This window comes from Corynebacterium canis (genome assembly GCF_030408595.1).
Taxonomy (GTDB): domain Bacteria; phylum Actinomycetota; class Actinomycetes; order Mycobacteriales; family Mycobacteriaceae; genus Corynebacterium; species Corynebacterium canis.
Genome location: NZ_CP047080.1, coordinates 2,877,020 through 2,934,690, shown reverse-complemented (window position 1 = coordinate 2,934,690; position 57,671 = coordinate 2,877,020). Strand labels below are relative to the sequence as shown.

Genomic DNA, 57,671 nt, shown 5'->3' with positions numbered 1-57,671 from the left:
CAGCACGGAGATTCCCAGCACGCGCCCCCGCCCGAAACGTTCCGAAAGTATCGAGGCCGGCACGATACATACCGCCATGGCCCCGGTGGTGGCGGACACGGTGAGCGCCGCCCGCGTCGGCGGGATCCCAAGGTCCCGCGTGAGCACGGGCAATAGGGCCTGGGTGGCGTACAGGGTGTTAAACGAGGCCAGGCCGGCAGCCACCATAGCAAAGACTGCGCGGGTATAGCGGCGTTGGCCGCGGCCAAGTTCACTCATGTTCGGTCACATATAACGAGAAAAACGCGGGTTGCAGCGCAACCCGCGTCAAACATAATTGGTTACTTCGCAGCAGCTGCGTAGCGTGCGGCAACCTCATCCCAGTTGAATACGTTCCAAACGGCATTCACATAGTCAGCCTTGACGTTCTTGTACTGGAGGTAGAAGGCGTGCTCCCACATATCCAGCAGCAACAACGGGACAAGGCCGATGGACAGGTTGCCCTGCTGATCGGTCATTTGCTCGATAACCAGGCGGTCACCGATCTTATCGTAGCCAAGCACCGCCCAGCCGGAGCCCTGCAGGCCCAGAGCCGCAGCGTTAAAGTGCGCCTGGAAGGCCTCGAAGGAACCGAAATCGCGGTTGATGGCTTCCGCCAGCTCACCGGTGGGCTCGCCGCCACCGTTCGTGGAGAGGTTCTTCCAGAACAGCGAGTGGTTGGTGTGACCACCGAGGTTAAAGGCGAGGTCCTTGGAAAGCGCGGTCACGGCCACGCCGATGTAGCCGTTCTTGCGGGCATCCTCCAGCTTTTCTAATGCTGCGTTTGCACCATTGACGTAATTCTGGTGGTGCTTGGTGTGGTGCAGCTCCATGATTTCGCCGGAGATGTGGGGTTCGAGCGCATCGTACGCATAATCGAGCGCGGGGAGTTCATACGCGGCCATGTGGGTCCTTTCTAAGTCTGGTTGCACCCATGATAAAGGAAATGTGATCTAGCGCAAGGTGACAGGGTTGCATTGCGCATCACGAGTGATAGAAATATTCGCCGAGCCGGCGGCGTTACCACCAGTGACGGTTATACAGAAAGGGCACAGATATGGGATGGCTATTTCAAAAACCAGCGCGGCTCGTTTCGGAGCAGGAGGCGTTGCGCGGCGGGGACGCGCCCGTGCTGAACGATCCGCAACCGCACGCCGTATTGGGCACCCCGATCACTGGCCCGTGGCGCGCCGACCAACGCAGCGTGCTCATTGGCATCGGCTGTTTCTGGGGCGCGGAAAAGCTGTTTTGGCAATTGGAAGGCGTGGAATCCACCTCCGTGGGCTACGCCGGCGGCTACACGAAAAACCCCACCTACCGGGAGGTTTGCACGGGGCGCACTGGGCATGCGGAGGTGGTTGAGGTGGTGTATGACCCGCACCGCATCACCCTCGACGAGATTGTCACCGTGGCGCTTGAGGCCCACGATCCTACGCAGGGTTACCGCCAGGGAAACGACGTGGGCACGCAATACCGGTCCGCGTTTTATACCCTCGCCCCCGATGCGCTTATCGACGCCGCGCTGATCCAGCGCCGCCTCGACGATTACGCGCCGCGGTTAGCGGCCCATGGGTTCGGGCCGATCACCACCGAGGTAAAACCTTTGGCCGGGGAATATTATCGGGCCGAGGATTACCACCAGCAATATCTGCATAAAAATCCCACAGGCTATTGCCCGCACCATTCGACGGGCGTCGCCTGTGGGTAGCTTGAGGATGCGTGTTAGGCGGCGGCCACGAGGGCGTCGATAAGCGCCTCAAGGTCGGCGTCATTGGCGGCGGAAGGCTTGAACACGTTGTCCACTACGGCTTCGCCGATATTGATTTCCACATGCTTGGACACATTGCGGGCCTTGAGCGTGGACATGACGGTCTCCCAATGCTTGATGGCGCCCTGGCCGCCGGTGAACGCGTAGCCCACATAGGCCACCGGCTTGCCCTGCCACTCGGGGGCGAGGTGGTCGATGGCGTTTTTGAAGGTGCCGGGGATGGAACCGTTGTACTCCGGGGTGACAAAGATAAAGCCATCGCAGGAATCAATGGTCGAGCTGAACGCGGCCACCTGGGGATCTGCGTAGCGCTTTTCGCTCATCAGCGGGGGCACGGCGGCTTCCATCGGCGGCAGGTGGAGGCTGCGGATATCAATGACATCGAACTCCGCCTCCGTGTTCTTTGCGGCGTGTTCCGCCACCCAGGTGCCGATGCTTTCGCCGAGGCGCCCTTCGCGGACGCTGCCGATAATGATTCCAAGTTTCATTCGTATCTCCTGAAAGTTGTTGACCACCAATCAAACTACCCTATTTCCGTGGCTTGTCTAGAGCAGGCCGCGTAATGCCGTGATCACGCCGTGCTTCGCATTTGATGGGGCGCGCCACTTCGCCGCCGAAGCCAATACCGGGTGCGCATTGTCCATGGCGAAGGAAAGCTCGGCCTCCCAGATCATCTCGAGGTCATTCAAACAGTCACCAAAAGCGGCCGTGCGATCCTTGGAAACGCCCATCACTTCCTGCAATTTCTCCAGCGCAGAACCCTTATTTACGCGGGCGTCCATAATGTCGATCCAGTGCTCGCTGGAAATGGTGCCCACGTGATCCGGGCCCAAGTCCGGCAGCGGGTAGGACTCCGAACCGTCGAAGGCAAAGAGGGCGATTTTCACGCAGGGCGCATCGATATCGTCGAAACTGCCCACCAGGGTGCGTGACGCATAATATTTTTCCACCTCGGCTAAAAATTCTGGTGAGCCGTCCTCAATATAGGCGGTGCCGGGGGTGCACAACACTAAGCCGGCGCGCTCGGGGTTGGCGCGCGCGGCGTCGATAATCATGCGCACAAAGGCAGGGTCCAATGTTGTGGAATGAATCACCTCGCCGTTATGCACGAGCACATTGCCGTTCTCCGCGATCAACGTATCCGCATAGGGAAACATCAGGGAAAGCGTATGGTGCTGGCGGCCGCTGGCGGGCACAAAGGTCACATCAAGTTCGTTCATGCGTTCTACAACGCTGATGAAGTCCGCCGGAATCTTGCCCCGCGGATCCAATAGCGTGCCATCCATATCGCACACCACGAGCTCGGGGGCGCGCGGCGGGTAATGGTCCAGCGTTTGGCCGCGACGCCGATCCAAATGGCGGGCGGTAAGGCCACAGGCCACAGCCCCCTGCACATCATTGGCGTAATTATCGCCAACCATGATCGTGCCGGAAGCCTCCACCCCCAGCCGCTCCAACGCCGCCTGATAGCAACGCGGATCCGGCTTGGAAAACCCCAGGTCACTGCTGGCCAAAAGCTCCACGCCGGGCAGGTTCAAGCCGGCGCGTTGCAATTTCTGCTGCTGGATCTCCTTTGTGCCATTTGTGAGAATTCCCACCTTTGCGCCGGTAACCAGAGCTTGCTCGAGGGCCGAAAGCGCGTCCGCATAGGGTTGAATGTGGTCGAAATACACGCTGATGAATTCCTGGAACATGGAATCGGCGGTTTCATCCGAAACGCGGGGTTGCTGCAGGTACTCCCGCACCCGCACGCGGCGCTGTTCCTGGATGGAAAGCTCCCCCTGCTCATAGGCAGTGAACCAGCGGTTTTCCAATTCAAACCACCGCTCGACGTCCGGTTCCGCCCCGGCGAGAATGGACCAGTGCGCAACGGCGTCGCTGGTCGCCTGGTAATGGTCGATCAGGGTGCCATCAAGGTCAAAGAGAATTGCTTGGTATGCCACAGGAACAGATTCTACGTTTCTTGGGGATAGCCGGTTTTGGCAGGTGATTTTCGCTACGCTGGGGCCATGGATGCCAAGGTTTTTCGAATCATCGCAGCGCTAGGAACCGCCCTGATGCTGTGCGTGCCAACCGCCCTGCTGCTCCCAATCGCGCAGGCAACCGTGGCCACCAAGGCGGCAGTGTCCGTGCTGGATCCGCAGGACATGCTGACGGACCAAGACGAGGCGCTGCTGGCCACGGAAACCGAAAAGCTTGGGTTGCCGGAATCGGTGCAAACCGTGACCTATGTGGTGTTTCGAACCAACGACGAGAACCTCAACGATACGGTGGAGCGGGAAATCCGCGCCAGCAAACCCGAGCTTATCGCCGATAATAATGATGCCTGGTCACCCGGTGCGTTGATCATCGCGTATGGGGCAGAACCGCGCCAAAACGGTGCCTATTGCGGCGACGATTTGTGTACGCAATTCAGGTTGTTTGAGGGCCGCCACCTGGACCGAACCTTGGAAGCGATGCGGCCCGCGCTCAAGAAGGGCAATATTACCGTCGGCCTGCTGGAAGGCGCGCGCTACGCGGCGGATGCCGATGCGATCGCCGCGGATCAGGTCCAGGATGAAAAAGACGCCGAAAATGGCAAGTGGTTGCTCTACGGTTTCCTTGGTTTCGTGGGTATTGGAACCGTGGCCGCCGGGGCGGCAACGATGCGCAGCGTGAAACGCACCCGCCAGCGGCGCACGCAGCAGGCGGTTGATGATCAGAAGTTCGTATTGCAGCACTACGGCGAGATCGCTCACCGATTGGATCAGATTGATATCCGCGCCAATAGCCTCACCTCCGACCTGGCTAATGATGAGCTGCGCGAGCAGTGGCAGGAGGTGCGCGACCGGTTTGTGAAGTTGCATGAAACGGTGGACCAATTCACCGTGCCCACCTACCGTAATGCCGCCAGTTACGCGGAGGCCCGCACCACGGTGGAGCACCTGCGGCAAGCCGAAAAGAACATCGATTCCCTGTGGGACATGGAGCACGGGGACGAGCAGCGCCGCCGCCGCGAATTGGTGCGCCTCTACGACGATATTGTCCGCGCCCAGGCGAAGGTCCACTCCATGCACGTGCGCAACCGGTTGCACGAGGTGGAGGAGCGGATTACCGCCCTGAAGGACAACACCGCCGCCCCGGATTTTATGGACCAATACGTGGGCATTATCCACGATTACGGCCTCGCCCTAGAGCTGGTGCGCGAACAAGAGCTACGCAAGGTGAAGACCACCTACCATGCGCCGAAGCTGTATGAGCCGGACTATCGCATCGGCACCGGCTATGGCTCGTATATCCCGTTTGCGGTGGTGTATACGCAATACAATTCGGCGGTTTCGGCGGCTGCCGCGCAACGGGCGTCGAGTAGTTCCTCGTATTCCGCCAATACCTCGTTTAGCTCGGGCTTTTCCGGCGGCGGAGGTTCGGGAAGCTTCTAAGCGCCACGAGCAGCGCCAGCCCCAGCGCCCAGCCGGCAAAGACGTCGCTGGCCCAGTGGTGCCCAAGGTAGATTCTCGACGCCCCGATCATCAGCGCAAACACGAACGCCACCCAATGCGCCCATCGGCGTCCCACCAAGATCGCGAGTGCACCGGCGATCACCACCGCGTTGGCGCTATGGGAGCTGGGGAAGCTCCAGGTGGGTTCGTATGGTGGGACTGCGAATTCAAAGGGGGGCCGCGGGCGCTGCACCAGGTTTTTGATCGTATGGGAAATGGCGGGCGTGCATATCGCGGCGATTCCGATCAGACATATCGCTTGGATATTGCGTGCACGGTAGCTCAGCAGCGCCGCCAGGATTAACCCGCACGACGCTAGTACAGGCATTCGACCGAGTTCGGTGACCCAGCGTACGGTTTGGGTGCCTGTTCGGTGGTGGGTCGCGGCGTCGAAAAGCAAATGGTCGAGGGGGCTTAATGCACACGCCAGGCTGGCGCAGGCTAAGCCGCCGATGCAGGTAGCGAGGGTGCGGCGGGCAGCGGGCATATAGAAAATTGTATCGCTTGAGAAATCGGGCACATTTAACGGTGGAAACCTTGTAACCGGAAATATTCGGGCATAGTCTTGGGGAAAACAGTACATCGGCTGAAAGAAGGCGGACATGAAAGTCAGCGTCGGTAATAAGGTTGTACTCATTGGTGCGGGGGACGTGGGCGTCGCCTACGCATATGCGCTGGTCAACCAAGGAACATGCGATCACCTCGCGATCATCGACATCGATGAAAAGAAACTCGAAGGCAACGTCATGGACCTCAACCATGGCGTGGTGTGGGCCAGCTCCCGCACCAAGGTGACCAAGGGCAGCTACGAGGATTGCGCGGACGCCGCCATGGTGGTCATCTGCGCCGGTGCCGCGCAAAAGCCCGGCGAAACCCGCCTGCAATTGGTGGACAAGAATATGAAGATCATGAAGTCCATCGTGGATTCCGTGATGGCCAATGGCTTCGACGGTATCTTCCTGGTGGCGTCCAACCCGGTGGATATCCTCAGCTACGCCGTGTGGAAGTACTCCGGGCTGCCCGCGCACCGCGTGCTGGGCTCCGGCACGGTGCTGGACTCCGCGCGCTTCCGCTACATGCTCGGCGAGATGTACGAGGTTGCGCCGACCTCGGTGCACGCGTACATCATCGGCGAGCACGGCGACACGGAGCTGCCGGTGCTGTCTTCCGCAACCATCGCCGGTGTGTCCATGCGCAAGCAGCTGGAAAAGGACCCCGGCCTTGAATCCCGGCTTGAGAAGGTGTTCGAAGAGACGCGTGACGCCGCGTACACCATTATCGACGCCAAAGGCTCCACCTCCTACGGCATCGGCATGGGGTTGGCCCGCATCACCCGCGCGATCCTGCAAAACCAGGATGTTGCGCTGCCCGTTTGCTGCCTGCTGCGCGGCGAATACGGCGAGGAAAACATCTACATCGGAACCCCGGCTATTATTCACCGTAAGGGCGTGCGCCGGGCGGTAGAGCTAGAGCTGACCGAGCACGAGATGGAACGCTTCAAGCACTCCGTAGCCACATTGCGCGCCATTCAGGAGAAGTTCTTCCCCGCCGAATAGGAGGCCTTTGTGGCGCCAGATCTGCCGACGCTCATCGCGGATGTTGATAGGTTGCTTGCCGAGCTTGATACCGAATCCGCCCGATATTCCCGGCAGATCAACGCGGTGGCGCCCACCCACTTCGCGGGCGCCCACAACCTAGTGCACTATGCGCACTTACGTTCCCGCGATCAGCGGCGGCTGCAGGCGGGGTTATCGGCGCTCGGTGCCACCCGCCTGTCCACGGCAGAACCCGCCGTAAAGGCCCGCCTGAAGGCCGCGCGCAACGTACTCGGGGCGTTGTATGGGGACGCGATCATTTACACCAAGCAGGAGCTCGCCGAGGCGTTCGCGGATGCCGATGAGATCCTCGAAGACCACACCCTAGCGTTGTTTGGCGCCGGCGATGAGAACGCCCGTTCCCGCATTATGGTGACCCTGCCTACCGAGGCCGCCTACGACCGCGACTTGGTGCGCGGATTCGCGGAGGCCGGCATGGACCTCGCCCGCATCAATTGCGCCCACGGCGACCCCGAGGTGTGGCGCGCGATGATCGAAAATGTGCGCGCGGTGAACCCGGATATCCGGATCAGCATGGACCTGGCCGGGCCGAAGATCCGCACCGCCGGCATTGCGCCCGGCCCGCGTGTGGGGCGTGCCCGCGTGCTTCGCGACCCAGCCGGGCAGGTCATTCACCCCGCTCACCTGTGGCTTTCCGCCGATGATGCCCCCGCCCCGGAGGTCCCCGGTAGGCCCGCACTTGCCGCGCGTATCGACGCCGCGTGGCTCGCCGCCCGCGCCACCGGCGACGTGCTGACCCTCACCGACAATCGCGGATTAGAACGCACATTCACGGTGGTTTCCTGCGAAGGTGGGGTGCTTGCCCAAAGCCAACGCAACGCCTGGATCGCCGATGGCACCTTGGTGAGTTGCAATGGTTCCGCCGCGATTTTGAGCGGTATCCCGCCGACATTGCAGCGCCTGCGGCTCGCCCCCGGCGATCGCCTGATTCTGACCACCTCCCAGGAGGATTGCGTGCCCGTACCAGGGGAAACGCCGGTGATTGGGTGCACGCTTCCGGAGGCGGTGCGGGCCCTGCATGTCGGCGAACGGGTCGTGTTTGATGATGGCGCCCTGTTCGCCGTAGTGTGCGAATCCGACGGCGAAACGCGGACGCTGGAGATCGTCCGCGGCACCGCAAACCTCGCGGCCTTTAAGGGCATAAATCTGCCGGATACCCGCCTGCCATTGCCCAGCCTCACCGCGGAAGACGAGGAGCACCTGCGCTTTGTCGCGGAACACGCCGATATCGTTGCGGTGAGCTTTATCCGCACCCCAGAAGACGTCGCCTATGTGCTCGAACGTATCCCCGCCGATCTCGGCTTGATCTTAAAGATTGAGACGATACCCGCGCACCGCCACCTGCCGGCGATCCTGCTGGAGGGCATGCGCCACCCGCTGCTGGGCATTATGATCGCCCGCGGCGACCTCGCGGTGGAGCTCGGGTTTGAGCGCATGGCCGAGGTGCCCGGCCAGATCATGGCGATGGCCGAGGCCGCCCACGTTCCCGTGGTGTTGGCGACCCAAGTGCTGGAAAACATGGCCAAGTCCGGGTTGCCCTCGCGGGCTGAAATCACCGATGCCGGGTTCGCGCTGCGCGCCGAATGCGTGATGCTGAACAAGGGGCCGCACATTACCTCCGCCATTGAAGTGTTGGTGAAATTGAGCCACAGCCTGGGGCGGAGCCAACGCAAGAACAGGATGCTATTGCGGCACATCCATAGCTGGGACGAAAACTAGCGTGCGGTATCTTCGAGGGCATGGCTAAAAAGAAGAAGAACGAACAACTGCCCGAAGGTATGAGCCGCCGCCAGGCGAAACTCGCCGCGCGCGCCGCCGAACGTGCCGCCTTGGCCAGCGACCCCCGCCCATATAAGTCGCTGCCCGCCGAGGCGCAGCTGGTGGCCCTGCAGGAGTTCGTCCCCTCGGCGGTAGCCACCGCCACCATCAACGGCATCGAAATCAATATCGTAACGGTGCTGCCGGGTGCCGTGGCCGCCCTCGTCCGCGAGGCAGAGCTCGGGGGTCAGCGCTTTGTGGCCCTGCAGGTGCGCAACCATTCCAATAATCCAGCGCGTGATCTCGCCTATGTGTTGAACTGGGCGCTAAACGCCGCCCCGGGCAGTACCTTGGATTCTGCCGTTGCCGATGGCAACCAGCCGGAGATCGCCTCCCTGCTAGGCGACGTCACCCTGGAGATCACCGAATACCAGGACTTCTTCTGGTGGCTTCCGGAAGACACCGAGCTCACCCCCGAAATGGCGCAATCCTTGCGCACCGCGAACAACTCGGTGATGCCGTCCTTCCCCATCCCCAACGATGATGCCGGCAGCGCCTGGTGGATCGACGCCGGTGAAAAGGCCCATATCCGTTGGGTGCGTACCGACGATGAGGAACCATTGCTGCGTGCCCTCGCGCGCGTCGGTGCGGCTGGGAACCTGCACTTGGGTGAAGAAACTAAGTTCGCAGGGGTATTCCGCACCCACGGGCTAATCGTCCCTGTGTTCGACCTGGATCCGACGGTGCCACACCAGGAATTCATCCCTGCCATGCAGACGCTCAATGGGTATATCAACGAGCAGCTGGGCAACGACGAGCAGCTCACCCCCGCGGAGCGCAGGCAATTGGAGAACATCAAGTCCCGTCAGGTGACCATCCGCTAATCACGGCAACCAGGCATCGAGTTTCTTCATGTAATCCTCGTCCATGGCCTTATTAGCCTCCTCGGTGCCACCAAGCCGCAGCGTCCCCACCGTTTCCGGTGCCCCGGGGGCGTGGCCGGCATCGGGATAGATGTGCGTTTCCGCCCGATCCCCAATGCGCTGTTTGATCTTGCGCGATGCCTCGGCAGCATTCCACATTTTGTCCTGCTCGCCGGCGACAAGGAAATACTTCGTTTCCGTATTTTCAAACTTGATGCGGGCCCGCTCCAACTCCTCGGCGGAAGACCGTGCAAGCACGGAATCGTAGGTATCCCGGAAGGTCACCGGCAGCGCCAAGAGCATTCGGAACATTTGGTTCATGAGGATTGGGCCTTCGGTCTTCCGGAAATCCAGGTAGGGGAGGTCCTCGCCCTTCCACGTAAACGATGGCGACGATTTGGAATAATCGCCACCCAAGCCCTGCCAGTGGTGCTCCGTCGGCGCGATGGCGGCCACGTATTCGATTTCGGGGTAATACGTGGACAGCATAAGCGCAAGCTCCGCGCCTTTGGAACCCCCAATAACGCTGATGGGCTTGGAAAGGTGGGGGAGCACGTCGTCGAAAAGCTCGAGCGGTACCCGCACCAAGTTCTCGCGCTGCCCCTCCTGCCCAAAGAAATACAGCGCGTACACCTCGCGGCCGGTCTTGGCGATCTCCGCGGCATCGTAAGGATTAGCGCTGCCCTCAGAGCCGCCGAATATCACCACGGTGCCGGGGTGCTTGCGTTCCTTGGGCATTAGGTGAAAGCCCTTGGCGTATCCATCGGAGAAATCGGTAATGGTTACGCCCTCAACGTCCGGCGGACGAACCGCGAGGGACATATCCTCCATTCCGGATTGATTCCATGCCCGAATTCCAAATATTAACGCCGCCAGCAGCGCCAAAAGTATGATAAACGCTAACAGGATTCGTAGAAGAATACGAATGGCTTTCATAGCGAAATTTTATCACGCAAACAAGTGGCGTTCAATGATTTTTCGCGCGGCCTAGGGCAGCCACTCCAGCAGTTTCTCCATGACATCGTTGCTCATCTCACGGTTGGCTTCCTCGGAGCCGCCGAGGTTTAAACCCTGGAATGTGGCCGAGGGAGTAAGCACATTTCCCGCATCCGGATAGAGGTGCACTTCCGCGCGATCCCCCGCGAAGCGTTCAATTTCCTTTGCCGCGGATTCGGAATCCCAAAACTTATCCTGTCCGCCCGCCGCGATAAACAGGCGCGCCTGGGAGTTTTCCACCTTAATGCGCGCCTCCTCCCGCGAACCCTCGGGGGCGCGCTCCAAGGCGGAAGCGTAGGCGTCGCGATACGTCACCGGACGCGCCAACACCAGATTCAGGGTTTGGGAACCCTCATCCATTTTCAGGTAGGGCAATTCCCGGCCGTTCAGCGTAAAACTGGGCGCCCCCGGGAAGGTGGTGCCGATGCCCTGCCAATGATGCGCCGAGGGGTTAATGGCCACGGCGTTATCCACCTCCGAAAAATACGTGGACATGAGCAGCGCCAGTTCCGCCCCAGTGGAAATCCCCATCACGGTAATGGGCTGTGAAAGCTCGTCCGCGATGTCCTCGAACAGCTCCAACGGGACGTTTTCCAGGAATTCGTGCTGGTCCGGCTGCCCAAAGTAGTGCAGGGCAAACACCTCAAAGCCCTCCTTGGCCAGGGCGGAAGCCATGGCTGGGGCTACGCTGCCCTCTGGCCCGCCAAAAAGCACTATGCTGCCGTCGCGAGTCTGGTTCTTTGGCTGCAAGTGGTAGCCGCGGGCGTAGCCCTGAGAAAACTCCTTGATGGAAACCCCCGCCACGGCCGGTGGTTCCTGCGGTAGGTCGGTGTCCTCCCACGAGAACTTGTTCCAGGTGCGGATACCAACCAGCACGGCCGCCACGAGGGCGAGCGCGACCAGCAAAATGAGAGCAATGTGCAGGGCCTTTTTGGCAATTGTCATGCCATCATCAATACCACCGGGGTAGCACAACTGCCACGGGGAGGATAAGGGGGTTCGCGTCATGTCGGTGCTGGGGACGGGGCGGCGGTGGCGGGTAATTGGATAAGCAAAGTCTTTATGGGCCGCAGCTGTTGTAGTAGTAGAGTTGGGCTGGAAAATGTACTGGCTTTTGCGCTGGTGGGGGTGGTTTCATTCACCCCTGCCTGTGTATTCCGGTTTGTGGGCAAGCTCATAGTGTTTTCTTCTGCGGGCTTCAGCGTGTTGTTTGATGGTTTTTGGTGCCTAGTGTGCTGTTCGTGAGCCTGGGGGCGTGTGGCGGGTGCTTGTGGGTGTGGTGGGTGTGCTACACCATGGCCGTGGTGTGGGCAAGTGTTGTGTTGCCCACCACGGGTTCGGGTGTTGTTTTACCTGGTCAAAAGGGGTGTGGTGGGGGTGGTTTTCCGGTTGTGTCCAAGGTGTTGTGCGTGGTTGCGGTGCTGGTAGCGGGTGTGCTCGATGGGTAGAATGAGGGCTATACAGTACATGTTCGGGAAGGGTTTCGGGAGGTGACACGGGGCAATGACGACGCAACAGGTGGATCCGGTGGATCCGGTGGCGGGGTTTGTGGTGGATGATCCGCAGAATTTCATTGGTGCCGCCGAGTTGGAGGCCAATCGGGTGTTTTTACATAATTGGTTGTTGGCGACCTTTGGGTTGGATGTGCACCGGTTGAATATCCGCGCGTTGGTGAAGGAATTCGCGGTGCACAGTGGCACGTATTCTGAAGCGCGGATGTATAACATTGTGGGTGGGTGTTTCCTGCTGCATGAGCGCCTTCCCGGGTTGAAGGCGCACGCGCTGGAGCATAATTATTTGAATTATGAGCGGTTGCGGACGATTTGGTTTGCCCTGGTGACGGTGTCTTTGGATGCCCCGGGCTATGTGTGGCGTGATATCGATACCGTGTTGGTGGGGTTGTTTACCCCAACCAGGGCGAATCAGCCGCTGCCGAGTACGCGGCGGATCCGGCAGGTGCTGCGCGATACCTTAATCCGGTTACGAATTGTGGAGGAAACCCCGCCGGAGGAGGAGTTAACCGAGGAGGCGATGGCCGCCCGGATTACGGCGATGTGTGGGGTGGAATTGTGGGAAAGCCCGCATGCTGGGGTCAGTGTGCTCAATGTGACCCTACCTAGTGATGAAGCCCATGAGATTAAACAACGCCTGGCCGCGGGGGCGAAAAAGTTGAACCTGCGGGAAGATGAGATCATTACCAATCGTATTTGCGGCAGTGGGGAGCAGCGGGATGCTGGGTGTACTGTCCACCTGTTTGGCCTTGGTACCCTTACCGAGGCCACGAAGGTGGTCCCGGAGCGGGTGCATGGGGTGGGGTTACTCACCGGGGAGCAACGCAGGCGCATTAGCGGCCGGGATCTTGCCTATACCAATATTGGCGATGTGGCGGAGGTGTTGCGGGCTGCGCATGATCCCACCGAGGAGCAACGCTTGTTGATCATGGGCCGGGATGGGACCTGCCGGTTCCCGGACTGCACCATGGACGCGACTTTTTGTGAGATTGATCATGTGATCAACCATGAGGTCGGTGGGTGGACCACCGCGTCGAATCTGCAGTGTTTGTGTCGGCATCACCATAATTTCAAAACCGACCGGCACGCCACCGCTTCCACCGATACCTACGGTAATGTCACGTGGCGGTTTGCCACCGGTGCGACGATTACTACGATTCCGCAGGGGGTGCTTGCCGGCCATGTGGTGGGCTGCCCCGCAGGCATTACCACCCGCCATGGCCAGCCCACGAAAACCGAGGAGGACTACCAGCAGCCGCCGATCCGGGAGGATTTCGGCCGGTGGGGCACCACCTTAATCAATTACCGCAACCGGCAACGCGCCCGCTACCTCGCCCGCCACAGGCTGGTTGCCAATACTCCCACCGAGCTGCCGCCTTTGCCCGAAGCGCCACACCCCGAACCCCCACCAGATGATCAATGGCCCCAAGAACCACCCACAGACTATGTGCCGCCTGTACCGCGGTGGGCGAAACCACCCTGCCAACTGGCGAAACTACAAAAACGAGCGCGCCAAGCCAAACACCACCGCCGAACACAGCCGCGGCGTCGATAAGCCTAACGCAGCTTGCTGAAAAGCTCCTCCGCTGCGATTTCGTCCCACAGGACTACATTGCCTACGTCGTAATCAGCGAAGCCGCCGATGGGCACCGTTTCCGTGACCATATTGCCGCGTATCCGAAAGGCCAACCAGGCCAGATGCCATGCGTGGTCGCCCTCGCCAACCGTAAAGGCCTTGGCCACCTGGGTAACCAGGGGGATCGTGCTCAGCGGCTTGAACTTCGTCGCCTCCGCGACTAAAGCGCTAAAGAACATCCGTTGCCGCGCCACGCGGTCCAAGTCACCCTGGGCAGTGGCGCGGGTGCGCACGAAACCAAGGGCGGTCGGCCCGTCCATCACCTGGCACCCGGGCTGCAGGTTAATGCCGGCCAATGGGTCGTCGATGGGCTCCTCAACGCAGATTTCAATGCCGCCCACCGCGTCCACGATGCCGGCGAACCCGCCGAAACCGATCTCCGCATAATGATTGATCCGCAGCCCGGTGGCCTGCTCCACGGTCTCGGTCAGCAGCTTAGGCCCACCGATGGAAAACGCGGCGTTGATCTTATCGAAGCCATACCCGGGGATCTCCACATACGAGTCGCGCGGGATAGACAATAAGGTGGGATCTCCGGTCAGCGGGATATGCAGCAGCATGATCGTGTCAGTACGCCCAGCGCCGATATCGCCGCCGGTGGCTAGGCGCTGCACCTCCGCTTCGTCCATACCCTGCCGGGAGTCGGAGCCCACGAGCAGCCAGTTCGTGCCGCTGGTATTGGCTATCTGCACGTCCGGCGTCGCGGGCACGCGCTGCAGGGAGGCGTCCACCCACAGCACGCCGACCACCAGCAGCGTCACCACGCTCAGCAACGTGAGCCCAATCACGCGTTTGATGCTCCCAGGTTTGCGCGGTTTTTTGGGCCGCGGCGCGGGGCGAGGAGGCTGGGGGCGAGGGGGTTGCGGCACCGGCACCTGGCCGATATTGCCGGGGCGTTGCGGCACGCGATGCTGCGGGAGCCGATGTTGTTGCAGTGGTTGTTGTCCAGCCGAATGACGCGCCGCGGGCCGTTGGGGCTGTGCGGCATTGGGGCGTCGAACAGGCCGACCGAACCTGTCCACGATGGGGCGGCCGGAGCTGTCGCGGGCGATGTCATCCATGTGGATTACCTTAGTGCAGTCAACAGGGGGTAGCCGAGGAACGCTACCAGATCGATAAGGAAATGCCCGATCACAAGTGGCCACACCCGCCCGGTGCGTTGATACACCCACGCGAATACCACGCCCATGACGATATTGCCCACGCCCGCGCTCACCCCCTGATACAAGTGGTAGCTGCCCCGCAAGCTTGCCGACGCCGCGACGCCCACCCACGCCCGGCAACCCAATTGTTTCAGCCGCGTAAGCAGCCAAAACACCACCACGGTCTCCTCCGCAAACGCATTGGCAAAGCTCCACACGATGCTTAACCAATTGGAATTCGGCACCACCTCTTTGGTCAACCCGAAGTGCAGCGCCGTGAGGTAGAACACCAGCCCCGGCAGCCCGATCACCGCCGCCAATAGCGCGCCCTGCGGAACATCGAGTTTGCGCAATTTCGGCAGCCGGATGCCGTCCTTATCCAGCAGCAGCAATACCAGCAGCCCCCAACCGATCAGGATTGCCGCCGAACTGAGTTGCAGCAAGGGATCCAACCAGGTGGTGGTTTGTGCGGGGTGGAGCTGCACGGACTGTTCGTTGAGCGGGGCGGGTTGGAGCAGGGCGTCGATAAGCCGCAGTAGGGAGCGGAAACCCTGCATGCCAAACGTAATCAGCAGTACAACGCCGAGTTCTTTTTTCATGGGTGCAGCTCCCTCGCGGCGGCAAGCAGGGCGGCGGGGGAAGCGGTAAGCGCGCCGAGGTGCACGCTGCGGCCGGCATAGGGCACGGAAATCGCCGCGCCACCCGTCATATTGAACAGCGACGCCCACGGGGTCCAACGCGTTTGCGCCGCGAAGTCCTCCGCCGGTGGCTGCCGCGAAAACGTGCCGATCACCGGAGGGTCGAAGGCCAGCGTGGGCGTGAGCAGGGCGTCTATACCCCAGCGTCGCGCGATAAGCGGCACCTGGTGGAATCGCCGCAATGCCTCCCGCTTATCGACGTCCCGCCTGCGCATCCACGCAATAATCGGCGACGCCGGCCCCGGGATACGGCGCGCAAGCAGGCAAATCACCTGCTGGAAAGCCGTAAAGGGTTCCGGGCCGTAGGGCGCCACGGCGATAATCTCGTGCCCGTTGGCGGCCAGCGTGTCCGCCGCCGCCTGCGCCGCCTGGGCCCAGGCCTTGGCTACTTGCCCGTCGCCGTGCAGCGGCTGCGTCAGAATGCCTATTCGAAGGCGTTGGGGGGCGGGCGTGAGCTGGTGCACAAAGGCGGCGTCCGCGACCGTGCGGGTGATAAACCCCTGCACGGTGAGCTTCCCGCCCTCGCTGCTATGCGGGGGCTTAAACCCAACCAGGTTGGTGGCGGCCGCGGGGATGCGGATGGAGCCGCCGCCATCGGATGCGTGCGCCACCGGAACGAACCCCGCGGCCACCGCGGCGGCCGCCCCGCCCGAGGAACCGCCGGGCGTGTGCCCGGGTTGTGTGGGATTATCCACGGCCGGAAAGCCGATCGGTTCCGTATACGCGGTCATTCCCATTTCCGAGGTTTGCGATTTGCCCGTAACAATAACCCCGCGCTGGATCAGCGCGCTGACATACGGGTCCGTGGCCTCCGGCACCTCGCGGCGCTTGATGGAACCATAGGAGCACGGCAGGTCCGCCACGGGGGAAAGGTCTTTGATCGGCATGGGCAACCCGAAAAGGTGCTGGTCGCGGGAGGGTTTTGTGGCCTGCAGGGCGCGGGCCGCGTCGAAGGCGTAATCCAGGTCCAGGGTGGCAAAGCACGGGTTGGTGGGGCGGAGGCGGGAATCGATATCCTCGATAAGTTCCGTTGGTTGCACCTCGCCGGCGCGCAATGCGGCGACCAAGTCAGACAGCGGCAAATCGAGCGGGGCATCGTGGGGCACGGAACTACACACTACTATCCGGATTCCTGCATATGCTTTCGAGCGATAAAGTGATTCCCATGACCACCGTCGCATATCTTGGACCCGCCGGAACATTCACTGAAGAAGCGCTGTGGCGTTTCGCGGACTCGGGTTGCTTCCCCGACGAGGTGACACCGCTGCCGGTGAATAGCTCCGCGGAAGCGTTGGACGCGGTGCGCGCGGGGGACGCGGACTACGCCTGCGTGGCAATAGAAAACTCTGTCGATGGCGCGGTGACGTTGACCTTCGACTCCCTGGCCGAGGACGGCGTGCAGATCTACCGCGAAACCGATATTGAGGTGGCGTTTTCCATTATGGTGCGCCCCGGCACGCAGGAGGTGCGCACGTTTTCCACGCATCCCGTGGCGCGCCAGCAGGTCCGCGGCTGGGTTGCCGAGCACCTACCCGACGTCGAATTCATCGCCGCATCCTCCAATGCCGCCGCCGCCCAAGCCGTTGCCGAGGGGCGTATCGACGCCGCGGCAGCCCCCCGCCGCGCCGCCGAGCTCTTCGGCCTGCACACCCTCGCCGATGGGGTCGCGGATGTATCGGGCGCTCGCACCCGGTTCGTGCTGGTAGGTAGGCCCGGCAGGCCAACCCCCCGCACGGGTTCCGATCGCACGGCCGTAGTGTTCACCCTGCCGAACCGTCCCGGTTCCTTGGTGGCGGCGCTTACGGAGTTCGCTTTGCGCGGGTTGGATATGACCCGCATTGAGTCCCGGCCCACTCGAACAGGTTTGGGAACCTACCGCTTCCACGTGGACCTGATCGGCCACATCGATGATGATCCCGTGGCCGAGGCGTTGCGGGCCCTGTACCTCCATTGCGAGCAGCTGTCATACCTGGGATCTTGGCCTACATTAGAGGTAGTTTCACATACGGACACACATCGCTTGGCGGAAGCTGCTGCCTGGGTCGATGCGGCACGGAAAGGTCACCATTCATGCTGATTTTGGTACGTCACGGTCAAACGCATTCGAATGCGGCAAAGATCATAGACACCCGCCCGCCCGGCGCAGAACTCACCGAGGTGGGGCGGACGCAGGCAACCAATCTCGGTGCGGAACTCGCCGAATACGACCTCAATTCCATCAACTGTTCGATCGCCCTGCGGGCCCAGCAAACCGCCCTGCTGCTCTCCTCCGCCTATGCGGAAACCACCGGCAAAAACATCCCGGTGGATATCCAGCTGGGGGTGCACGAAATCTTCGCGGGCCAACTCGATGGTCTTGGCGACCCTGAAACCGCCGCCACCTACACCCGGGCCTTCCGCGGCTGGTTGGAGGGCGACCCCGCCTCGCGGCTGCCCGGCGGGGAAAACTACCTGGAGGTCCTGCAGCGTTCCCGCCCCGTGCTGGAGGAACTGGCCTCCCGCGATGGCGTAAACGTGCTGGTCAGCCACGGTGCTGCCATCCGTACCGTGGCGCGCTGGGCCAGCGGTGTCACCGCGGACTACGCCTTTGACACCTACCTGGCCAATGGGCGCACCGTGATCCTTGATCCCTCGGGGCGCCCCTTTGGCGAATGGGGCGTGGTCAGCTGGGGTTAGCCCCAGCCCAGGGCGTGAAGGTCATCGTCATCCAGGCCGAAGTGGTGGCCCACCTCGTGGATGACGGTGATCTTGACCTGCTCGATAAGCTCCTCCTCGGTGCTGCACATGTCCTCGAGGGCGTTTTTATATATCGTGATGGCGTCCGGAAGGTGGCCGGAATTGCTAAACGTCCGCTCCGGCAACGCCACACCCTCGTAAAAACCCAGGATATAGGGCGATTCGGGGTGATAGGTCCCGATCAGGATCACCGTATTATTCATGTGGCGCACGAACTTCTCGGGGATTTGATCGAGGCCCAAATCCACGAGTTCTTCGAAGCGTTCGTCACTGACCTGGATCATTGCTGGGGGCGTTCGCTACGGAGCGGGTTGCGGGTCGGCTGCGGCGGGGGCGGGGCGTCGTTAATCAAAAACTCTCCCTTGGCGCTGCCCTTCAGCGTGGCGAAACCGCCCTCGGGGTTGGCCTTAATCAAGGAACAATTCACGGTATGCGTGCCGCCGGCCCAGGAATTTACCGGGATGGTGGTCCAGAAACTCTGCAAGGTGGAGTTATACAAGGCATCATCGCCGCCGATATAGTCCAAGCTCACCTGCGTGCAATGGTCTTTCAGGAACGCATCCTGCTCCTCGATACTCGGGGCATGGTCGGGGAAATGCACCGCAAGGTCCACCACACCGGTCACTTCGTAGGTGTGCGGCTGGTCGCAGGCGACGACGTGGGTGGCCTGCGCGGCGTCGACACGCACGCACTCCCCGGTCTGCGCAATGCGGGCCTGGTCCTGCTCGGTGGCGCGGCCGGTGGTGAGCTGCAAATTGCCATTATCGTCGGTGACCTGCAAACCACACAGCATGGTGCGGTCCCCATTCTTCCACGCGTCCGGGGGCGGCAGGATCGGGGCGATGGAATACCTACCGTTCGGGTCATACTTGCCCTGCAAATAATCGACGGTGGGCTGGCGGCACAACTCCTCGCGCAGCTGGGCCTGCCGGGTCACGTCCGGCAACGGCGCGTTCGGACCGAACTCGCTCGACGGATAGGTGGCCAGATTCTCCCGGTAGGAAACCTCAAACCGGTGCTTCTGCGCGCAGTCCGTCTGCTCAAAGTTTTTCAGGGCGCCGTTTTGAATCTCCCAGGTAAGGCACGCGCCCACATCAGCCGTGGTAAACGGGGCCACCCCATCGGGGGTCTCAAACTGAGGCTCGTTCGTGGGCGTGGCAAATCGCGTAATGGCGAACCCGGCAACCGCCACAACAGCGGCTGCCAGCGTTAAGCGCACGGTCGTTGCAGTACGTATGGTATTCATCGTGTTCCATCATGCACCACTAATAGCTGAGTCGGTAGCCGGATGGCCTGAATCCCTTGTGCGCGATACATGAGTTTTCAGGGCGTACCTATCAGTCCGGTACAAGGAAGTGCACCATTCGATCGGCTTGGTGCCGGAAAAGGACTGCCGCACGATGCGCAACAACGCTGTCCCCGGCTCGACGTCGAGAAGCTTCCCCGTCTCCTCGTCGGCATTGATGGCGGTGGCGGTTTGCTCGGCGTCGGTGACGGGCATGCCGTACTCGTTATCCAGGATCGCGTACACGGAATTATAAACGTCATTTTCCAGCAGACCGGGGGCGAACGTGCTGTTATACCAGCCATCGTCAATGGCGTACGGGCGGTCATCGCCGAGGCGCAGGCGACGCAGATGCGTGTGCGCGGCATCCGAATCGAAGAAGCTCTGCACATCCTTCGGCGCGTGCCCGCGGGCGGCAAGCAGAATCTTGCTGGAAGCCTTCAGGTGCTGGGCCGACATCTCCGAAGAAAACGAGGCCAGGTTCAGGCGCGAAACCAGCGGGCTCGGGGCCACAAACGTGCCCTTGCCGCGGGCGCGTTTCAACGTCCCCGCCGCGACCAGGTCCCCGATCGCCCGGCGCACCGTTATACGGCTGACGCCGTAGGTTTCCTCTAACACGCGTTCCCCGGGGAGCATGTCCCCGGGGGAAAGCTGGGTTGCGCAAATCTCTTCAAGGATTTCGCGCAATTGCGCATGCTTGGGTTTCGAACCGTCAGTTAATTGCCTCGCCACCAGATTTTCGGCCATACAACCAGATTACCCGTGTGGTGATAACCAGGTGCGCCATTGTGGTACATTCCCCACAGAGAAGGGGGATAGCCGATGCGCTGAGGGTTTCATGCGCGGGCTATAACCTTATTACGGGCCACTGGTATTGGTAATTTCCAAGTGAAATCACATGGCTTGGTAGGGTTAGAGTGTGATTGATCTCAAATTCCTTCGTGACCACCCAGAAACCGTTCGCGCCTCGCAGGTCACCCGAGGCGAAGACCCCGCCTTAGTAGATCAACTCATCGCAGCCGATGAGCGACGCCGCGAGGCGATCGCGGCGGCGGATTCCCTGCGGGCGGAACAGAAGGCATTTGGCAAAAAGATCGGTCAAGCGTCGCCGGAGGAACGCCCCGCCCTGCTCGCCGGGTCGAACGAGCTGAAGGCCAAGGTCAAGGAGGCGGAGGCTGCGCAAAAGGCCGCCGCGGAAGAGGTTGACCGCCTGCAGATGCTGCTGAGCAATGTGGTGGAAGGCGCCCCCGCCGGCGGCGAAGACGACTTTGTAGTGCTCGAACACGTAGGCGAACCCCGGAGCTTTGATTTCGAGCCCAAAGACCACCTAGCGCTCGGCGAAAGCCTGGGCCTTATAGATATGGAACGCGGCGCTAAGGTCAGCGGCGCGCGCTTCTACTTCCTAACCGGCTACGGGGCGTTGCTGCAGCTGGCCATGCTGAACCTAGCCGCGCAAAAGGCTGTGGCCAATGGGTTCCAGTTGATGGTGCCGCCGGTGCTGGTCCGCCCCGAGGTGATGTCCGGCACGGGCTTCCTCGGCGCGCACTCGGACGAGATCTATTACCTCCCACAGGATGACCTATACCTGGTGGGCACCTCCGAGGTGGCGCTCGCGGGCTACCACCAGGGCGAGATCATTGACCTTTCCGCGGGGCCGAAGCGCTACGCCGGTTGGTCCTCCTGTTTCCGCCGCGAGGCCGGCTCCCACGGCAAGGACACCCGCGGCATTTTGCGTGTGCACCAGTTTGACAAGGTGGAAATGTTTACGTGGTGCAAGCCCGAGGAGGCCGCGGCGGAGCATCAGCGCCTGCTCAATATGGAGCGCGATATGCTCGCCGCTGTGGAGGTTCCCTACCGGATTATCGACGTCGCGGGCGGCGACCTCGGCGCGTCCGCTGCACGTAAGTTCGACACTGAGGCTTGGGTGCCCACCCAGGGAACCTACCGCGAGCTAACGTCTACTTCGAATTGCACCACGTTCCAGGCGCGGCGTCTTCAAGTACGGTATCGCGACGACGCTGGCCGCACGCAAACCTGTGCCACCCTTAACGGCACGCTGGCCACCACGCGCTGGTTGGTCGCCATCCTGGAAAACAATCAGCAGGCCGATGGTTCCGTGCTGGTGCCCAAGGCGCTGCAACCGTTCCTCGGGCGCGAGGTTTTGGAGCCCGTGAAGTAACGTAAATGCGTGCATCCTTGGCTAATTCTCGCTCGGCTCCGTGGCATTCGCGTCACTGTCACGGGGGCTGAACACATTCCAACCTACGGCGGTGCAGTGTTGGCGGCGAACCATTCGGGTTATCTGGACTTCGCTTTCGTCCCAGCTCGGGGCGTCCGGTTTCTAGCAAAGGAAGAGCTGTTTCGCATCCCTGTGCTAGCGCAGGTTTTGCGCTGGTTGCATTACATCCCCGTGGACCGCTCCGCCGGGCACCCCGCCTACCTGCGGGCGGTATCGGAGGCGCAGGCGGGGCACCTGATCGGCGTGTTCCCGGAGGGGACCATTTCTTCGGATTGCCAGCTGCTGAACTTTAAGTCCGGCGCCGTGCGCATCGCGGCGGAGGCGGGGGTGCCACTGATCCCCGTGGCGATCTGGGGTTCGCACCGTATCTGGACCAAGGGCTCCAGGCGGCAGCGCTGCGGCGTGGTGCGCATTCATGTGGGGGAGCCGCTTGACCCGGAGTGTGGCACCGAGGGGCTGCGCAGTACTATCGCCGCTATGCTCGCTGAATTGTCGTCGAAGGAAAACGCGTGAATATTTCAACCAATGAGCCCCCGCTGCTGGTGGCCAGCGATATTGATGGCACGCTGATCGATGACACCGAGCGCATACCCAAATCCGTGCGGGAGGCCATTATTCGCATGACCCGCGCGGGCACCGTGATGGCGCTTGCTACGGGCCGTCCCGCGCGCTGGCTGCGGCCGGTGCTTGATCAGCTCACCGTGCGTCCGGTGTGCGTGTGCACCAATGGCGCCGTGATTTATGATTCCGCCCGTGACCAGATCCTCCAGCAGCACGCCCTGCGCCCCGACGTCATGCGGCGGATTATCGACGCCGCGCGCTTAGTCACCGAGGTTGGCGTCGCCGTCGAACGCTGCGGCGAATCCGCCTTTGCCCCGGAGGAAGAGCTCTTCGTGGTGGCCCCCTCCTATGTCCACGTGTGGGACGCCGACGAATACGGCCACGCCGATGAGGCCGAGGTGATCAGCAAACCGGCCGTGAAACTCCTGCTGCGAAACGATTCCCTGAGCGCGCCCGAATTGTATGCGCTGATCAAACCCCTGGTTCCGGCCAGTATGGCCCATATCACCTATTCCATGAACGAGGGCCTGCTGGAGGTTTCCGCACCCGGCATTAATAAGGCCACCGGCGTCGGGGAATTGGCCAATTACATCGGGGTTTCCGCGCGGGAAGTATTGTGCTTTGGCGATATGCCCAATGACCTAGAGATGTTGCAATGGGCGGGGCACGGCGTCGCCATGGCGAATGCTCACCCAAAGTTAAAGGCCGTTGCCGATGAGGTGTGCGGTTCCAATAATGACGGCGGCATTGCGGATGTGCTGAGCCGCTGGTTCTAGGCGGCAGTCATGCGCCCCTGAATAGGGGCGGCGTTGTGTATATGTAAATGTGACGCATTGCACAGTGGCAACTCTTCTGCGCTTCTGCAGCCTTGTTGAGGTGATTTGATGGGAGTGGCTGCGAACGTGCTGCTGTGGGGTTCCTGAGGGCGGTCTGAGCGCCGCTGAGGGGGCTATGCGACGGTTCCCGGTTAGGTTGCGCGCCACATATTCCCATGTTGTTATTGCAGGTGACGACGTCGCGCGGGGGTAACGTTTTGAGTCGGGCAAAACGTATTATGAGCTGGGTGTATGCTGCTCGGGCTGGTAATGTAGGGGGTGGACTTTTCACCACGGGAGGGGCGAGAAACAATGTCAGACGCAAGGCCCGATGTGGGCTTTTTGGTACACAATGACGGAAACACTCTGGGTGGCCAGGAAATCGCGCACAATAGGGATTTCTTGGCGGCGTATTTGGCGGTGACCAAAGATGTGATTTGGGAAGATACAAACTTACGGCGGCTCGTGCGGAAGCTGGCATTGCAATCGGCGCACTATTCGGAAGCGTGCATGACTAATATTGTGTGCGGCTGCTGGCTGCTGCACGCGTGGCTACCGAGATTAAAGGAACTGGGGCTGACATGGGGGCTGCTGGATTATCGGATGCTGCGGACGCTCGCGAATCACCTGGCTGCCATTCCGGACGATGAAGATTGCGCCGAAATCTGGGAGCAGATGGATATCTTCCTAGTGGAGTGTTTATCGCCCACGGTGCCGAATCAAGCCTTGCCTACCGCGCGGTGGTTGGGCAATAAAATCCGCGATGAACTGGTGCGACTCGGGTTGTACGATGATTTCAAGGACCCCAATAGCGGGCGCGTGGACTTCGATTCGCCCGAGGCGCCCTATGGGGTGGAAGTGTTGCACACCAGCGACCCTTCGGTGAGTGTGCTGCAGGTGACCTTGGCTACCGAGGATGCTCATGAGGCTAGGCAGACTATCGCGGCGGACGCGAAATCTGAAAAGGTCCCTCAAGAACGGGTGGTAATGAATCGGTTGTGTGGCACGCTTTCGGCGCGGGAGAAGGCGCGGCAAGTCCGGATCTTCGGGGTCGGGGAGCTCACGCCCGCGGATCACGTCGAGCTGGTGTACGCGGATGGAACCGGGCAGCTCACCATCAACCAGCGGCGAAAGTTGATGCGGGCCAATTCCTTCCGCTACCGCAGCATTGACTCCGTAGCCACCGAATGCTTCGATGAGCATGATCCGACGCTGGACCAAATGCTGCTCGTGATGTTGCGGGACGGAACCTGCAGGTTCCCCGGATGCAATGTGGAGGCCCGCTTCTGCGATACCGACCACATTATTAATTGGGAGATGGGCGGATTGACCACCCTGCCGAACCTGCAATGTCTGTGTCGGCGACACCACAACTTTAAAACCGACAGAAACGTGATGGCGCGCAGCGATGTGTTTGGTGTGGTGACCTGGAAACTAGACAACCTGGAAGTAACCACCGTGCCGAACGGTCCGCTTGCGGGGCAGGTCAAAGGTCTGGAAAGCGGGATTACCGGCCGCCACGACCATCCCACCCGGGACGAGGCCTACTCCTGAGTTCCACAATTTGCCCTAGTCCCCCGGTTTGAAGTTTTTTAGCTGGTTGATTTTTTCTTCGATTTCGGGTGTGAGCTGGGGTGGGATTTCGTATCGGTGCTTGCCGGTTTCGACGAGTGCGTGTCGGTACTGACTGAGGGTCGCGACAAGTTTCGGAGTGGTTATCTGGCAGGTGAGGTAAATGTGTTTTGACATTGCTAAAGCAGCCAGCACGATGGTGAGATGCGCTTGGATGGCATCTTCAGTGCGATGAAAAATTGGCCGGGCTTGCAAGTCTGTTTTCGCCATCCGGAACGCGTTTTCAATGTGGTGGAGCTCGTGGTAGAGACTAATTACCTCACTACCTGCGACTTGGTCTTTATCCAGGTTGGTAACGTAGCCTTTCCATCCGGCAAGAGCGAGCGCCTTATCGAACGCACTCTCGTTGATCCTCAGCGTGTCTTTGTTCCTTGATACAAACCGTGGCAACCGAGTAGCTGCCTTGCCTGCGACGGTTGCTTGAGCTTTTTCTTTTTGTTTTTGTAGCGTGAACGTGTCGTACTTGTAGCGCTTTGGACTAAAACCTACTACCACTCGGCGAGTGACCGCATTGCCTGCTTTGCCCATAGTTTTGGTGGTTTCGACAATTTCGTATGTGTCCGTTTTCTTCGACCACGCCGCCATGTCATCATCGGAGATAGTCACCGCGTGAGGGGCTTTTTTTAGCCGGTCGGCCACGATGTAGTTAATCCCTGCAGCATCAAGCTCATCAAGATTAGTTGCCGATAGCATCGCGGCATCAGCAACTACTGTCAATGATTCCAAATCGTGGGCATTGCGATAGGCCTCAAGCATCGGGATCAGCGTGGTGGTTTCCGCAGTCTTGCCATGAAAAAAGTCCACATGCAGTGGAAATCCCAGATTATCAGTAATCAACCCCACGACGATTTGAGGATCAACGCGACGCTCTTTGCTCATCCCGATCTTACGCAGCTCGTCTTCTTTTGAGGTTTCAAAATACAAAGTAGTCACGTCGTACAGCACCATGGTTACCTGATGATTGGTGCGCACATACTCGTGACATTTGGCCGAAATTATCTTTTTATAGTCGCGTTCGTGGCATCGCTTGAGTGCGTTGTAGATGGTGTTTTCATGCGGCGCACATCTGCCCATACTCGCTAAAACCTCAGGCACCTGAGCCTTCGAGGTGGGTTTAACCACACGTGCTATCACCGTGGACATAAACGCTTCATCATGTAACGAGGCAAAGCCAAGCTGTTGGTAAACCATGGCTAGCACATCCCAGATCAACCTGGCCGGAGATGAAATCACCCGTGGCGAGGCCGGAAAATTAGACTCAGCCACAGGCGCGCGTTGAGCGCGGGGCGGATCGCGGAGAACCGTCGAATCAGCACCGCGTTCAACTAACAGCTCGAGTTGCTTGTCCGAGGCCGATTCCAGGTAGTTAGAGATATCCACCATCGATGGACGCGCACGAACTGGCACATCAATGCCGATATCCAGACTCATCTGTGCGTCTAAACCCATAAATTCCTCTGCCTTGTCAATTAACGCATGCAAAGTCAGATCATCATGAGCAGTACCCACATGGGACAACACAACGGTGCGGCCACGGACTTTGCGCACAACTTGAACACTCACCCCACCAGAGGTAGTCCGCGAATACTTAATGTAAGCCACCCAATGACGCTATCACCAACCAGGCACCTAGTCCCCCAAAACGCACTTCCAAAACAACAAACCCCAAGGTCAGAAACATTCCACCCAAAAATCCGCAAAACAGTTGTGGAAGTCAGGTTATTAATTGGGAGATGGGCGGATTGACCACCCTGCCGAACCTGCAATGTCTGTGTCGGCGACACCACAACTTTAAAACCGACAGAAACGTGATGGCGCGCAGCGATGTGTTTGGTGTGGTGACCTGGAAACTAGACAACCTGGAAGTAACCACCGTGCCGAACGGTCCGCTTGCGGGGCAGGTCAAAGGTCTGGAAAGCGGGATTACCGGCCGCCACGACCATCCCACCCGGGACGAGGCCTACTACGATAGCCCGCCGAGCCGCAACGGTTTTGGTCGGTGGGGTACCACGCTGGCCAAGTACCGCGCCAAGCAGCGCAATCGCCACCTCGTGCAAATGACCATGCGGAAGCGGCAACTCCGAGACTACGACGATATCCCCCCGCTTGGCGATAACGACGTTCCCCCCGAAGAATGCTAGAAGGTATGGATCTCCACGTGGCCGTCCGCAGGGTTAAAGGTGATGTAGCCGCCCTGGAAATCCGCACGGATTAGGTCACCGGCGAGGTACTCCTCGGTGAGCGGCAATCCCAGCGGGCCGGAATCGAAACCTTGTGCTGCCCAGGCGTCGCCAATCTTTCCCCATAGGGCGTGAGTGCCGGCCTCCGGGGAGGAGACGATCATGCCGTTATCGAAGGGGACGTACTCCACCGCGGAATTACGCTCGCCGACCGGGGTCGCCGTGTGCACACCGCCGCGCGGCTGGCCGAGGATCGGGCCCACGGCATCCGTAACCTTGCGCAACACCTCCGTGAACTTTTCGTCCGAAATCACCGCATTTACCACGGCGGGAATGTCCTTGAGCTGCAGACCCTCGATGACATCGACGTTGCCAACCTTGGTCGTGGTTTCCGGAAGGCGGCCCTCCGAGGAAAGCATGCCGATGCCCGCGGCAAGGAGCGTGCCGATCGTAGCATTGGCCAGCGGGGCGGTGGAAGCCTGTTCGGCCGCAGGTGCCGCAGCGTTCGTGGTCGTCGCCTGCGCAGTGGTGGTTGGGGTCGCTCCGCTGCGGATGGAATCGTACTTCCGCTTAGCCGTGGCGCGGATCGAATCCATCTTCGCGTAGGCGTACTTGCCGGGGCACGCCGTGGTGCCGACGTCGCGGTGGGCGAAGATACTCGGCAGCCTCACCTCCTGCCCGTAGGCATATTTGGAAAAGCTGGTGCCCTCGGAATAGTGCACGTCATGGCCGGTGGGGTCGAAATCGCCAACCTTGGCGCGCCAACCCGCAAGCTCGCCGACTGCCTTCAGCATGGTGTCTGTGGGTTCCACTTCCTCGTAATTGCCGAGCATGGAGATCGCCCAAGTGTTCTCGTTGAAGCCGCCCGCGTGGGCGCCCTGGACCGGCTTGGTTAAGCCGCCCGAGCGGCCCTCGTAAATGGTGCCGTACTTGTCCACCAGAGAGTGGTATCCGATATCGCACCAGCCCAATTGCTGGGCGTGGTACTGGTAGATGCCGCGCACGATACCGGCCGCCTCGGCCTGCGTATAGTTGTTCGAACCAGCGGTGTGGTGGATGGTGATGGCATTGGTTTCATCATCGTAGGTCGGCGAACCGCAACGAATGGATTCGTCGGCCCGCCAGCCGGCGCGGGAAACCACATTGGGCATGCCGTCGGTGTCGGCGGCGAGGGCGATGCCACCTTGCTCGGCGCGGCCGTCGATAAACACTGCGTCAATGCCGGCGGCGTCCTGCACACCGTGTACGGCGACCTGCACCTTGTGGGTGGGCTCCAGGAAAATAGGTTCGGTGCCGGTGCGGTCGGTTACCTCTTCGTTGAGGGGGTCGGCGTCGTACCACGGGCCCCAAGAGCCGTCCTCGCGCTGGGCGCGGAAGAACGCGGCGAGGTCGCGCTGCCCTTGCCAGGACAGGGCGAACAGTGAGAAAGGTTCATCGCGGGAGAATTCCTTTACATTGCGCGGGCCGGGTTCTTCGCCCTGCGCGGTGATGGCGGAATCCTCAACAACCACGTTTTCGCCACCGTCGAAGCTGGTGGTAGTTAGGGAGGCGGCGATTGGGTCAAGACCCGCGTTCTGGGTCTTTTGGATGCCTCCGATGCCCAATGCTGCGGATGCGATCAGGGTAATCGCAAGCACGGCGGCGAGGACCGGACGCTGAGAGCCCGCATGTAAGCGGCGGCGCTGTGGCATGTGAGGACACTCCCTGAGACTGAGACAATGTTACAATGATAAACTCTAGGGGCACATGCTACCAGTGTGGCGAGTGTTATTAAAGTGATATTTGCGGCGTGTCTTAGAAGAGATGTCGTGCGCAGGGCGAACCCACGCGATACGCTCGACACATGACCGAACAAAAATATGACCTCATCGTGGTAGGTTCCGGGCTCTTCGGCCTCACCGTGGCGGAACGTACAGCCAGCCAACTAGGCAAGCGCGTACTCATCGTGGAAAGGCGCCACCACCTCGGCGGAAACGCCTACTCCGAGGCAGAGCCGACCACCGGGATCGAAGTCCACCAATACGGCGCGCACCTGTTCCACACATCCAACCAGCGGGTTTGGGAGTATGTTCGGCAATTTACGGAATTCACCGGGTACCAGCACCGCGTGTTCGCCATGCACAAGGGCACCGCATACCAATTCCCGATGGGGCTGGGGCTTATTAACCAATTCTTTGGAAAGTATTACAGTCCCGACGAAGCCCGCGAGCTAATCCGCCAGCAAACCGACGGCCTCGACCCCGCCGCCGCCACCAACCTCGAAGAAAAAGCCATCTCCCTGATCGGCCGCCCCCTGTACGAGGCGTTCGTGCGCGACTACACCGCAAAGCAGTGGCAGACCGACCCGAAGGAACTCCCCGCCGGAAACATCACCCGGCTGCCCGTCCGCTACACCTTTGATAACCGCTACTTCAACGACACCTACGAAGGCCTTCCCGTGGACGGATACGCGGCGTGGCTCGAACGCATGGCCGATCATAAGCTTATTGAGGTGCGGCTGAACACCGACTGGTTCGAGGTCCGCGACCAGCTCCGCGCCGAAAACCCCGACGCCCCCGTCGTGTACACAGGCCCGCTCGACCGCTACTTCGACTACTCCGAAGGCACGCTCGGCTGGCGCACCCTCGACTTTGAAACCGAAGTGCTGGACACGGGCGACTTCCAAGGCACCTCCGTGATGAACTACAACGACGCCGACGTGCCCTACACCCGCATCCACGAATTCCGGCATTTCCACCCAGAACGCGCCGACCGGTACCCCGCCGACAAGACCGTGATTATGAAGGAATACAGCCGCTTCGCCGAGGCCGAGGACGAACCCTACTACCCGATCAATACCCCGGCCGACCGCGATATGCTCCTGCGTTACCGCGAGCTGGCCGATCAGGAAACAGCCGAACGCAAGGTGTACTTCGGCGGCAGGCTGGGCACCTACCAATACCTAGACATGCACATGGCCATCGCCTCCGCGCTCAATATGTTTGACAATAAGCTTGTCGACGCCCTGCGCTAGCTACAGCTGGGCACGAAACAGCGCCATGCAATCGTGGGCGTTTCCGCAAATTAGTTTGATCCCAATCGCGTAAAGTTCGGGCAGTTTAGCCGGTATAAATTCGCTACACGCGCCGCATAATTGTGAAATGCAGCACTTAAACAGCCTTGTTGATAAAATGCTGTACTTAGGTGAAAGCGGCTTTCTGGGACGCAGCCTCCAGGGTGATCTCTGGGGGCTTTTGTCCGGCCTAGGTGCGGGCCTTCTAACCCTGTTTTGCGTCGCGGTTACCCCCAGTTGTTAGGGGTTTTTCGGCTGTAGAGCGGGGTGGTGGTTTGCGGTTTAAACTATGCATAAACATAACTGTCAGAATGTGAAACCAAATTGTGAGCAAACGTCAGATTACTACTATTGCGAGCGTTGTGCTGTTGTTGGTTATCGCCGTTATCGGGGTGGCAACATATATTTCTTCGCGTTCTGGCGGCGCAAACTCTGCTGACAATTACAAGTTTGTGGATAGCCGCTACGAAGGCATTTCTTCCAAAATTGATACCCGCGAGACCAAAAAGGAGAAGGTTGCGATTGAATACCCGATTAGCGGTAATTCGACGATAGATGAAACCGTCGCTCATGCGATCGATTCGGAATATGAATCTTTTCACGCGTTGGTGGAGGAAGGCTCCGCTGCGGACGAGGTGCCGTCGTTTACCGCGGGCTATCAGATCACCACAAACACCGAGCACTACCTTTCCATTGCGGTCAATGTAAGCCATGATTCGCTGGGCGCGGAATCCACCGCATCCAGCTTTTTCTGGACCTTTGACAAGCGTACTGGGCACGCCCTGAAGCTCCGCGAGCTTTTCGACGACCCCGACCTCGGCGTCGCCGAAGTAGTCGAGCTGTCCCGCGCCGAGGCCCGAAAAATTCTTGATAAGCAGGAGAAGCAACCGGGTAATGTAGCGGATTTTCTGGACCAAGAACAATTCGAGTATTTTATGGTCGATCACGGGGCTTTGTTCTTTCCGCTACATAAGGGTGCGGTATTGCCGAGTTCTTACGGCGATTTGGATATTCGCATTGAAGTGGATGAGCTGCGCGATCTTGTCAAGGAAGAAGTTTCGCGCGAGCTTTTTGGTTTCCAGCAGACCATAAAGGCCGCGCCCACTGAACCCGCCGTTTCGCGGAGTTGTGCGGGGGAGCGATGCATCGCAATCACTTTCGACGATGGCCCGGGAGATTACACGAGGAAACTCCTCGGAATACTTGGCACGCACGATGTAAAAGCAACGTTTTTTGTTGTGGGCGAGCAGGTGCACAACAATAAGGCCTTAACAAAACGCATAGTTAAGGCCGGACATCAAATTGGTAATCACACGTGGAATCATCCGGATCTGACAACGCAAACTCCGGAGGCTATTCATAAGCAATTGGCAGACACTAATGCCGTGATCCGGGAAGCCACCGGGGTTGATCCGCACCTGATGCGCCCGCCTTATGGTGCCCTCAACCCGACGGCCATTCGGGAGATCCGCAGCACCGGTATGGCCTCGATCCTGTGGAACATTGATACGAAGGATTGGGCGGATCTTGATTCCACGATCGTGTGCAATCGTGCCGTCGTTAGCGCCAAACCCGGCTCCATTATTTTGATGCACGACGTCCATAAGACCACCGTTGACGCGGTGCCTTGCGTGATCGGGGAGTTGAGCAAGCTTGGCTATCGCTTTGTCACCATCGATGAGCTCCTCGGTGAAACGACCCCCGGCACTTTGTACTTCTCTGCCTCCTGAGGACACGTTTTCTAGCCCCAATATAAAGGAAAGGATTTGGTCGCTCCCGCCTATGGGTTGCGGAACGTGTAACGGTGCGGTGACCTGTGCTTATGTTACAGTCAGGCTGAGTGTGCGCGGTGCTGGATCCTTACCGCCGACCCACCCCACCAACCTGGGTGGCTTAAGCACCATATAGCTTGTGGAAGACTACTCTGAATGGGTGACCCAACAGAAAGGCTAGAACAATATGAGCAAGGCGATCGAACAGCTGCAGCGTGTGTTATTGCCGAAGCGTGGTGAGCCACACGATGTGCGCACGTTGTACCTGCTTGAGGCGGATCGCAATGATGCGCGGGCTAGCTGGACCGACCGCACGAGCGTGACCATTCCCAGTGGTTGCGAGGTGAGTTTTCAGACCTACTTTAATGCTTTCCCCGCGAGCTATTGGCGCCGCTGGTCGCAATTAGAGTCCGTGGTGCTGCGCGTCGAGGTTGAGGGGGCGGCGCGGGTGGATGTGTACCGCTCGAAGATCGACGGCGCCCGTATCGGCGTGGTCGGCGGGCTCGTCGAGGATGATGTCATCGAGTTTGAGCTTTCCCTAGCACCCTTTGAAGATGGCGGCTGGTACTGGTTCGATATCACCGCAGAGACGGATACCACCATTACAAAGGCGGGCTGGTATTCCCCGGTAGCGGCGCAGCCGCAGACCTTGCCGAACGGGAAGCAGGTGGGCCCGTTCGAGCCGCGTGTCACCGTGGGGGTGCCCACGTTTAACCGCCCTGCGGATGCGGTGGCCGCATTGGAGGCGCTGGCGATCGACCCCGAGGTGGATGCCGTGATCGATGCGGTGATTATGCCTGATCAGGGCACGAAGCACCCGCAGGATGAGCCGGGCTATGCGGCGGCAGCGAAGCATTTTCAAGGGCGTTTGTTTGAGTTCCGCCAGGGCAATCTCGGCGGCTCCGGTGGTTATTCCCGCATCATGTGGGAGGCGTTGGGCGATGGCCCGGCCGGTGCGAAAAAGTCCCCATACATTCTTTATATGGACGATGATATTGCCATCGAGCCGGACGCGGTTCTTCGCGCCCTCCAGGTGGCGCGCTTTGCCAAGACCCCGATGCTGGTCGGCGGGCAGATGCTGAATCTGCAGGAACGCAGCCACCTGCATTCCATGGGCGAGGTGATCGATCGCTCCATATTTATGTGGACGCACGCCCCGCACGTGCATTATGACCATGATTTTGCCAAGATGCCGCTGAGCTACCAGGGCAATAAGGACGATAAGCCGAAGGATAAGAACTCCCGCGACCTCCACCGCCGGATCGACGTGGATTATAACGGCTGGTGGATGTGCCTGATCCCGCGCCTTGTGGCCGAGGAGATCGGCCAGCCGCTGCCGCTATTTATTAAGTGGGACGATGCGGAGTACGGTCTGCGTGCGGCGCAGGCGGGTTATCCCACGGCGACGTGGCCGGGGGTGGCCATTTGGCATATGGCGTGGTCCGATAAGGATGATGCCATCGACTGGCAGGCGTATTTCCACCTGCGCAATCGCCTGATCGTGGCGGCGATGTACCACGATGGCCCGGTGGACGGCATTATCCGTTCCATGTTGAAGGCCACGATCAAGCACCTGATGTGCCTGGAGTACTCTACCGTGGTGATCCAAAACGAGGCGATGCGCGATTTCCTCGCCGGCCCCGAGCGTTTGTTCGGTATTTTGGAAAGCTCCCTGCCGCGCATCGCCGCGATCCGCAAGGAATACCCCGACGCTGTGATTTTGCCCACGGCCGCCGAGCTGCCGAAGCCTACCGGCATTCCGGGCGTGCCCACCAAGGATGTGGGCGGGCGCCTCGGTCCGGTAAAGAAGGCATTTTGGCTGCTCAAGGGCCTCAAGCACACCTTGAGCAAGGAGAATAAGGCGCACCATGAGGCCCCGCAGGCGAACCTCGCCCCCATCGAGGCGCGCTGGTTCAGCCTTTCGCGTGTCGACGGCGCGACGGTCACCACCGCAGACGGCCGCGGCGTGGTCTATCGCCAACGCGATCGGGCGCAGGCGAAGGCCTTGTTGCAGGAATCCCGCGCGCTGCAAAAGGAAGTTAAGCAACGTTTCGGCGAGATGCGTGAGCGGTATCGCGCGGCGCACAGCGAACTGACCAGCCGCGAGGCTTGGGGGAAGGTATTTCAGTGACCAAGGGCGACCCGTTCCACGAGGCTGAGGTTCTTGTTTACCTGCAACGAATAGCGCCGAAGGCGTCGCTGCCGATCGCTCGCGGCATGAGTTTTTTTGGTGAGCACGCGGCGGGTTGGCTGGCCTTGGGCCTGGTTGGCGCGGTCGTCGATAAGCGGCGTCGTGGTGCGTGGTTGCGCCTGGCGGTGGCCGCGTTTGTGAGTCACGCGGCGAGTGTGGTGCTGAAACGCGTGGTGCGGCGGCCGCGGCCCGATGACGAGCGGATTACCATCGGCGTTTCCACCCCCAGTAAGCTCAGTTTCCCGAGCTCGCATGCAACGTCGACGACGGCGGCGCTGGTGAGCTTAAGTACGCTGGCAGGCCGCCGCACCCCGTTGCTTGGCGTGCCGCTGATGATGCTTTCGCGGATGATTTTGGGTGTGCATTACCCCACGGATGTTGCCGTGGGCGCGCTCTTGGGTGCACTCACCGCGAAACTGGTGCAGGAAAGGCAGAAGTAAATGAACCAGCCGATCGGCTCCGAACCGCATACCACTGGACTGGACACACATACGAATAAGAAGCCTCCGAAAAACCTTTTGGATGGCATGGTGAAAGCGCTGCGGCCAAAGCAGTGGGTGAAGAATGTTTTGGTGCTCGCTGCGCCGGCCGCGGCGGGTAGTTCCGCATTGCTGAACCCCACGACGCTTATCGACGTCGCTATTGCGTTCGCCGTTTTTTGTATGGCGGCGTCGTCGATCTACCTGATCAATGACGCGCGCGACGTGGAGGCCGATCGGGCGCATCCGACGAAGCAATTCCGGCCCATCGCCGCAGGTGTATTGCCGATTTGGCTCGCGTATCTGATGGCGGTGTTGTTGATCGGCGGGGCGTTGGGCGCCTCCTGGTTGGCTACCTCCGGCAAGGATTTGTGCGTGGTGGTTGGCATTTATATTGCGCTCCAATTGGGCTATTGCTTTGGGTGGAAACATCAGCCGGTAATTGACATTGCATTGGTCTCTTCCGGTTTTATGTTGCGCGCAATGGCAGGCGGCGTTGCGGCGGGGATCATGCTTTCGCAATGGTTCCTCTTGGTGGCTGCTTTCGGTTCCCTGTTTATGGCCTCAGGAAAACGTTATGCAGAGATTCTGCTAGCTGAGCGTTCGGGCGCAAAGATCCGTAAGTCTCTTGAGGGTTACACAGCTCCCTATCTACGCTTTGTGTGGACCCTGTCGGCTACGGCCGTGGTGATGTCTTATGCGCTGTGGGGCTTCGATATGCACGGGGGTGTTTGGTATCAGGTGTCCATGGTGCCCTTTACCGTGGCAATTCTTCGCTATGCAGCGGACATCGATCGGGGTGACGGGGGTGCCCCTGATGAATTGGCTCTTTCAGACCGCACTTTGCAGGCATTAGCCCTGCTATGGGTGGTTTGCATCGTGCTTGCTGTGTACGTAAATCCGGCTTAAAACACCCCGCAGAAAATCTTGCATCTAGCTTTGCGCGGATTAAGGATGTAACATTTTGGAAAAGCTGGGGCGATAGTCCCAATGTCAATGCGCAATCGAGTACTGGGAAAAACCCGACCGAGGAGAACCATGACCATCATGAACCGACTTCGCGCAGTCGGCCGTAGCGCGACAGTAGTCGCTATGGCTGTGGCTGCAGCAGCAGGGCTTGCCGTTGCAGGCAGTGGTGTCGCACAGGCTGATGCGCGCGACACGCTTCGCCCTGATGCCACCGGAACTTGTGACTGGGACGCGGCGCAGCACTGGGTGCAGCGTTGTGACGTCTGGTCTCAAGCAATGGGCCGTAACGTGCCTGTTTTGGTGCAGCCCGCTCGCGCTGGCGGTAACGCAGGTTTCTATCTCCTCGACGGTATGCGTGCCGACGATAACTTCACGGGTTGGACCGTGTACTCGAACGCTCAGGCTGCGTACGTGGATTCCAATCTGACCCTCGTGATGCCGGTTGGTGGCGCGGGTTCCTTCTACTCTGACTGGGAGAACTCCGCAGCGTTTTCCGCCGAGCCGGTCACCTACAAGTGGGAGACCTTCCTGACCTCCGAGCTGCCGGGCTACCTGCAGCAGCACTTCGGCGTGTCCCCGACCAATAACTCCATCGCCGGCCTGTCCATGGGTGGTACCGCCGCCCTGAACCTTGCGGCCCGGCACCCGAATCAGTTCCGCCAGGCTTTGTCCTACTCCGGCTACCTGCACACCACCGCTCCGGGCATGCAGACCCTGCTGCGTCTTGCCCTGCTGGAGACCGGCGGCTTCAACCTGAACGCGATGTACGGCAGTATCACTAACCCGCGTCGCTTTGAGAATGACCCCTTCCACAACATGGAGGGCCTGAAGGGTTCGGACGTTTACATTTCCGCCGCTACCGGCGCGTGGGCTCCGGAGGATCACGGCTTGCCGTTGGATCAGCGTTTCATGGGTTCCGGCTTGGAGTGGCTGGCTCGTAGCACCACCCAGGAGTGGGAGCGGGAGGCTCGTTCCAAGGGCCTGAATCCGGCGACCAACTACCCGGCCGTTGGTATTCACAACTGGAGGTTGTGGACCGATGAGTTGTGGCGCACCCGTGACCGCGTCTTGGATGTGATGAACGCTCGCTAAGCCGAGCATGAATATAACCGCACCTTCGGGTGCGGTTTTTTCACGTTCAGGGAGCCCTCAGAACACCCGAGTCACAAGAATTTAAAAAATTACCGTGTGTCACAACTACCACAACCTTCAAGTTGTACTTAAACTTAAGCGCATCGTGTGCAATCTTTTTATTCGTTGAGGACACAAATTCATGCGCTCCATCTCTCTGCCACGCCGCGCCCTCCGCATCGCGGCCGTACTGGTTCCCCTGACCCTGCTCGTCCCGATGCCGGTTGCGGTGGCGCAATCTACCGCGCCCAGCCCGAGCGCAGGTTCCAACGGCATTACGGGATACCTGGAAGGGGGCGAGGCTCCGCAGCGGACGCCCATCCGCACTGATCACCCCGATATCGCAGGGTTGCCGGAAGGCGTGGACGTAGACCGCGTGGAATGGCTTACGGATCGCCGCATCGCGGTATTTATTAAGTCCGCAGCCATGCCGGAAAAGCCCATCCAGGTGCAGATCCTGCTGGCCCGCGATTGGCACTCCAAGAAGGACGCGAAGTTCCCCGAGGTGTGGGCGCTCGACGGCCTGCGCGCCATCGAGGAGGAAAGCGGCTGGACGCTTTACACCAACATTGAGCAACAATTTGCTGATAAGAACGTCAACGTAATTCTCCCAGTGGGAGGTGAGTCCTCCTTCTACACAGACTGGGATAAACCTGACAAGGGCAAGCATTATAAGTGGGAAACCTTCCTTACTGAGGAATTGCCCGCCGTGCTTAAGAATGGTTACCGCTCCAATGGGCAGCGCGCCATCCTGGGCATTTCCATGGGCGGCACCGCCGCAATGAATCTGGCGCAGCACCGCCCGGATATGTTCAACTTTGTGGGCTCCTTCTCGGGCTACCTGGACACCACGTCTTCCGGCATGCCTGCGATGATTGGCGCCGCGATGAGCGATGGTGGCGGCTATAACGCGGAAAACATGTGGGGCCCGTACGGTTCCCAGCGGTGGATTGACAATGACCCCAAGCTTGGCGTGGAGGCGCTCAAGGGCAAGACGGTGTATGTGTCTGCCGGGTCGGGCCGCGACGATTACGGTCAACCTGGCTCCGTGGCGCAGGCGCCCGCGGAGGCCTCCGGCATGGGGCTTGAGGTGGTGTCCCGCATGACCACGCAGACGTTTGTGGATCGCGCGAAAAAGGCCAATGTGCCGGTGACGGCGATGTTCCGACCCTCCGGGATCCATAACTGGCCGTATTGGCAGTTCGAAATGACGCAGGCCTGGCCGCACATCGCGGACAGCTTGCAATTGGAGGACCAGGACCGCGGCGCGGAATGCACCACCGGCGGCGCTATCGGCGAGCTGACCAAGGACGGCGCGTACGGCTCCTGCGTGACTAACGAATACGACGTCCCGGGCGGCAAGGCGCAAGACTACCGCAACGGCCGCGCGTATTGGTCGCCGAACACCGGGGCGCACGTGCTTATCGGACGCATCGGCGCGCACTATTCCGAGCTTGGCGGCACCGAATCGTGGTTGGGTTTCCCCACCAGCGGCGAGCAGGCCACCTCGGACGGTGTGGGACGTTACGTGCAATTTGAACATGGGTCGATTTATTGGACCCCGGAAACCAATGCGCACGCCGTACCGAATGACATGAAGGAAGCTTGGGGACGCCTCAAGCATGAGCAGGGCGTATTGAAGTACCCCACCTCCGGCCCGAAAGAGGTCGGCGAAAATGTTGTTCAGCAATTCCAGGGCGGGTATGTGATCCGTACTAAAGACAATCACGCATTTACCGTGCAAGGTATTATCGCGCAAAAGTATGGCGAAATTGATACCGTAAACTCCCGCTTGGGTGCGCCGCAGTCCAATGAACTTCCCATCGACGGTGGCGCGTTCCAGAAGTTCGAGCACGGCAACATGTATTGGAGCGCCGGTACGGGTGCGCACTACATCCTGTACGGTGACATCTACGACGCTTGGGGCAAGAAGCAGTATGAGCAAGGCGAATACGGCTTCCCAGTCTCGGACCAAGAGAAGATCCCTGCCGGTGGAGAATCCGTGACCTTCCAGCACGGCGTGATCCAGCAGGTAAACGGGCGCATCATTGAGGAGAAGAAGTGACCATCCGATACGCGTTCGCCATCGTCGCAGCCGCCTGCACCCTGGTGGCTTGTGGCGGCGCCACCTCCGAAGACACCGAGTCCACTTCGGCGACCTCGCTGAGCCGTGCGACGACCGCGAGTTCGGGTGCATCAAGCACTAGTTCGGAGTCTTCCGGCACCGAATCCAGCGAGCCGACCGCCAAGGATCGGGCCGCCCAAGAGATCTCTTCGCTGCCCGAGATCACGCCCGAGCGCACACCCCAAGATGAGGACTTCCTCCAGGAATTGGAGGATAAGAAAGTCAAGGTAGAAGGCATCGAGGACCAATTGATCGCGGCCGCTACCGAGGTGTGCCGGGCCAATGAACTTGGCCAGAAGAGCTTTACGGTGGATGCTGTAGCGGGTCAGCTGATTGAGCAAGGGCGCAGCAGCGAATCGCCCGAGGCGTTGGCGGACGCAATTGCGGCGGCCGCGAAAAATGCGTATTGCTAGATCCTATGAAGAAGGTCCTAACAATTCTGGTTGCGCTCATTGTGCTCGTGCTGATCACATTGGGCGTGGTCCGTTGGTTGGTTCAGCCGCCGCAGCCTGAGCCCCCAACCCCTGAACCGCCGACGGCAACGCAGCCGGAGTGGTGCCCGGACGTCGAGGTGATCGCAGCCCCCGGCACGTGGGAATCCAGCGCCACCGATGACCCGGTGCATCCGGCGGCCAATCCGACCTCCTTTATGCTGACGCTCACGCAACCCCTCCAGGAGCGCTTCTCCCCGGATGACGTGAAGGTGTGGACGGTTCCATACACCGCGCAATTCCGCAATATCCACGCGATGCACGAGGTCAGCTACGACCAATCTCGTAATGAGGGCAGCGCCAAGGCGGAAGAGGAAATGCGCGCTACGCATGGGGAATGCCCGCTTACGGATTTCATCTTGGTGGGATTCTCGCAGGGCGCGGTGTTCTTGGGCGATATCGCTTCTGTGATCGGAACCGGTAGTGCGGACATTGTGCCCGCGGAGCGTATTCGTGGCGTGGCGCTGGTGGCGGATGGGCGTCGAGAAGCGCAATACGGGCAGCACGTGGGCAACCCCGTGTCCGGCGTCGGCGCGGAAGTTGCATTGCGCCCTGTGAATGCGCTTATTCAGCCGATAGTTCCGGAGGCGACAATGCGGGGTACACGCCCCGGCGGCTTCGGTACCCTCAATGACCGAACCGTGGAAATATGCGCGCCCGATGATCACATTTGTGATGCCCCGCTCAATGTGTTGAATGCGTTGGAACGTGCGGAGGCGCTCATTGCGGCGAATGGTATTCACGCACAATACGCCACAAATCCGAATGTGATCCCCGGAACAACGACATCTACGTGGTTGGTGGACTGGGCAACAGATTTAATCAACAAATAAGTCGAATCCCTTGTATGTTCACTAGGGAAAGCATTAGACTTCACTAAGTATCTTGCAACCACTAGAGGAGTACCATGGATCTTCATGCCGTAATTGGTCAGTTTTTTGACGAACAGGGCCAAATCACCCTGCCGCCGCAGATGAACCTCGCTGGGCTATGCGAAACCCTGTACCAAGCAGAGGCGATGCAGGGGGGTGGAGATCGGCATTGCATGCGATTCTGGGACTTCTCTTCTGATCGCGATGGCGTGGCGGTTGATTACACCCGAGCGCAGATCAATACCCGCATTAAGGCCGTGGCGGCCCGCCTGCAGCAGGTGGGCACCATCGGCGACCGCGTCGCCGTGCTCGCCGGCAATAGCCCCGAATATTTGTTCGGCTTTATCGGCGCCATGTATGCGGGCATGGTGCCCGTGCCGCTGTACGATCCGAACGAGCCGGGCCATGCCGACCACCTGCAGGCCGTGCTTGGGGATTGCAAGCCGAAGATCGTGCTTACCCACACCCCGGCCGCAGCTTCCGTGCGTGCCCACTTTGCAGAGGTGCCCGCGGCGGAACGTCCGCGCATCATTTCGGTGGACTCGCTGCCGGACTCCCTGGCCGAAAGCTGGGTGAACCCGCTGACCCTGCCCGAGGTGCAGGCGATGCTGGCGCAATCCACGCAGGCTCCGCTGGACATGGTCGCCTTCCTGCAATACACCTCCGGTTCCACTCGCGTCCCGGCCGGCGTGGTGCTCACGCACCGTTCGGTAATGACCAATGTGCTGCAGATCTTCACCGCGGCCCGCCTGCAAACGCCGCTGCGCCTGGTCACCTGGCTGCCGCTGCACCACGATATGGGCATTATCCTGGCCGCGTTTGTGACCATCCTGGGCCTGGAAATGGAGTTTATGACGCCGCGCGACTTTATCCAGCAGCCGTCCCGCTGGACCAAGCAGCTGAACAAGCGCGACAACGATGTCAATGTGTACACCGTGGTGCCGAACTTCGCGCTGGAGCTTGGTGTTCGCTACGGCCAGCCCGCCGAGGGCGAGGAGCTGGACCTAAGCGCCCTCGATGGCTTGATCGTCGGCTCCGAGCCGGTGACCGCGAAGGCCGTGAACCAATTCTTTGACGCGTTCTCCCGCTATGGCCTGGAGCGTGGCATGATCCGCCCGTCCTACGGCCTGGCCGAGGCGTCCCTGCTGGTGAGCACCCCGCAGACCGACAAGCGTCCGCTGATCATTTACGCCGACCGCGAAAAGCTCAGCGAGGGTGTGGTCGAGGTCGTGGAAGAAAACCAGGACAATGCCGTGCCGTTGATGTCCAACGGTTCCGTGGTGCAGCCGCAGGCGCTGGTGGTTGTGGATCCGGAAACCCGCACGGAATTGGCGGACGGCCAGATCGGCGAATTCTGGGCGCATGGCCAGAACATGGCGCTCGGCTACCTGGATCGTCCGGAGGAAACCGCCGCGACCTTCCACAACACGCTGATCGCCCGGCTGCATGAAAACTCCCGCGCCGCGGGCTTCCCGGACGATAACCGCTGGATGGCCACCGGTGACCTCGGCGCCATCATCGATAATGAGGTGTATATCACCGGCCGCCTGAAGGACCTGATCGTGGTTGCCGGCCGTAACCACTACCCCCAGGACATCGAATACACCGTTGATCATGCGACCGACCATGTCGAGCCCGCAGCCATCGCGGCCTTCGCCATCGAGGGCGACGATGTGGAGAAGCTGGTTATCTTCGCGGAGCGTGAGCGCACCAAGGACGAATCCGGTGACGCCGCCGCCATCGAGGCGATCCGCGCCGCTGTGACCAAGAACCACGGCGTGGTTCCCCACGAGATCCGCATCGTGGGCCTGGGCGAAATCCCGCGCAGCTCCTCCGGCAAGATTGCCCGCCGCGTGTGCAAGAACGCATACCTGGCCGAGGGCTAAAGGCCTGACTAGAAAAGCAACGCCTGGGAGACCCCTTTCCGGGCGTTGCTTTTTGGGTGCGGGTGCCGCGCTAGGTTTTCTGAGTGCTGTATCGGCTTTGTAACAGAATACCGTGGGGAAACGATGAGTCTGTTACCCTGAGAATTTACGAGGCCCGTTGAACTGCGATGATTCGACTTAGGGTTTCAACATGCCTGGGTTAAGAGATTCTTGCTGTGCACGGCGGGTAGCCTTGAGGGGTTAGAACTTACTCATAGAACTGTAAAGGTGTTGTGATGGATCGACGTCAAATGACCGTGGCAGAGCTCAAAGCTTGGCTGCGGGCATGGGTGGCTACCGCTACAGGCTTACCCGAAGGGGAGATCTCGGACGACAAACCAATGGAAACATTTGGGTTGTCTTCACGCGACGTTGTCATCCTTTCAGGGGAGTTGGAAAACCTCCTAGACGTCCAATTAGACGCCACCATCGCCTACGAGTTCCCCTCGATCGCCGCGCTGAGTTTGCGGCTGATCGAAGGCCCGTCGCGGCAACCGAAGAGGTCGGAGAGCCCGCAATTTACGGTGGTTTCGGATTCGCCCGGCACCCACGATATCGCCATCGTCGGCATGGCGGCGCGCTATCCAAAAGCGCTGAATATTGAGGAGTTCTGGGAGCTCCTTGTTACCGGCCGCGACGCCATGTCCGAGCCCCCGGAGGGCCGCTGGTCCGAGTACGCCGCCGATGACATTATGGTGGCCAAGATGGCGGCCGTCCCCACCACCGGCGGCTATTTAGAGGACATCGCTAGCTTTGACGCCGAGTTTTTCGGCTTGTCCCCGCTGGAGGCTGCGAATATGGACCCGCAGCAGCGGGTTATCCTCGAATTGGCGTGGGAGGCCCTCGAGCAGGCGCATATCCCGGCGAATTCGCTGCGCGGGGAAAACGTGGGCGTGTATGTCGGATCGTCAAGCAACGATTACGGGTTGATGATCGCCTCCGATCCCGCCGAGGCGCACCCGTACGCATTGACGGGTACGGCGAGTTCGATTATCCCGAACCGGGTTTCGTACGCCTTTGATTTCCGTGGGCCTTCCGTAAGCATTGATACGGCGTGTTCTTCGTCCCTGGTGAGCGTGCATCATGCGGTGCGTGCCCTGCGGGCGGGGGACGCAGATATTGCGCTCGCCGGTGGCGTGAACATTTTGGCGAGCCCCTTTGCCACCACCGGTTTTGGGGAGCTGGGCGTGCTCAGCCCCACCGGCAGGATTCACGCGTTTTCCGACGACGCTGACGGCTTTGTCCGTTCCGACGGCGCCGGGCTCGTGGTACTGAAGCGTGTCGACGACGCGCTGGCCGCCGGCGACACCATCTACGCCGTGATCAAGGGCACCGCCGTGAATTCCGACGGTCGCTCCAATGGTTTGACGGCCCCGAACCCCGAGGCGCAGATCGCGGTCCTCGAGCGCGCCTACCGGGATGCGGGCATCGATCCGCATACGGTGGATTATGTGGAGGCGCACGGCACCGGCACCATTCTCGGCGACCCGATCGAGGCTTCGGCGCTCGGCCAGGTATTGGGCCGCGGCCGCCCCGCCACCGAGCCGCTGCTGCTGGGCAGCGCCAAGACCAATTTCGGGCATACGGAATCCGCCGCCGGTGCTGCGGGCCTGATCAAGGTGGTGCAATCCCTGAATCGCGGCGTCCTGCCGCCTTCGATCAACTATTCGGGCCCCAATCCGTATATCGATTTCGATGCGGAGCGGCTGGAGATCGTGGAGGATCCCCGCGAATGGCCCAAGTATTCGGGCCGCGCCATCGCGGGTGTATCCGGATTTGGTTTCGGCGGCACCAATGGCCACGCCGTGATCGCGGAATTCGACCCCGCAGAATACGAACATAAGGCCGCAACCTGGGATGCGGAGCTGGATGCCGAGCAATACCTGTTGCCGGTCAGCGGGCTGTTGCCGTCGCGGCGTCGACAAGCGGCGGCGGACTTGGCGGACTACCTTGAGGGCGGCGCGGACCTAGCCCAGGTGGCGCGGTCCTTGGCGCGGCACAACCACGGTAGGTCGCGCGCAATGGTTACCGCGAGCAGCGTGGAGGAGGCGATAAAACGCCTGCGTATCGTTGCGGAAGGCAAGAAGAGCGCCGGGATTCAGGTAGCGGACGCCCCGCCCGCGCATGGGCCTGTGTTCGTGTATTCCGGCTTTGGCGCGCAGCACCGCAAGATGGCCAAGGAGCTGCTGCATACCTCGAAATTCTTCCGGGAGCGCCTGACGGAACTCGATATGGAGATCCAGCTGGAATCCGGCTGGTCGCTGCTCGAGATCATCGAGGATGACGAACAAACGTACAATACCGAGACCGCGCAGGTAGGCATCACCGCGATCCAGATCGCGCTCACCGACCTGCTCGCACACTTTGGCGCCCGCCCGGCGGCCGTGTTGGGCATGTCCATGGGCGAAATCGCCGCGGCGTACGCGGCGGGCGGGCTGAGCGCGCAGGACGCCATGCGGGTGGCCTGCCACCGCTCCCGGCTGATGGGCGAGGGCGAAAACTCCCTGCCGGAGGATCAGCTCGGCGCCATGGCCGTGGTGGAATTCGCCGCCGCCGACCTCGACGCGTTTATCGCGGAAAACCCCGAATACGAGGGCATCGAACCGGCCGTATACGCGGGCCCGGGCATGACCACGATCGGCGGTCCGCGCGAGGCCGTGGTGAAGCTGGTGGCCAAGCTGGAGGCCGAACAGAAGTTTGCGCGGCTGCTTAATGTGAAGGGCGCGGGCCACACCAGCGCCGTGGATCCGCTGCTCGGCGAGCTGGCCGCAGAAACCGCCGGGATCGAAGCCCAACCGTTGCGGATACCGCTGTTTAGTTCGGTGGATAAGGGCGTGGTGTACCCGGCGGGTTCCGTGGTGCACGATTCCGATTATTGGTTGCGCTGCACCCGCGGTTCCGTGTGGTTCCTTGAGGCCACGACGGCGGCGTTCGCGGCCGGCCACGACATGCTTGTGGAGGTCAGCCCGAACCCGGTGGCGCTCATGGGCATGATGAACACCGCGTTTTCGGTGGGCAAGGGCGACGCGCAGCTGCTGTATACGCTTAAGCGCAAGGTTTCGCCCTCCGATTCGCTGCGTGACCTGCTGGCCAAGCTGTATGTGGTGGGCCAGCCCATTAACCTGGATTTGCTGGTGGGCTCCGGGGTCCGCGCGGAGACGCCGGGGGTGACGTGGAAGCGCCAGCGGTATTGGACTGCCGCGCGGCCTTCCTCCCAAAACGTGTCCTTGCCGGGGCATCGCGTGAACCTGCCCGATGGTTCCGTGGCGTTTAGCGCGCTCGCCGAGCAGGTGCCTTCCGCTGAGGCGCTTATCGACGCCGCGGCAGTCGCCGTCCTGCCCGAAGCCCACGTTGTTGCGGTGGAGGAGCACGCCCCGTTGCCGCCTTCCGGCGACCTCACCACGGTGGCGCATCGCAGCCTTGGCGGCGTTTCCGTGACGGTGCATCGCGTGATGGGGGATGCTACCTCGCTGGTGGCGGAGGGTTTTGCCGCCATCGGCGGCGGCATTCCGGCTCCGGCGGCGAAGCAGGAGCAGCCGGCGGCCCCGAGGTTTACCGAGCTTGATGTGGAAATCGAGGCGCTGCACTGGGACCCCGATTCCGGGGAAACCGTGGAGCAGCGCATGCGTTCGATCGTTTCGGAATCCATGGGCTATGACATCGACGATCTGCCGGGTGAATTGCCGCTGATCGATCTCGGGCTGGATTCCCTGATGGGCATGCGCATCAAGAACCGCATCGAACACGATTTCCAAATCCCGCCGCTGCAGGTGCAGGCGTTGCGAGACGCCTCCGTGGCCGATGTGGTGCGCCAAGTGGAGGACCTTGTTGCGGGCAAGGGCGAGCCGGAGGTGGAGGCGCCGGAGAAGGCGGCGTCGAAAAGCGCCGCGGTGGGTGTGGCACCGCGTGACGCCTCGGAACGCCTCGTCTTTGCCACCTGGGCGGGAATCACTGGGGCCGCCGTCGCGGGCGTGACCACCGAACTGCCCGAACTGAGCGACGAACATGCGGAGGCCATCGCGGAACGCCTGACCGATCGCGGCGGCATCACCGTTACCGTCGAACAGGTACGCGAAGTGGAGACGCTGGAGGCGCTGGCCAATATCGTGCGCGAAGGCCTAGAGACCGAGGTGGAGGGCAATATCCGCGTGCTGCGCGCCCGCCCCGCAGGATCTACCAAGCCGGCCGTATTCCTGTTCCATCCGGCGGGCGGTTCCTCCGTGGTGTACCAGCCGCTCATGCGACGCCTGCCAGAAGACGTACCGGTCTATGGCGTGGAGCGGTTGGAGGGCACGCTGGCGGAACGCGCCGCCGCCTACCTTGATGAGATCCGCAGCTACGCCGACGGCCACCCGGTGGTGCTGGGCGGCTGGAGCTTCGGCGGCGCCCTTGCGTACGAGGTTGCGCATCAATTGGTGCACAGCGATGTGGATGTCGCCCTGATCGCCTTGCTGGATACGGTGCAGCCCGCCGAGGCCGTGCCGGATACCCCCGAGGAAACCCGGGCGCGCTGGGAACGCTACTCCGCCTTTGCCAAGAAGACCTACAACCTGGACTTCCCGGTTCCGTACGAGCTGCTGGAAACCGCGGGCGAGGATGCGCTGCTGACCATGATGGCCGAGTTCCTAGCCAATGCGGATACGCAGACGGAAGGGCTGTCCGCGGGCGTGTTAGAACACCAGCGCGCAAGCTTTGTGGACAATCGTATTCTTGACCGAGTGCGGCTGGAGAACTGGGCCGATGTGGAGGCCCCCGTCATGCTGTTTCGGGCGGAGCGGATGCACGACGGTGCGATCGAGCTGGAGCCTCGGTACGCCCGCATTCACGCTGACGGTGGATGGTCCGCTATCGTGAAACAGTTAGACATTATCCAGCTTCGAGGTGACCACCTCGCTATCGTGGACGAGCCTGAGATCGGAACGGTCGGCGCACACCTTAGCCGCCGCCTCACTGAAATCGAGGCTGGTCAAGAAGGAAACTAAGGAATGACAACGGCAGAAAAGCTCGCTGACTTGCGCGCCAGGCTTGCCAAGGCGCAAGATCCTGGCAGCGAGCGTGCCCGGGCAAAGCGCGATGCTGCCGGCCTCACCACCCCGCGCCAGCGCATCGAACGCCTCCTTGATCCCGGATCCTTCGTAGAAATCGGCGCGTTGGGGCGAACCCCCGACGAACCGGACGCCCCATACGGTGACGGTGTGGTCACCGGCTACGGTCGCATAGATGGTCGACCAGTGGCGGTGTATGCGCACGATAAAACGGTGTACGGCGGATCCGTCGGCGTGACCTTTGGGCGCAAGGTGTGCGAGGTCATGGATATGGCCATCAAGATCGGCTGCCCCGTCATTGGCATCCAAGACTCCGGCGGCGCCCGCATTCAGGACGCCGTCACCTCGCTGGCCATGTATTCGGAGATCGCCCGCCGCCAATTGCCGCTGTCCGGCCGCAGCCCGCAGATTTCCATCATGATGGGCAAATCCGCCGGTGGCGCCGTATACGCCCCGGTGACCACGGACTTTGTGGTGGCCGTGGAGGGCCGGGCGGAGATGTATGTGACCGGCCCCGACGTGATCCGCGAGGTGACCGGCGAGGTGATTACCTCCGCGGAGCTCGGCGGCGCGCACGAGCAGGCGCTGAACGGCAATGTGTCCTATGTGGCGGAGTCGGAGGAAGAGGCCTTTGCCTATGTCCACGACCTGTTGGACCACCTGCCGTCCTCCTGCGACGAGCCGAGTCCGGTGTTTTGGGCGGAGTCCGACGAGCCCACCGAACGCGACCTCGCGTTGGACCATTTCATGTTGGATGACACTAATACCGCCTACGACATGATGGACCTGCTTACGCGCATTTTTGATAACGATGATGTGCTGGAGGTGCAGCCCGACTACGCCCCGAACATCATTACCGCGTTTTCGCGTATCGACGGCCGCTCGGTGGGCGTGGTAGCCAACCAACCGCTGTTTTATGCCGGCTGCATTGATGCGGATGCCGCGGATAAGGCCGCCAGGTTTATCCGCATTTGCGACGCCTACAATGTCCCCCTGATTTTCGTGGTGGATACCCCGGGCTATCTGCCCGGCGTGCAGCAGGAAAAGGTCGGCCTGATCCACCGCGGTGCCAAGCTTGGCTTTTCCGTGGTGGAGGCCACCGTGCCCAAGATCTCGCTGATCGTGCGCAAGGCATATGGTGGCGCGTACGCCGTGATGGGTTCCAAGAATCTGACCGGCGACATTAACCTAGCGTGGCCCACCGCGCAGGTGGCCGTGATGGGTGCCGCCGCCGCCGCGGTGATGATCCAAGGCCGGCAGCTTGCCGCCGCCCCGCCGGAGCAGCGGGAATACCTAAAGAAGATCTTTATGGATTTCTACGATGAAAACATGACCAGCCCGTATGTGGCGGCGGAGCGTGGGTATATCGACGCGATGATCGAACCGAACCAGACCCGCGTTGCCCTGCGGCAGGCGTTGCGGCAATTGGAGACCAAGCGCGAGCCCGTGATCCCCAAGAAGCACACCATTATGCCGATGTGACCCTGTGTGAATTTATACCTTTTCAGCTAGGCCCCTAAGTTGCGGCTGGGACCTGTGGAATATAGATTCTTGGTGTGAGGTAACGCTCGATACGCAATGAGCGATCAACCGAATGTAAGAATTTCCCACGAGACTAAGGTGATCATGAAAGATACTGATGTTGCTACCCAGGGTGACTTGACTCAGCTGAGCGCAGCGCTCGACGTATTCGGTGACGTGTTTGGCACCCTCGGTGTCGTGTGGTTCAACCTTCTGCAGGCTCTGAACAGGTAACAACCCCCCACGGACGCCATATAAGTCCGCATAAGCACCCGCCACCCACACCGGTGCGGGTGCTTTCCTATTTCGCGCGGCGCATCAATTTGGCAATCCCGCGCCAGCCGAAGAGCAGCAGCGCGGACATCGAAGACGCCACGATAATAAACGACCAATGCGGGAACGCCTGGTGGCGGATGCCCCAAATCCCCAATCCGACGATCACGGTGGTCAGCCACACCACCACGGCACGGCGCAGGCTAGCCACCCGCAACAAGGCGTGGGCCAGCAGGACCCCAAGGGCGAACGGCCACGTGGTATCCAACCAACCAAGGAAAGTAAAGGGCATATCTGGCGTCTGGTGCGCGGCTCTGGCAAGGAGCCCGAAAATCGCGATAGCCAGCAAATCTAGGGCGAGTGTCATGCCTTGGACTTTACTCCGCCCGGGCGGCCATGGAACGCCATGGGCTGAACGCATATACCACCCACCCGAGCGCCGTGATCATGGCCAGCGAGATCAAGCGATACAGGATCACCGCCCCCAACGCGTCTGGGCTGTGCACCCCGGTGGCAATCAGGGTGCCTACCAGCGCCCCCTCGACCGGCCCCAACCCACCCGGCGTGAGGTTCGTCGAGCCGACGATCTTTGCGGTGATAAACGTCAAGAGGATGGCGCCCGGCGCAGGTGCCACGTCGGTGACGGCCCATAGGGTAAGGCCGAGGGTCGCGGCGTCGAAAAGCCAATTGCACAGGGAACAGCACGCGGCCCAGCCGAAGCGGGACTTGGTCAGCCGCACCGCCTCCAATTGGTAAATATGTGTGGTTACGGTGTCTACGCTGGCATCGACCACGGGCGCGCGGTGCCGCAATGGGCCGAGCCGCAGCATCACTCGACGCGCCGCCCGAAGCACCAGCGGTAAGGCGACGCGAACGAAGCGCGCCACCGGCTCGGGGTGATTGGTGGCCCACCACATCGCGCCGGCCAACGCCGCCAAACCCACGAGCGGTGCCAGCATGGAACCCGGCTGGAAAGTTACGGCGCCGACGCTCAGGGCGATCAGCCACATGGTGGATAGCGCGCCGGAAAACACGATAAACCACGAGATCAGCAGGGGGCTGGCTTTCCACCGTCGCATCACCTGGAATTGCATCACCGTGGATATTGCGGCGCCGCCCGGAAAGCTGGTAGAAAACGCGTTCGCTGCGAAGGTGAGGGCGGTGGTTTGCCGCAGGGTAACGTGGGTGCCGCCGGCGGCGAGCAAGACGCGCATAACTTCCGCCATGGCCACGAGCGAGGCCACCGCGCACAGGGCCGCGAGGATCAGGGGCATCACCGCGGCGTCGCGCAGATGTGCGAGTGCGGCCGCGGGGTCGAGTTCGCCGCGGAAAAACCATAGTGCGGCGACGATCAGGATAATCGGCAGCAGGCGGCGCAGGGTGCGGGCTATGATCTCCCCTCCCCGTGGCGGGCCATTAATACGCTGAACGGGATAAGTTCGGCATCGTCGCGGGAGTTGCGGCCACCGCGCATGGCGGTATCATCGTCGTCGATTGCGGCGCTGTGGAGGGGTAACTCCTCTTGCGTATCGACGGCGCGCGGCATCGGCACCTCTTTCACCTCACGCGCCGTGGGCGGGCCGCCGTGGCCTAGGAGTTCCGCGGCGCGCTGGATCGGGGCGGGTGCCCACCAGTTATCGTCACGCAGCAGGTGCATCACGGCGGGCACGAGCAACATGCGGATCAGCGTGGCATCGAGGAACAAGGCCACGATCATGCCGAAGGCGATGTACTTCATCATCACGATATTGGAGAAGCCGAAGGCGCCGCACACCACGATCATGATCACCGCGGCGGCGGTGATAATGCCGCCGGTGTGGGCGGTGCCGTACCTAATCGCCGTGTCCGTGCTGGAGCCGCGGTTTCTGGATTCCACCATGCGGGATACCAGGAACACCTCGTAGTCCGTGGATAGGCCGTACACGATCGCCATGATAAGCACCAGCACCGGGCTCATGAGGGGGCCGGCGGTAAACCCGAGGATGCCCGAGCCGAGGCCGTCCACAAAGATCATGGTGAGCACGCCGAGGGTGGTGCCCAACCCCAGGATCGTCATGATCACGGCCTTGGCGGGCAGGATTATCGAGCCAAACACCAAGGCCATGAGCACAAATGTCGCCGCAACAATATATAACGACATCCACGGCAAGGTACTCAATAACGCCTCGATGGACTCCACCTCCAGCGCCGGGGTGCCACCTATATAAATAGTCACGTTGTCCGGGGCCTCGATCTTGCGCAGCTCATTGACCACGCGGCCATAGTCGGCGCGGTTCGCAATGCCCGTGGACAGCACCGTAGTGCCCTCCTTGGTGGGGCGGCTGGCGCCAAACACGCCGGTCAAACCCTCGATGGCGCTGGCCTGCTGGTAGATCGACACCACGCCCTGCTCGTCGGCGCCGGTAATGACCAATTTGATCGGTTCGGTGCGGATCGGGAAGTTCTCATCAAACTTCTCCTGCGCCACCCGCACCTCATTCGACGGCGGCAGATACGTCTCATTGATGCCGCCGAACTTCACGCCGAACAGCGGCAGGGTCAAAAACACCAGCAGCGCCACGCCCAGGAAGGTCACCTTTTTGGCGTGCTTCATCGCCCAGGTGGGGATGCGCGCCCAAATTGTGTCTTCCCAATCCGAACTCCGGTTCTTCGGTTTGCGGATCATGCCCTTATCGATGTTCGTTCCCAGCAGGCCAAACAGCGAGGGCAAAACAGTAATGGAAAGCAGCGCGGCCAAGCCCACCGCGCTAATCGCGCCATAGGCCACCGATTTCAAAAACGCCTGCGGGAACAGCAACAGCCCCGAGAGCGCCACCGCCACCATGCCCGCCGAAAACACCACCGTGGTCCCGGCCGTGGCGGTGGTGGTGGCCACGGCTCTATTCACCGGCGCCCCGGAATCCAATTCCTCGCGGAAGCGGGACACCATAAACAAACCGTAATCGATGGCCAGGCCCAACCCCAGCAGCGTGACCACCGATTGCGCAAACACATTCACCTGCGTCTGCGTGGCCAGCAGCGATAACACCCCCAGTGAACCCAAAATGGAAAGCACGCCCACGATCAGCGGCATTGTCGACGCCACGAAAGAACCGAACACAAAGAGCAAAAGCAACGCCACCGCGGGGAGGGCGTATAGTTCGGCGCGCTTGATGTCGCCCGCCATGCCCTCGTCCAGGGCGTCGGCAATCGCCGTGGAACCCGCAACTTCAATCATGGTGCCGTCGGGCAAATCAACGTCGGTAAGGTCCGCCTCCACCTTGCGGAAATTCTTCAGCACATCCTCGCCCTCGCCCTTCAGGCCGATCGTGGCAAAGGCCATGCGCCGGTCCTCGGTGGTCAGGCGGCCGGTGGGAGTGGCGAAATAACTATCTATCTGGGCTATCTCATCCGGGTGATCTGCCTGCAAGGACTGCAAATGCTTGCCCACGGCCGCGTAGGTGGCGGGATCATCCACCGACTCGGCCGTAACCAATAACAGCACATCGCCTCTGTTATCGCGCCCAAACACTTCCTGCTCGATTTGCGCAGCACGCGTCGAGGAAGAACCGGGATCATCCCAGCCTTCCTGGCTCATACGTTCGCCGAGCTTCGTGCCGGCGAGGAGATATAGGGCCACGATCAGCCCGATAATCACAAACGGCACGATGTGACGAAAGCGGTAGGCGAAGCGCCCCCACGCAAGAAACATGCGTTACAAGTCCTTCCTCCCAGACAGCAGGGCAGACAGCGGACGGAACGGTTGCAGCCAAGCGCCACCCTCCGGCAGCGAATCCAGGCTGATACGCGGCAACGGCTCACGGAATACGCCGGGAATATCTTCAAGATCCGTGAACTTAATGTTCTCTGATGCCACGGCCCATGCCGAGTGCTCATGGAAGCCTAAAACCCTAACGGGTATATCGACAGCAAGCTCTTCTAACGTTTCGCGGAAATTCTGGCCATCCGCACTTGCAACAATAAGGCCCTGCAAAGAACCCTCGGCGTGCCGGCGCCGAATATGCTCCAACATATCCGGATCCACATCGGATTCCTCCGTGAGCTTGGGTTTTGCAAACACCGCAAAACCCACATTGCGCAACGCTTCCACCCAGGGGCGAATCGCATCCGCCCCACCGGGGGTGACATTGGTAAACACCGTTGCCTCCGGGACGATGTGCTCGCCTAGGGCGGCGGCCTCGTCCAATAACCAGCGGCCCACCGCATCAAAACGCGGACGATGCACCGTGGTGGGGCGGCCGCCGATAATGGCGCCTAAGCCCATATCGAGGTTCGGAGCGTCCCAAACCAGCAGCAGGTTCGGCGGGCCCGGGCTGTCGCTGGGGCCGTAAGTGTGGGTTACAAATGCATTTTCAGACATTTAAGGCTTCTTTCGCCAGAGGAACTCGGTAATAACATGGTTCTTGTCTAAGCCTTTTCCTTCAAACTTGGTAATCACTTGGCGGTCCGTCAGCTGCGGGCACTCGTCCCACGGCCAGCCCATCCACTCCAAGTGCGGCTCCACATGGATCAATTCGCTGATCCATTCGGCATACTCGGCGTGGTCCGTGGCCACATGCAGCACACCCCCCGGACGCAGCCGCGAGGCAAACAAGCGCAGCGTTCCGGATTGAATGATGCGCCGCTTATGATGCCGCGCCTTGGGCCAGGGGTCCGGGAAGAACACGCGAATACCATCCAGGGATTCCGGCTCGAACATCCGGTTGAGCACTTCCACGCCGTCACCGCGCACCATTCGGATATTGGTGATGCCGTTTCGCACTACCGCACCTAAGAGCTTTGCCAGCCCTGGTTTATATAACTCTACTGCGATGATATTGGTTTCGGGCTCCAACGGGGCCATTGCCGCGGTGGAAGTTCCGGTGCCGGAACCGATCTCCACGATCGTCGGGTGGCCGGAGCGCCCGAACCATGCCGCGACGTCGATACGCTCATCAGCGAGGATGCGCCCCAGCTGTGGCCAGTGCTCCTCCCACAGTGTGGCCTGGCCGGAGGTCAATGTGCCGCGGCGGAAGCTCACGCTGCCGAGGCGCGGGTAGTCCAAGCCATCATCAAACGTGGACTGCAAGGGGCGGCCGGCTGGCAGCTCGCCGGTAGCGGTGTTGAGGGAATTATCAGTATGAGACATCTGCACTATTGTGCCCCGTATGTCTGTAGGAACTCAATACGGCGCGGGGGTCAGAAAGGGATAACACCAACAATAGGTAGCACTCACGCTACACTGAATGGTCAGATGGGGAAAACCGGGATGGTGCGGGCTTCCGTTCGTGGGTTTCGATGTTGGCAAACGCATGGAAATCAACCCCGTGGGGGTAATTTCCTAGTGTCTCTCTCAGAAAAACCCCTTGTGCACGTGCTATTTCCTTAGATTTGGGTGTGGTTTTACCTCAATGTGGTGTGTTTCTCACTGAAGCCAAAGACGAAGCCTGTGGAACAACGTTATTGTGGGTGGTGTTAAGTCTGTCGGACGACTTTTAAGTCAGGAGAGCTAATGTCCGCACCGGAAATCAAGGGTCTTGTAGGTCCCGTTCCCACCAAGAACGAAGCAATGCTCGCATGGATCGCCGACGCTGTCGAGCTGTTCCAGCCGGAGGCCGTGGTATTCGCCGACGGCTCGAGCGAGGAGTGGGACCGTCTAGGCGCTGAACTCGTTGAAGCCGGTACCTTCATCAAACTGAACGAGGAAAAGAAGCCCAATAGCTTCCTTGCTCGTTCCAACCCCTCGGACGTTGCTCGTGTAGAAACCCGCACCTTTATTTGTTCCGAAACCGAAGAAGGTGCCGGCCCCACCAATAACTGGGCAGACCCCGCCAAGATGAAGGCGGAAATGACGGAACACTACCGCGGCTGCATGAAGGGCCGCACCATGTATGTGGTGCCGTTCTGCATGGGGCCGATTACCGATCCGGAACCCAAGCTGGGCGTTCAGCTAACGGACTCCGCCTATGTGGTGATGTCCATGCGCATTATGACCCGCATGGGCAAGGAAGCCCTGGATAAGATCGGCGAAAACGGCGACTTTGTGCACTGCCTGCACTCGGTCGGCTACCCGCTGGAGCCCGGCCAGGAAGACGTGCCGTGGCCGTGCAATGACACCAAGTACATCACGCAATTCCCCGAAACCCGCGAGATCTGGTCCTATGGCTCCGGCTACGGCGGCAATGCGATCTTGGCCAAGAAGTGCTACGCCCTGCGTATCGCCTCCATTATGGCCAAGGACGAGGGCTGGATGGCCGAGCACATGCTCATCCTGAAGCTCACCTCGCCCGAAAAGAAGAGCTACTACATTGCGGCGGCGTTCCCGTCCGCATGTGGCAAGACCAACCTGGCGATGCTGCAGCCCACCATCGAGGGCTGGTCCGCCGAGGTTGTCGGCGATGATATCGCCTGGATGCACTTCGGTGAGGACGGCCGCCTGTACGCCGTGAACCCGGAGAACGGTTTCTTCGGTGTGGCACCGGGCACCAACTACTCCTCCAACCCGAACGCCATGTACACCATGGAACCGGGCAACTCCATCTTCACCAACGTGGCGCTGACCGACGATGGTGACGTGTGGTGGGAAGGCCTGGAAGGTGAGCCGCAGCACCTGATCGACTGGAAGGGCCGCGATTGGACGCCGGAATCCGACGAGCCATCCTCCCACCCGAACTCCCGCTACTGCGTGCCGATCTCGCAGTGCCCAGTTGCGGCACCCGAGTTCAACGATCCGGCGGGCGTGCCGATCTCCGCAATCCTGTTCGGTGGTCGCCGCGCCGACACCGTGCCGCTGGTCACCCAGGCGCATTCTTGGAGCCATGCCACCATGATCGGCGCGTTGCTCGCCTCCGGCCAGACCGCGGCTTCCGCAGAGGCCAAGGTTGGCTCCCTGCGCCATGACCCGATGGCCATGCTGCCCTTTATCGGCTACAACGCCGGTGATTACCTGCAGCACTGGATTGACATGGGTGTCAAGGGCGGCGACAAGATGCCCGAGGTATTCCTGGTGAACTGGTTCCGCCGTGGCGAGGACGGCCGCTTCCTGTGGCCCGGTTTCGGCGACAACAGCCGCGTGCTCAAGTGGATCGTCGACCGCATCGAAGGGCGGGTCGGCGCTGAGGAGACCGTCGCCGGCTACACCGCGCGCGTCGAAGACCTCGACCTGACCGGCTTGGACACTCCGCTTGACGACGTCCGCGAGGCGCTCAGCGCTCCCGCCGAGCAATGGGCTTCCGACGTCGAGGACAACGAGGCTTGGCTGGCTAAGCTCGGCCCGAAGGTCCCCGCCGAGGTGCTTGAAGAATTTGAAGCGCTGAAGAAGCGCATCGCCGACGCTTCATAGTATGGCGGTAAGATCCCCCGTTGCGCAGTGCGCGATGGGGGATTTTTTCAGCACCACCACAAGGTTGCTTACCAGGAATTCCCGCAGCAGCGGGACATGGACCAGCCACCACGCCCACCAGGGGTGATAGCGCGGGAAGACCTTGATCACTTGCGCATCCCGCACGCCCCGCGCCCAGCGCAGGCCCTCGGCGCAAGACACATTAAAGAGTGAGGTGCCAAAGGAGTTTTTCGGTGGGTGTCCGTGCAGGCGGGTATAGCGATCGCGGGCGAATTCCCCGCCTACATAGTGTTGCCACAGTCCCGTTTCGTGGCCGCCGAAGGGGCCCAACCAGATGGTGTAGCTAATGATCGCCACCCCGCCCGGGCGCGTTACCCGCAGCATTTCCGAACACATGTCCCAAGGATTGGCGACGTGCTCGACAACGTTGGACGAATATGTGATATCGAATGTATTGTCGGCGAAGGGGAGGGCGTGGCCGGAGGCTCGAACCTGCGACTTTTCAAACGGATCCACGCCGAGGTACCACGCCCCACGGTGAGCAAACGCGGCGTCGAAAAACCCGGGGCCACCGCCAACGTCTAGGATGCGGTCTCCCGCCACGGGCGCAAAAAGCGCGATGAGTTCCGCAGTGTCCTCGGCGAGGTTGGTGTAAAAACGATCGGGGTCGCGCTGTTCATCAGGAAAGGATGCGAGGAGCCCAAGAGAACGACGCAGGGTGGCAAAGTGGCGCATGATAGGGGATTGTATAGGCTGGGTCCGGTATGAAAATTGTTCTAATGTGTTGGCGCGACACCACTCACCCACAAGGTGGTGGTAGCGAACGCTATCTGGAGCGCGTGGGCAGCTATCTCGCCCAGCAAGGTCACCAAGTTGTATACCGCACAGCTGGTCGAGGTAGCGAATATCGCGACGGCATCTTCTTTATCCGCGGCGGCGGCAAATTCACGGTATACCCGCGCGCTTGGCTCGCCATGCTGTGCGGCAGGTTCGGCTTTGGCGACCTGAGCGGCACCGACGTGGTGGTGGATACCCAAAACGGCATCCCGTTTTTCGCCCGGATCTTCTCCGGCGCGCCGACCGTGATCCTTACCCACCACTGCCACAAGGAACAATGGCCGGTAGCGGGCAAAATCCTGGCCAAAATCGGGTGGTTTCTGGAATCCAAGGTGAGCCCCCGCGTGCATCGCGGCTGCCGTTATATCACGGTCTCGGAGGCCAGCCGCCGCGAATTGGAAAGCCTCGGCGTGCGCGACATTACCGTGATCCGCAACGGGGTGGATCCGGTACCAGAGTTCACCCCGCTGCCGCACGAAGGCACCCATATAGTCACTCTGTCCCGCCTAGTGCCCCATAAACAAATCGAACATGCGATGGATGTCGTTGCCGCGTTGCCGGACGTGGTACTTGACGTGATCGGCTCGGGGTGGTGGGCGTCGAAACTCCACGCCTACGCCCACGACCTTGGGGTGGCGGACCGCGTGGTGTTTCACGGGCAGGTCACGGAGGAG

The 57,671-nt window shown here is 60.8% G+C and carries 49 protein-coding genes (2 of these 49 running past the window's edge); 28 read left to right on the top strand and 21 right to left on the bottom strand.

Features of this window, described 5'->3' with window-relative positions; all coding sequences use genetic code 11:
- Together CCANI_RS13005 and CCANI_RS13000 are read right to left on the bottom strand one after the other, a co-directional pair.
- On the bottom strand, positions 1 to 258 hold the 5' portion of the coding sequence (locus tag CCANI_RS13005; RefSeq protein ID WP_246118296.1) for an MFS transporter. The gene continues 915 nt to the left of window position 1, outside the view; only the first 258 of its 1,173 coding nucleotides appear in the window; its start codon is at positions 256 to 258; its stop codon lies beyond the left edge, outside the window.
- 62 nt (positions 259 to 320) lie between these two features.
- Positions 321 to 923, bottom strand: coding sequence for a superoxide dismutase (locus CCANI_RS13000; RefSeq protein ID WP_146325400.1), 603 nt, complete (start codon positions 921 to 923; stop codon positions 321 to 323).
- A gap of 152 nt (positions 924 to 1,075) precedes the next feature.
- On the opposite strand from CCANI_RS13000, the gene msrA reads away from it, so the two are divergent.
- Positions 1,076 to 1,726 (top strand): peptide-methionine (S)-S-oxide reductase MsrA, encoded by a 651-nt coding sequence (msrA, locus tag CCANI_RS12995; RefSeq protein WP_146325399.1) that lies wholly within the window; start codon positions 1,076 to 1,078, stop codon positions 1,724 to 1,726.
- Positions 1,727 to 1,740: 14 nt separating this feature from the next.
- Here the strand turns inward: msrA and CCANI_RS12990 are convergent, their stop codons facing one another.
- Complete coding sequence (locus tag CCANI_RS12990; RefSeq protein ID WP_146325398.1) at positions 1,741 to 2,274, bottom strand: NADPH-dependent FMN reductase; 534 nt, start codon at positions 2,272 to 2,274, stop codon at positions 1,741 to 1,743.
- 57 nt (positions 2,275 to 2,331) lie between these two features.
- Positions 2,332 to 3,729 carry a Cof-type HAD-IIB family hydrolase gene (locus CCANI_RS12985; RefSeq protein WP_146325397.1) on the bottom strand — a complete coding sequence of 466 codons (1,398 nt, stop codon included), beginning with the start codon at positions 3,727 to 3,729 and terminating at the stop codon, positions 2,332 to 2,334.
- A 66-nt stretch (positions 3,730 to 3,795) separates the two neighbouring features.
- Here CCANI_RS12985 and CCANI_RS12980 point away from each other — a divergent pair, with 66 nt between their 5' ends.
- The gene (locus tag CCANI_RS12980) at positions 3,796 to 5,205 is read left to right on the top strand and encodes a DUF5129 domain-containing protein (protein ID WP_146325396.1); all 1,410 of its coding nucleotides are present in this window, start codon (positions 3,796 to 3,798) and stop codon (positions 5,203 to 5,205) included.
- On the opposite strand, the gene CCANI_RS12975 is transcribed toward CCANI_RS12980, so the two are convergent.
- Positions 5,162 to 5,752 carry a phosphatase PAP2 family protein gene (locus CCANI_RS12975; protein ID WP_186750367.1) on the bottom strand — a complete coding sequence of 197 codons (591 nt, stop codon included), beginning with the start codon at positions 5,750 to 5,752 and terminating at the stop codon, positions 5,162 to 5,164. The two genes, CCANI_RS12980 and CCANI_RS12975, sit on opposite strands and share 44 nt — an antisense overlap.
- 115 nt (positions 5,753 to 5,867) lie before the next feature.
- Here CCANI_RS12975 and CCANI_RS12970 point away from each other — a divergent pair, with 115 nt between their 5' ends.
- Genes CCANI_RS12970 through CCANI_RS12960 form a run of 3 tightly spaced genes read left to right on the top strand, consistent with a single transcriptional unit; the run spans position 5,868 to position 9,523 of the window.
- Positions 5,868 to 6,821 (top strand): L-lactate dehydrogenase, encoded by a 954-nt coding sequence (locus tag CCANI_RS12970; protein ID WP_146325394.1) that lies wholly within the window; start codon positions 5,868 to 5,870, stop codon positions 6,819 to 6,821.
- 9 nt (positions 6,822 to 6,830) lie between these two features.
- Positions 6,831 to 8,600 carry a pyruvate kinase gene (locus CCANI_RS12965; protein ID WP_246118295.1) on the top strand — a complete coding sequence of 590 codons (1,770 nt, stop codon included), beginning with the start codon at positions 6,831 to 6,833 and terminating at the stop codon, positions 8,598 to 8,600.
- A gap of 20 nt (positions 8,601 to 8,620) precedes the next feature.
- The gene (locus CCANI_RS12960) at positions 8,621 to 9,523 is read left to right on the top strand and encodes a DUF5926 family protein (RefSeq protein ID WP_146325393.1); all 903 of its coding nucleotides are present in this window, start codon (positions 8,621 to 8,623) and stop codon (positions 9,521 to 9,523) included.
- Here CCANI_RS12960 and CCANI_RS12955 read toward each other — a convergent pair whose 3' ends face one another.
- Both CCANI_RS12955 and CCANI_RS12950 read right to left on the bottom strand, forming a co-directional pair.
- The gene (locus tag CCANI_RS12955; RefSeq protein ID WP_146325392.1) at positions 9,524 to 10,498 is read right to left on the bottom strand and encodes an acyl-CoA thioester hydrolase/BAAT C-terminal domain-containing protein; all 975 of its coding nucleotides are present in this window, start codon (positions 10,496 to 10,498) and stop codon (positions 9,524 to 9,526) included.
- Positions 10,499 to 10,549: 51 nt separating this feature from the next.
- Positions 10,550 to 11,503 (bottom strand): acyl-CoA thioester hydrolase/BAAT C-terminal domain-containing protein, encoded by a 954-nt coding sequence (locus CCANI_RS12950; protein WP_186750365.1) that lies wholly within the window; start codon positions 11,501 to 11,503, stop codon positions 10,550 to 10,552.
- Positions 11,504 to 12,061: 558 nt separating this feature from the next.
- On the opposite strand from CCANI_RS12950, the gene CCANI_RS12945 reads away from it, so the two are divergent.
- A complete protein-coding gene (locus CCANI_RS12945) occupies positions 12,062 to 13,624 on the top strand; it encodes an HNH endonuclease signature motif containing protein (RefSeq protein WP_290211400.1) in 1,563 nt (520 codons plus the stop codon).
- Positions 13,625 to 13,626: 2 nt separating this feature from the next.
- Here CCANI_RS12945 and CCANI_RS12940 read toward each other — a convergent pair whose 3' ends face one another.
- Genes CCANI_RS12940 through CCANI_RS12930 form a run of 3 tightly spaced genes read right to left on the bottom strand, consistent with a single transcriptional unit; the run spans position 13,627 to position 16,651 of the window.
- The gene (locus CCANI_RS12940; RefSeq protein ID WP_146325699.1) at positions 13,627 to 14,766 is read right to left on the bottom strand and encodes an LCP family protein; all 1,140 of its coding nucleotides are present in this window, start codon (positions 14,764 to 14,766) and stop codon (positions 13,627 to 13,629) included.
- A gap of 5 nt (positions 14,767 to 14,771) precedes the next feature.
- Complete coding sequence (locus CCANI_RS12935; protein WP_146325700.1) at positions 14,772 to 15,446, bottom strand: CPBP family intramembrane glutamic endopeptidase; 675 nt, start codon at positions 15,444 to 15,446, stop codon at positions 14,772 to 14,774.
- Positions 15,443 to 16,651 carry an amidase family protein gene (locus tag CCANI_RS12930; protein WP_246118315.1) on the bottom strand — a complete coding sequence of 403 codons (1,209 nt, stop codon included), beginning with the start codon at positions 16,649 to 16,651 and terminating at the stop codon, positions 15,443 to 15,445. The genes CCANI_RS12935 and CCANI_RS12930 overlap by 4 nt, the downstream gene beginning before the upstream one ends.
- Positions 16,652 to 16,710: 59 nt before the next feature.
- Between CCANI_RS12930 and pheA the strand changes: the two genes are divergently transcribed.
- Positions 16,711 to 17,622 carry a prephenate dehydratase gene (pheA, locus tag CCANI_RS12925; protein ID WP_146325702.1) on the top strand — a complete coding sequence of 304 codons (912 nt, stop codon included), beginning with the start codon at positions 16,711 to 16,713 and terminating at the stop codon, positions 17,620 to 17,622.
- A complete protein-coding gene (locus CCANI_RS12920; RefSeq protein WP_146325703.1) occupies positions 17,616 to 18,221 on the top strand; it encodes a histidine phosphatase family protein in 606 nt (201 codons plus the stop codon). The genes pheA and CCANI_RS12920 overlap by 7 nt, the downstream gene beginning before the upstream one ends.
- Here CCANI_RS12920 and CCANI_RS12915 read toward each other — a convergent pair.
- From CCANI_RS12915 to CCANI_RS12905, 3 genes are read right to left on the bottom strand one after another with little or no spacing between them, the layout of a single operon-like run.
- Positions 18,218 to 18,565 carry a metallopeptidase family protein gene (locus tag CCANI_RS12915; protein ID WP_146325704.1) on the bottom strand — a complete coding sequence of 116 codons (348 nt, stop codon included), beginning with the start codon at positions 18,563 to 18,565 and terminating at the stop codon, positions 18,218 to 18,220. The genes CCANI_RS12920 and CCANI_RS12915 overlap by 4 nt on opposite strands.
- Positions 18,562 to 19,527, bottom strand: coding sequence for a septum formation family protein (locus CCANI_RS12910; protein ID WP_146325705.1), 966 nt, complete (start codon positions 19,525 to 19,527; stop codon positions 18,562 to 18,564). Before CCANI_RS12910 ends, CCANI_RS12915 begins: the two co-directional genes overlap by 4 nt.
- 9 nt (positions 19,528 to 19,536) lie before the next feature.
- Positions 19,537 to 20,313, bottom strand: a complete 777-nt coding sequence (locus CCANI_RS12905) for a GntR family transcriptional regulator (RefSeq protein ID WP_146325706.1) — start codon at positions 20,311 to 20,313, stop codon at positions 19,537 to 19,539.
- 172 nt (positions 20,314 to 20,485) lie between these two features.
- Between CCANI_RS12905 and serS the strand changes: the two genes are divergently transcribed.
- The 4 genes from serS (at position 20,486) to CCANI_RS12885 (ending at position 24,735) form a co-directional block, all read left to right on the top strand.
- Positions 20,486 to 21,745 carry a serine--tRNA ligase gene (serS, locus tag CCANI_RS12900; RefSeq protein ID WP_146325707.1) on the top strand — a complete coding sequence of 420 codons (1,260 nt, stop codon included), beginning with the start codon at positions 20,486 to 20,488 and terminating at the stop codon, positions 21,743 to 21,745.
- A 9-nt stretch (positions 21,746 to 21,754) separates the two neighbouring features.
- Complete coding sequence (locus CCANI_RS12895) at positions 21,755 to 22,318, top strand: lysophospholipid acyltransferase family protein (protein ID WP_146325708.1); 564 nt, start codon at positions 21,755 to 21,757, stop codon at positions 22,316 to 22,318.
- Positions 22,315 to 23,142 (top strand): HAD family hydrolase, encoded by an 828-nt coding sequence (locus CCANI_RS12890; RefSeq protein ID WP_246118316.1) that lies wholly within the window; start codon positions 22,315 to 22,317, stop codon positions 23,140 to 23,142. The genes CCANI_RS12895 and CCANI_RS12890 overlap by 4 nt, the downstream gene beginning before the upstream one ends.
- Positions 23,143 to 23,493: 351 nt before the next feature.
- Positions 23,494 to 24,735, top strand: coding sequence for an HNH endonuclease signature motif containing protein (locus CCANI_RS12885; RefSeq protein ID WP_146325709.1), 1,242 nt, complete (start codon positions 23,494 to 23,496; stop codon positions 24,733 to 24,735).
- Positions 24,736 to 24,750: 15 nt separating this feature from the next.
- On the opposite strand, the gene CCANI_RS12880 is transcribed toward CCANI_RS12885, so the two are convergent.
- Positions 24,751 to 26,376, bottom strand: coding sequence for an IS1634 family transposase (locus CCANI_RS12880; protein ID WP_290210782.1), 1,626 nt, complete (start codon positions 26,374 to 26,376; stop codon positions 24,751 to 24,753).
- 170 nt (positions 26,377 to 26,546) lie between these two features.
- Here CCANI_RS12880 and CCANI_RS12875 point away from each other — a divergent pair, with 170 nt between their 5' ends.
- The gene (locus CCANI_RS12875) at positions 26,547 to 26,954 is read left to right on the top strand and encodes a hypothetical protein (protein WP_146324090.1); all 408 of its coding nucleotides are present in this window, start codon (positions 26,547 to 26,549) and stop codon (positions 26,952 to 26,954) included.
- On the opposite strand, the gene CCANI_RS12870 is transcribed toward CCANI_RS12875, so the two are convergent.
- Positions 26,951 to 28,684 carry an N-acetylmuramoyl-L-alanine amidase gene (locus CCANI_RS12870; RefSeq protein WP_146324089.1) on the bottom strand — a complete coding sequence of 578 codons (1,734 nt, stop codon included), beginning with the start codon at positions 28,682 to 28,684 and terminating at the stop codon, positions 26,951 to 26,953. The genes CCANI_RS12875 and CCANI_RS12870 overlap by 4 nt on opposite strands.
- Positions 28,685 to 28,836: 152 nt before the next feature.
- On the opposite strand from CCANI_RS12870, the gene glf reads away from it, so the two are divergent.
- The 13 genes from glf (at position 28,837) to CCANI_RS12805 (ending at position 48,800) form a co-directional block, all read left to right on the top strand.
- On the top strand, positions 28,837 to 30,006 hold the full coding sequence (gene glf / locus CCANI_RS12865; RefSeq protein WP_146324088.1) for a UDP-galactopyranose mutase: 1,170 nt from the start codon (positions 28,837 to 28,839) through the stop codon (positions 30,004 to 30,006).
- Positions 30,007 to 30,371: 365 nt separating this feature from the next.
- Entirely contained in the window at positions 30,372 to 31,775 is a 1,404-nt protein-coding gene (locus tag CCANI_RS12860; RefSeq protein WP_146324087.1) for a polysaccharide deacetylase family protein, read from the top strand.
- 229 nt (positions 31,776 to 32,004) lie between these two features.
- Positions 32,005 to 33,948: a glycosyltransferase gene (locus CCANI_RS12855; RefSeq protein WP_146324086.1), complete on the top strand. Its 1,944-nt coding sequence runs from the start codon at positions 32,005 to 32,007 to the stop codon at positions 33,946 to 33,948.
- Positions 33,945 to 34,448 (top strand): phosphatase PAP2 family protein, encoded by a 504-nt coding sequence (locus CCANI_RS12850; protein WP_246118194.1) that lies wholly within the window; start codon positions 33,945 to 33,947, stop codon positions 34,446 to 34,448. The genes CCANI_RS12855 and CCANI_RS12850 overlap by 4 nt, the downstream gene beginning before the upstream one ends.
- Positions 34,449 to 35,396, top strand: a complete 948-nt coding sequence (locus CCANI_RS12845) for a decaprenyl-phosphate phosphoribosyltransferase (RefSeq protein WP_146324085.1) — start codon at positions 34,449 to 34,451, stop codon at positions 35,394 to 35,396.
- 129 nt (positions 35,397 to 35,525) lie between these two features.
- Positions 35,526 to 36,548, top strand: a complete 1,023-nt coding sequence (locus CCANI_RS12840; protein ID WP_146324084.1) for an alpha/beta hydrolase — start codon at positions 35,526 to 35,528, stop codon at positions 36,546 to 36,548.
- 181 nt (positions 36,549 to 36,729) lie between these two features.
- A complete protein-coding gene (locus tag CCANI_RS12835) occupies positions 36,730 to 38,652 on the top strand; it encodes an alpha/beta hydrolase-fold protein (protein WP_146324083.1) in 1,923 nt (640 codons plus the stop codon).
- On the top strand, positions 38,649 to 39,125 hold the full coding sequence (locus CCANI_RS12830; RefSeq protein WP_146324082.1) for a DUF732 domain-containing protein: 477 nt from the start codon (positions 38,649 to 38,651) through the stop codon (positions 39,123 to 39,125). Before CCANI_RS12835 ends, CCANI_RS12830 begins: the two co-directional genes overlap by 4 nt.
- Before the next feature lie 5 nt (positions 39,126 to 39,130).
- Entirely contained in the window at positions 39,131 to 40,036 is a 906-nt protein-coding gene (locus CCANI_RS12825) for a cutinase family protein (protein WP_146324081.1), read from the top strand.
- 74 nt (positions 40,037 to 40,110) lie between these two features.
- Positions 40,111 to 41,961 carry a FadD32-like long-chain-fatty-acid--AMP ligase gene (locus CCANI_RS12820; protein ID WP_146324080.1) on the top strand — a complete coding sequence of 617 codons (1,851 nt, stop codon included), beginning with the start codon at positions 40,111 to 40,113 and terminating at the stop codon, positions 41,959 to 41,961.
- A 275-nt stretch (positions 41,962 to 42,236) separates the two neighbouring features.
- Entirely contained in the window at positions 42,237 to 46,982 is a 4,746-nt protein-coding gene (gene pks13, locus CCANI_RS12815; RefSeq protein WP_146324079.1) for a polyketide synthase Pks13, read from the top strand.
- Between the two features lie 3 nt (positions 46,983 to 46,985).
- A complete protein-coding gene (locus tag CCANI_RS12810) occupies positions 46,986 to 48,527 on the top strand; it encodes an acyl-CoA carboxylase subunit beta (protein WP_146324078.1) in 1,542 nt (513 codons plus the stop codon).
- A 144-nt stretch (positions 48,528 to 48,671) separates the two neighbouring features.
- Positions 48,672 to 48,800, top strand: a complete 129-nt coding sequence (locus CCANI_RS12805; protein WP_281284992.1) for a hypothetical protein — start codon at positions 48,672 to 48,674, stop codon at positions 48,798 to 48,800.
- 67 nt (positions 48,801 to 48,867) lie between these two features.
- Here the strand turns inward: CCANI_RS12805 and CCANI_RS12800 are convergent, their stop codons facing one another.
- Genes CCANI_RS12800 through trmB form a run of 5 tightly spaced genes read right to left on the bottom strand, consistent with a single transcriptional unit; the run spans position 48,868 to position 53,967 of the window.
- Entirely contained in the window at positions 48,868 to 49,206 is a 339-nt protein-coding gene (locus tag CCANI_RS12800; RefSeq protein WP_146324077.1) for a DUF3054 domain-containing protein, read from the bottom strand.
- A gap of 10 nt (positions 49,207 to 49,216) precedes the next feature.
- A complete protein-coding gene (locus CCANI_RS12795) occupies positions 49,217 to 50,191 on the bottom strand; it encodes a lysylphosphatidylglycerol synthase transmembrane domain-containing protein (RefSeq protein ID WP_246118196.1) in 975 nt (324 codons plus the stop codon).
- A 35-nt stretch (positions 50,192 to 50,226) separates the two neighbouring features.
- Entirely contained in the window at positions 50,227 to 52,530 is a 2,304-nt protein-coding gene (locus CCANI_RS12790; RefSeq protein ID WP_146324075.1) for an MMPL family transporter, read from the bottom strand.
- A 3-nt stretch (positions 52,531 to 52,533) separates the two neighbouring features.
- Positions 52,534 to 53,199: an NYN domain-containing protein gene (locus CCANI_RS12785; RefSeq protein ID WP_146324074.1), complete on the bottom strand. Its 666-nt coding sequence runs from the start codon at positions 53,197 to 53,199 to the stop codon at positions 52,534 to 52,536.
- Positions 53,200 to 53,967 (bottom strand): tRNA (guanosine(46)-N7)-methyltransferase TrmB, encoded by a 768-nt coding sequence (gene trmB, locus CCANI_RS12780; RefSeq protein ID WP_146324073.1) that lies wholly within the window; start codon positions 53,965 to 53,967, stop codon positions 53,200 to 53,202.
- 363 nt (positions 53,968 to 54,330) lie between these two features.
- Here trmB and CCANI_RS12775 point away from each other — a divergent pair, with 363 nt between their 5' ends.
- Positions 54,331 to 56,160, top strand: a complete 1,830-nt coding sequence (locus tag CCANI_RS12775) for a phosphoenolpyruvate carboxykinase (GTP) (protein ID WP_146324072.1) — start codon at positions 54,331 to 54,333, stop codon at positions 56,158 to 56,160.
- Here CCANI_RS12775 and CCANI_RS12770 read toward each other — a convergent pair.
- On the bottom strand, positions 56,155 to 56,895 hold the full coding sequence (locus tag CCANI_RS12770) for a class I SAM-dependent methyltransferase (protein WP_146324071.1): 741 nt from the start codon (positions 56,893 to 56,895) through the stop codon (positions 56,155 to 56,157). The two genes, CCANI_RS12775 and CCANI_RS12770, sit on opposite strands and share 6 nt — an antisense overlap.
- A gap of 29 nt (positions 56,896 to 56,924) precedes the next feature.
- Here CCANI_RS12770 and CCANI_RS12765 point away from each other — a divergent pair, with 29 nt between their 5' ends.
- Positions 56,925 to 57,671: the 5' portion of a glycosyltransferase family 4 protein gene (locus tag CCANI_RS12765; RefSeq protein WP_146324070.1), read on the top strand. The gene runs 306 nt beyond the window's last position; the window shows 747 of its 1,053 coding nt (coding positions 1–747); it begins with the start codon at positions 56,925 to 56,927; its stop codon lies beyond the right edge, outside the window.

Bases quoted from the DNA above. Each gene is read 5' to 3' on its own strand.
- CCANI_RS13000 (WP_146325400.1), bottom strand. From the start codon at position 923: ATGGCCGCGTATGAACTCCCCGCGCTCGATTATGCGTACGATGCGCTC.
- msrA (WP_146325399.1), top strand. From the start codon at position 1,076: ATGGGATGGCTATTTCAAAAACCAGCGCGGCTCGTTTCGGAGCAGGAG.
- CCANI_RS12990 (WP_146325398.1), bottom strand. From the start codon at position 2,274: ATGAAACTTGGAATCATTATCGGCAGCGTCCGCGAAGGGCGCCTCGGC.
- CCANI_RS12980 (WP_146325396.1), top strand. From the start codon at position 3,796: ATGGATGCCAAGGTTTTTCGAATCATCGCAGCGCTAGGAACCGCCCTG.
- CCANI_RS12975 (WP_186750367.1), bottom strand. From the start codon at position 5,752: ATGCCCGCTGCCCGCCGCACCCTCGCTACCTGCATCGGCGGCTTAGCC.
- CCANI_RS12970 (WP_146325394.1), top strand. From the start codon at position 5,868: ATGAAAGTCAGCGTCGGTAATAAGGTTGTACTCATTGGTGCGGGGGAC.
- CCANI_RS12960 (WP_146325393.1), top strand. From the start codon at position 8,621: ATGGCTAAAAAGAAGAAGAACGAACAACTGCCCGAAGGTATGAGCCGC.
- CCANI_RS12955 (WP_146325392.1), bottom strand. From the start codon at position 10,498: ATGAAAGCCATTCGTATTCTTCTACGAATCCTGTTAGCGTTTATCATA.
- CCANI_RS12950 (WP_186750365.1), bottom strand. From the start codon at position 11,503: ATGACAATTGCCAAAAAGGCCCTGCACATTGCTCTCATTTTGCTGGTC.
- CCANI_RS12945 (WP_290211400.1), top strand. From the start codon at position 12,062: ATGACGACGCAACAGGTGGATCCGGTGGATCCGGTGGCGGGGTTTGTG.
- CCANI_RS12940 (WP_146325699.1), bottom strand. From the start codon at position 14,766: ATGGATGACATCGCCCGCGACAGCTCCGGCCGCCCCATCGTGGACAGG.
- CCANI_RS12935 (WP_146325700.1), bottom strand. From the start codon at position 15,446: ATGAAAAAAGAACTCGGCGTTGTACTGCTGATTACGTTTGGCATGCAG.
- pheA (WP_146325702.1), top strand. From the start codon at position 16,711: ATGACCACCGTCGCATATCTTGGACCCGCCGGAACATTCACTGAAGAA.
- CCANI_RS12920 (WP_146325703.1), top strand. From the start codon at position 17,616: ATGCTGATTTTGGTACGTCACGGTCAAACGCATTCGAATGCGGCAAAG.
- CCANI_RS12915 (WP_146325704.1), bottom strand. From the start codon at position 18,565: ATGATCCAGGTCAGTGACGAACGCTTCGAAGAACTCGTGGATTTGGGC.
- CCANI_RS12910 (WP_146325705.1), bottom strand. From the start codon at position 19,527: ATGAATACCATACGTACTGCAACGACCGTGCGCTTAACGCTGGCAGCC.
- CCANI_RS12905 (WP_146325706.1), bottom strand. From the start codon at position 20,313: ATGGCCGAAAATCTGGTGGCGAGGCAATTAACTGACGGTTCGAAACCC.
- CCANI_RS12885 (WP_146325709.1), top strand. From the start codon at position 23,494: ATGTCAGACGCAAGGCCCGATGTGGGCTTTTTGGTACACAATGACGGA.
- CCANI_RS12875 (WP_146324090.1), top strand. From the start codon at position 26,547: ATGGGCGGATTGACCACCCTGCCGAACCTGCAATGTCTGTGTCGGCGA.
- CCANI_RS12870 (WP_146324089.1), bottom strand. From the start codon at position 28,684: ATGCCACAGCGCCGCCGCTTACATGCGGGCTCTCAGCGTCCGGTCCTC.
- glf (WP_146324088.1), top strand. From the start codon at position 28,837: ATGACCGAACAAAAATATGACCTCATCGTGGTAGGTTCCGGGCTCTTC.
- CCANI_RS12855 (WP_146324086.1), top strand. From the start codon at position 32,005: ATGAGCAAGGCGATCGAACAGCTGCAGCGTGTGTTATTGCCGAAGCGT.
- CCANI_RS12845 (WP_146324085.1), top strand. From the start codon at position 34,449: ATGAACCAGCCGATCGGCTCCGAACCGCATACCACTGGACTGGACACA.
- CCANI_RS12840 (WP_146324084.1), top strand. From the start codon at position 35,526: ATGACCATCATGAACCGACTTCGCGCAGTCGGCCGTAGCGCGACAGTA.
- CCANI_RS12835 (WP_146324083.1), top strand. From the start codon at position 36,730: ATGCGCTCCATCTCTCTGCCACGCCGCGCCCTCCGCATCGCGGCCGTA.
- CCANI_RS12825 (WP_146324081.1), top strand. From the start codon at position 39,131: ATGAAGAAGGTCCTAACAATTCTGGTTGCGCTCATTGTGCTCGTGCTG.
- CCANI_RS12820 (WP_146324080.1), top strand. From the start codon at position 40,111: ATGGATCTTCATGCCGTAATTGGTCAGTTTTTTGACGAACAGGGCCAA.
- pks13 (WP_146324079.1), top strand. From the start codon at position 42,237: ATGGATCGACGTCAAATGACCGTGGCAGAGCTCAAAGCTTGGCTGCGG.
- CCANI_RS12810 (WP_146324078.1), top strand. From the start codon at position 46,986: ATGACAACGGCAGAAAAGCTCGCTGACTTGCGCGCCAGGCTTGCCAAG.
- CCANI_RS12805 (WP_281284992.1), top strand. From the start codon at position 48,672: ATGAAAGATACTGATGTTGCTACCCAGGGTGACTTGACTCAGCTGAGC.
- CCANI_RS12800 (WP_146324077.1), bottom strand. From the start codon at position 49,206: ATGACACTCGCCCTAGATTTGCTGGCTATCGCGATTTTCGGGCTCCTT.
- CCANI_RS12790 (WP_146324075.1), bottom strand. From the start codon at position 52,530: ATGTTTCTTGCGTGGGGGCGCTTCGCCTACCGCTTTCGTCACATCGTG.
- CCANI_RS12785 (WP_146324074.1), bottom strand. From the start codon at position 53,199: ATGTCTGAAAATGCATTTGTAACCCACACTTACGGCCCCAGCGACAGC.
- trmB (WP_146324073.1), bottom strand. From the start codon at position 53,967: ATGTCTCATACTGATAATTCCCTCAACACCGCTACCGGCGAGCTGCCA.
- CCANI_RS12775 (WP_146324072.1), top strand. From the start codon at position 54,331: ATGTCCGCACCGGAAATCAAGGGTCTTGTAGGTCCCGTTCCCACCAAG.
- CCANI_RS12770 (WP_146324071.1), bottom strand. From the start codon at position 56,895: ATGCGCCACTTTGCCACCCTGCGTCGTTCTCTTGGGCTCCTCGCATCC.